Here is a 57,671-nt window from a genome sequence, read left to right as displayed (position 1 = left end):
CTCGTGCGCAGCGGCAGCCGCGTCCTGATGATCAGCACGGTGCCGGACCGCTCCCGGATCATCGAGGCGGTCCGGGCCGGCGCCGACGGCTACCTGACCAAGGACCACGACCTGCCGACGCTGGTCACAGCCATCCAGGACCTCGCGGCGGGCCGGAGCGCCCACTCCGCGGAACTCGCCTTCGCCTGCGCGCACGACGACAGCCCCGCCCGCCCCCGGCTCTCCCCCCGGGAACGGCAGATCCTCCTCGACTACGCATCCGGAATGACCCTCAAGTCCGCCGCCCGGCGCGCGGGCATCACCGTCCACACGGCCAAGGACTACCTGGACCGGGTCAAGGCCAAGTACCAGCAGGCGGGCCGCCCCACATACACCAAGCTCGACCTTGCCCGACGGGTACAGGAGGACAGCCTCGACGGGGGCTGACCACCCGGGGCGGGTCCCTCGGACCGTCCCGGGCGGCGCGCCCCGGCAAGATCCGAAAGTCAGCTCCCGGACGCAAGCCCCCCAAACGGACGGCTACAGGCGCCACCCGCGCCCTCCCTATCGTCATCTCGGCGGCGCCGTCGAAGGCCCGCCGGGAAGGGGACGAGCCGGTGTCCGTATTCTGGCCGGAGTTACCGGACGACGACTGCAGCGCCACGGGCCCGCACAGCGGCCCTCACCTCAGGCGAGGGGAACTCATCGGCCACGGAGCCGAGATGGAGCAGATCGCCACCGCCCTGACCGCAGCCCGGTCCGGGCGGGGCGGAGCGCTCTTCCTCACCGGCGAGCCCGGCGTCGGCAAGACCCGGCTCGCCGACGAGGCCCTCGCCACGGCCGCCGCCGCGGACATGGTCACCGTCCGGGGGCGCGCCGGCGCGGTGGGACCCCCCGGCCCCTACCGGCCCCTGGTCGAAGCACTGCTCCTGCCGGCCCGCGCCGACCTGCTGCCGGACCCCGACCGCCTGGGCCGCTGCGGGCCGGTCCTGACCCAGCTGCTCAGCGACACCTCGGATCCGGGCGCCCGCGCCGCGTCGCACCTCATGGTCGCCGAGACGGTGCTGCGCCTGCTCACCGCCGTCGCGGGGGAGCACGGCTGCCTGCTCGTCCTCGACGATCTGCACGACGCCGACGCCGGGACGCTGGCGGTCGTCGAATACCTCCTGGACGGCATCGGGCACCAGCCGGTCGTCCTCCTGCTCATCGCGCGACGCGCCCCCTGCGAGGCGACGGAACTCGCCGCGCGTGGGCGCCGGCGCGGGGCCGCGACCGTGGTCGACCTGCGTCCCCTCAGCCGCCCCGACGTGCACCTCCTCGTCGCGGCCGAACCGGGCATCGCACCCGCAGAGGTCTGCCCGGAGCTCGTCCCCCGCGCTGTGGACGCCAGCTACGGAAGCCCGTTCGTCGTCGGGGAGCACGTCCACGACCACACAACCGGCCGCACCGCCCCCCACGACACCCGGGCGCCGTCCGTCCCGCTGTGCCCGGATCGGTACGAGACGTGCGGCAGCTGCGGTTGCCGCTGGTCGGGCTGACAGCGGCGGCGGCAGTCTGCGGGGTGGGGGCCTCCATGTAGTGCAGCTTCAGGAGGCTCGTCCTTCACCTCCTCACGGGTCACCTGCGGTCAGCATCCGATGCTTCCGTCGCCGTCGTCTATCGGGCCAGTGCGAAGGTAACGGCGGCCACCACCCCGCCCACAGCGGTCCCTGCCAGGACTTGGGCGAGAGTGTGGTCCTCCAGCGCTACGCGGGACCAGCCGACGGCGGCGACCAGGGGGCAGGCGAGGAGTACCCAGGGCCCGTAGGTCATGGCGAGCATGGCGACGCTGCCGGAGGACACGGCCGCGTGCACGCTGATCTTCCAGACGGGGGTCACGGCGAGCAGGGCGGCGAGGGTGACCAGCATGGCCGCGATCAGCGCGATCATCGTCTGGGGAGCGCTGAAGACCCGCAGCGACACAATGCCGGTGGCGACCGAGGCGATGATGAAGGTCATCACGATGATGCGCTGCTGCCTCTGGCCGACGTGCCGGTCGGCCCAGCGGCCCCGGCGGACGCCGTACGTGATGAAGGCCAGCGGAATGACCGCGGCGAACAGGCAGCCGAGAAGCCCCCACCCGATCCCGGCCAGGCGGCTGGTGTGCCACCCGATGAGGATGGTGTCGGCGACGATCCAGGTTTTGGGATCGAGCCCGTCGGTGATCAGGCGGGCGGCCCGGGACCGGGACGCGTGGGGCCGGGTGAGCGCGGTCGTCACGCCGTGGCCTCCGGGCGGGTCGTGTCGGGGAGGTCGTCAGCCACGGGGAGTGGTGGACCGTGAGAGCCGGACAAGTGTCTCAACACCGGTTGCCGCAAGTCGACCAGGGCCCGGCACGCTCCCGGAGAACCCGTCCGGATGGAGACCGGGAGCAGGCTGCTCCATGGGTGAGCGGACCGGGCCACCACCCGTGCCTGCGGCAGGTGGACGCAGGTGGATGTGCACATCCGCAGGCACAGGACTCCGTCGTCCCGCGGCGGAGAGACCGGCGCGAGGTGAATGGGCGGGCGGTGGCGCTAGTAATAGTGGCGTCGTCCACCGACCGCGTGTCCGACGGCACCGAGGATCCACAGCACGACGCCGATGACGACCAGGACGATGCCTATCGTCCACAGGATCGAGATGCCGAGCAGCCAGCCGAGGAGCAGCAGGATGATTCCGAGAATGATCATGAGGGTCTCCCATCTCCACAGTCGCTTCGGCCCGGTGGCGGTCGTGCGAGGGCACGAGGGCTGTGGGGCCTGGCCGCGATGGGACCTCGCGGGGCTGTGGCCGTTGGTGCGCCGCGGCGGTCGTACCGGCGCGCGGCGCACAGGGAGTCTCACCGCTTTCCGCAGGCGCAAACCTGCCGACGGCACACCCGCCCCCCTCACCGGTACCGACCGGTCGCGCGCCCGCCCGGACCGGTGTCCGGCGGTGAGGAAATCCGTTGTGAGGCGAGGCCGCGCCCCCTACGGTCCGGATCATGTTGCCTTGGGTGGAGACGGATGAGGAATGGGACGCGGTCGTCCCCGACGAAACGATCATGCGGCCGGGTGCGGAGGACCTGTGCGGCCGTCTTGGTCTGGGTGAAGCGCCCCTCGTCCGGTTCCAGGAGGGATCCCAACCGGTCTACGCGGTCGGTGACGACCACGTCCTGAAGCTGTTCCCGGCCGCCGCCGCCCGGGACGGCGTCGCCGAGGGACGGGTCCTCGCCCATGTGCAGGGACGGCTGCCGGTGGCGACACCGCAGGTCCGGGAGTCCGGGGCGTACGAGAACGGCTGGCGCTACGTCCTGATGTCCCGGCTCCGCGGCGAGAGTCTGGCGCACGCCTGGCCGCGGATACCGCAGGCCGGCCGGGAACGGCTCGCCGCCGAGGTCGGCGACACGCTGGCGGTGCTGCACTCACTCGACCCCGAACCCCTCACCGACGTCCTCGGCCCCGGAGACTGGGGTGGCTTCGTCGACCGTCAGCGGGCGGGGGCGGTGGAACGGCAGCGGGGGCACGGACTGCCCGGACCATGGCTGGAGCAGATTCCCGACTTCCTCGCCTCCGTCCCGCTTCCGCGCGAGCCCCAGCGTGTCCTGCTGCACACCGAGGTGATGCACCAGCACCTCCTGGTGGATCCCGACAGCCGGCGCCTGACCGGATTCTTCGACTTCGAGCCGGCCATGATCGGCCACCGGGCCTACGACTTCGTCGGTGCCGGACTGTTCGTCACCCGCGCCGACCCCCGGCTGCTGCGCCGGCTCCTCACGTCGTACGGCCGCGGCTTCCAGCCGGCCGAACTGCTCGCCTACGCACTGCTGCACGTGTACAGCAACCTGCCCTGGTACATGCGGGAACTGGGCGTGCCGTCGGAGGCGACACTCGGCTCCCTCGCCGACGCCTGGTTCGGCACGGACTGACGTCCCGCTGCCGGCCGGTCCTGCTGCCGGCGGGGCCACGCGGCGTGGGCGCCGGGACTCACTCGCCGTTGGCGGAGAAGTGCTGGTAGTCCCGGTTGGCCCAGCGGCCGCCCCAGTACCAGCCCACTTCACGGAAGGCCGCGGTGAGGGCGTCGCCGGCGTGGATCTGGCCCCGGCGCGCGAGGGACCGTACGAGGTGGGGGCGCCCGTTCGGCGGGTGGACGACGCCGTGGACGTCGACGTAGGGGTTCTCGACGGGGTTGACGTCCACCGCGTCCCCCCAGGCGTGCTGCGACACGCGCCGGGGATCACCGGTGACCGGTCGGCAGTTGAAGGCGGAGGTGTTGTCGTCGGCCATGGCGTCGGCATCGTCCCGGTACTCGGCCATCACCCGCATCCGGCGGATCGGGAAGCGCGCCTCGAACGCCCGCCCGAAGACGTGCAGGAGAGGACGGACCGCGTTCTCGTGGACGACCAGCTCGCCCCTGTGGAGCCGGGCGTCGAACCCCCAGTGGTTCATCCGGATCAGTCTGAGCCGCTCGGGCGGGACCGGGCAGCCCGGCCGGTAGGAGGGGCCCAGCTTCTCCGGCGGCACGGGCGTGACCCGCGCGGACAGGCGGGGCGGCGGGTCGGGCCGCGCGGCCTGGTAGCGCGGCGGGCCCGCCTGGGTGGAGCAGGCCAGTGCGGCCGCGCACAAGGCCGCCGTCACGGCCGCGGCCGCGGTGGTGTGGCGCACGGGACTCACGCTACGGCGATCGCCGCGGCCGGGCACGCCGGCTTCCACCGGCCGGACGGCCCGCGGGCCCGTCGGGATCCGCAGCGCACGCCTCAGATCAGCAGAAGGATGGCCGCCGCCCCGAGGACGTCCACGATGCCGCACCACTCCGACCAGGCCCGGGGTACGACCCTGCCGGTGCGGTGGTGGACGAAGTCCCAGACGCCGTGGGCGAACCAGCCGGCCGCCACGAGGTAGCGGGCCCCCGGCGGATCCACCATGAGTGCCGACAACGCCAGGGCGGTGAAACCAAGGAGGCCGGCCACCTGCACCGCCAGGGCGCGCGCCGTGCCGAGCTCTCGGCGCGCAGCCCCCAAGGCCAGGTAGCACAGGGGCATGACGCCGAGGAGGGCCGCGAGCAGGCCGAGCGGCGCGGCACCGTCGGCGAAGGTGACGACGACGAGGGCCACGGCGAGCCAGGTGGGCCGGCGCCGGGCACATGCGGTCAGGAGGACGCGGGCCGTCGTGCCCTTGCCGTCGTGGAGGACGTCGGTCGCGGTCGCGGTCGCGGTCGTGGTCGTGGTCGTGTGCGCAGGCGCAGGCGCAGGCGCAGGCGCAGGCGCAGGCGCAGGCGCGGGCGCGGGCGCAGGCGGGGGCGTGGTCATGGCCGCGGTCGCGGTGTCGGCACGGGGGCCGCGGGGTCCGTCGGGAAGGGTCATGCCGCCACGGTCGTGGCCGGCCGGCCCTCCGGGGAGCCCCGGGCCCGCTTCCTGTCACGAACCTTGGGGTACACGTCCGTCCGGCATAGGGTCGCCCCATGGGGGAACGGCTCATGCTCGTGGTGGGGTACGCGTCGGCCGAGCTGCTGGACATCGCGTGTGTGACGACGGCCCTGCAGATGGCGAACCGGATCGGGGACCTCGCCCGGCCCTACCGCATCCGGCTGGCCGGACCGGGCGGCGCACCGATCGACTGCGGCGGGGGGATCCTCCTGGTCAGCCAGGAACCCCTGGAACGGGTGAAGGGTCCCCTGGACACGCTCGTGGTCTCCGGTGGCGTCGGCTTCGAGCGCGCCGCGCAGGACGCGCGGCTGGTGGGACACGTGCGGCGGCTCGCACGGGAGAGCCGGAGGGTGACCTCCCTGTGCACCGGGGCCGCCGTCCTCGCCGCGGCGGGCCTCCTCGACGGCCGCCGCGCCACCACGCACTGGCGGTTCGCGTCCCGGATCGCGGCCCGCCATCCCGCCGTCACCGTGGATCCGGACCCCCTCTACATCCGGGACGGGAACGTCTACACGGCGGCGGGCATCACCAGCGCGATCGACCTGACGCTCGCCCTCATCGAGGAGGACCACGGCCCGGAGCTGGCCCGCCAGGTCGCCCGCGACTTGGTCGTCTATGTCCAAAGGCCGGGAAATCAGGCACAGATGAGCCTGTTCACCGCCGCGCCGCCGCCTCGCGACGACGTGGTCCGCCGGCTGGTGGAGTACATCGCCGAGCACCCGGACCACGACCTGTCGGCAGGGGCGCTGGCGGCCCGCGCGGGGGTCACCCCACGCCATCTGAACCGCCTGTTCCTGGAGCACCTGGGGCTGCCTCCCGGGCGGTACGTCCGGCGGGCCCGGACCGAGGCCGCCGCCCACCTGCTGGCCTCGACGACGCTCCCCCTGCCCGGCGTGGCCGCCCGCTGCGGCTTCGGTTCGGCCGAGACGCTCCGGCAGGTCTTCACCGCCCGGTACGGGATCCCGCCCGCCCGCTACCGCTCCGCGCACCGGTCGGCCCCCGGCGACGGACGCCCGAAGGCGCTTTAGAGGTGTCCCGGCGGGAACAGGACGTCGTCCGGCCCGGCCTGGTGCGGGCCTCGCCGTGCCGCTCGAGTCCGTGCCCCCTTGAACGGGCACGCGTGTGGATCACTGGATAGACTTCCAGGTAGGGACAGAGCGGCCGGTCGCGTGAGACTTCGCGTCCGGGCCGACACCGCCGCGTCGAGTGGCGCGACCGTTGAGCATTGTCGTCCGAGGGGCGCCTCATGGGCTCGGCATCGAACCTGAGCGTGTACGCGGGCCGGCCCTCGGGCCTGATCGGGAAGCAGATCGCGGGCTACCGGGTCGAGCGCATGATCGGACGCGGTGGCATGGCAGTCGTCTACTGCGCGAAGGACCTGCGCCTGGACCGTACGGTCGCACTGAAGCTGATCGCCCCGGAACGCGCCCGCGACGACACCTTCCGGCGCCGCTTCACGCACGAATCGCGAGTGGCCGCCTCGATCGACCACCCGCACATCGTGCCGATCTTCGAAGCAGGCGAGACGGACGGGGTCCTCTACATCGCCATGCGCTACGTCTCCGGTCTGGACCTGCGGGCCCTGCTGGACCGGGAGGGCCAGCTCCCCGTCGCGACCGCCCTGCGCATCGCCGCCCAGGTGGCGTCCGCACTCGACGCGGCCCATGCGCACGACTTGGTGCACCGCGACGTCAAACCCGGCAACATCCTCGTCGCCGCCGGCACCGACAGCGACCACCCCGAGCACATCTACCTCACGGACTTCGGACTGACGAAGAAGGCCCTGGCGCTCACCGGGTTCACCACGGACGGCGAGTTCGTCGGCACGCTGGACTACATGGCGCCGGAACAGATCTCCGGCCGGCCGGTCGACGGCAGGTGTGATCTCTACAGCCTCGCGTGCGTCGTGTACGAAACCCTGGCCGGCGGTCCGCCCTTCGTGCGTGAAGAGGACGCGGCGCTCTTGTGGGCGCACCAATACGACCAGCCGCCTCCCCTGAGCGAGAGGCGGCCGGGGATCGTTCCCGCCGTCGACGACGTTCTGGGGAAGGCTCTGGCGAAGGTGCCCGAGGACCGTTACGACTCCTGCCTGCAGTTCGTGGCGGCCCTGCGCGCCGCCACGGGCAGCGGCGGCGGCAAGCGCATGGCTCCGCCGCCGGAGCCTCCGGCCTGGGCCCAGGCGGTCTTCCGCGGCCTGCCCGGGGCCCCGTAGAGCAACCCGTTGCGGCTCACAGTCCCAGGGTGACGGCCAGCCGGGTCAGTTCCGCCGTGGTGTTGATGCCCAGCTTGGCCCGGATACGGCGGAGATAGGCGTCGACCGTGTGCTTGGAGAGCCCCATCTGGCGGGCCGTCTGCAGGTAGGTGCAGCCTGCGGCGATGTGCCGCAGTGCCTCCCGCTCGCGCGGGGCCAGGGTGGGGGCGGGGGCTTCGACGTGCGGCGTGGCGAGTGCGAGGCTCATGATTTCCTCCGACGGATCGGCTGGATCATCACTGCTCACGCCCTCGGAAGCAGGGGACTTTTGCCTGAATGTCGGTGTTTGTCCCTACTGAAAAGCGTGCTCCCGCCACTTCATGGCCGTGTCCCCCGACTGTCACAGGCGTGTCACACGGCACCCGTACGGTCGTCGGAACCCGACGGTCGTCAGAACCCGACGAGGGACTGCTCGGCCCAGATGGTCTTGCCGATGGGGGCGTGCCGGGTGCCCCAGCGCTGGGCGAGCTGGGCCACCAGCAGCAGGCCGCGCCCTCCCTCGTCGAAGGTCCGGGCCCGCCGCATGTGCGGGGCTGTACTGCTCGCGTCGGAGACTTCGCAGATCAGGGTGCTGTTCTCGTGGATCAGCCGCAGCTGGATGGGTGGCTCGCCGTAGCGGATGGCATTGGTGACCAGTTCGCTGACCAGGAGCTCGGTGACGAAGGCGGCCTCGTCGAGTCCCCAGGCCGTCAGCTGGTCGGTGGTGTACCGGCGGGCGTGGCTCACGACGGAGGGGTCGGAATTCAAGTCCCAGACGACGACCTGGTCGGAATGCAGGGCCCGGGTCCGGGCGACGAGCAGGGCGACGTCGTCCTCGGGAGGGTGGGTCAGCAGTGCGGTGAGCACCCGGTCGCAGACCGTGTCCAGGGTGGAGGCGGGACGGACGAGGGCCGCGAACATGCTGTCCAGGGCCTCGTCGATGTCGTGTTCGCGTGGCTGGAGCAGGCCATCGGTGTACAGGGCGAGGACGCTGCCCTCGGGAAGCTCGACCTCGACGGTCTCGAAGGGCAGGCCCCCCAGGCCCAGCGGCGGGCCCGCCGGGACGTCGAGCAGGTACACCGAGCCTTCCGGGGAGACGACGGCGGGCGGCGGGTGGCCGGCCCGGGCGACGGTGCAGCAGCGGGTGACCGGGTCGTAGACCACGTACAGGCACGTGGTGCCGATGCCGCCCGCGGCTTCCCCGGCGGCTCCCTGATCGGCCTCGTCGGCGGACAGGTGGATGATGAGGTCGTCGAGGTGCGTGAGCAGCTCGTCGGGCGGGAGGTCGACATCGGCCAGGGTGCGGACCGCCGTGCGCAGCCGGCCCATGGTGGCGGTCGCACGGATGCCGTGCCCGACGACGTCGCCCACGACCAGGGCCACCCGTGCGCCGGACAACGGGATCACGTCGAACCAGTCGCCGCCCACGCCGGCCGCACCACCGGCGGGCAGGTAGCGGGAGGCGATGTCGAGTGCCGACTGGACGGGCAGCGTGTGCGGGAGCAGGCTGCGCTGCAGCGTCATGGTGCTGGTGTGCTCCCGGCTGGACCGGCGCGCGGTGTGGATGCTGACGGCGGCCTTGGTCGTGAGCTCCTCGGCCAGCCACAGGTCCTCCGGATGGAAGGGCTCCCGGCGCTGGTGACGGCTGAAGACGACCACGCCGTGCGTGGTATTCCCGGCACGCATCGGCACCACCATGATCGAGTGAGTGCCGTACTCGCTGATCCAGGAGGCCCCGGGATCCTGGCCGACCCATCGGGCGAGGGCCGGGTCGTTGGTCCCGTACACGCCGCCCCGGCCCGCGGCCAGACACTCGACGGGTGGTGACCCGGGCGGATAGGACGTCGTCTGCCCGACCGCGACCCGGGACTCGGGGCTTCCTTCGAGGATCGAGCGCACGGCGGCACGGCGCATGGCGACCGGTCCCGTCAACGGGCCGGGGGACGGCTCGTCGGCGCGCGGCGGAGGCTCCAGCAGGTCGACGACGGCGAAGTCGGCGAGCTGGGGGACGGCTGCGGCGAGAAGCTCCTGCGCGGTGAGCGTGCTGTCCTGAGTCGTGCCGATGCGGGCGTTGGTGACGTCCGGCAGGAGCATCCGCTGAAGACCCTCTTCGGGCCCGGGCCCGGTCCCGGTCTCGGTCCTGTCGTGCGTGCTCAGGTACACGGCGCGCACCCGGCCGTCCGGATCACGCAACGGTGCCAGCGAGGTCGCCCCGCCGTGCTCCGTGCCCCCGCCCGGGGGGTGGACGAAGGAATCGACGGACTGCGGCTCACCGGTCTCCAGCACCAGCCGCATCTTCCGCTCGGTCTCGTCGCTCACGGGATCCGGCGCGATCTCCGTGAGACGCAGCCCGCGCATCTCGGTCTCCGAGAGGGAGAGCGTTCCCTCCATGCCCGCATTCGCCCGCACGAGCCGCAGATCCGCATCGAAGATCGCCAGCGAGCAGGGGGACTGGGTGAACGCCCAGTCCTTCACGGGTTCGTCCCACGGAGAGCGGAGCCCGACCCCCACGGCGGACACCACGAACCACTTGGCGGTCCCGCCGGTGGACGTCCAGCGGTGCGCGAGCAGGGCCAGCTCCACCCGCCGCCCGTCCCGGTGCCGCAGCGCCACCGTGCCGCTCCACCGGTGCTGGCCGGGCGGGATCCGCCGGGCCGCATCGGTGGCGCCGTCGGCGAGCAGGTGGGCGGCGGGCAGCCCCACGACCTCGGCGGGCACGTAGCCGAGCAGCCGGCCGGCTTCCTCACTCCACTCGGTCACGATGCCCTGCTCGCTGATGGTGGCCGTGGCCGTGTAGGCCGGCCCAGGGGAGGCGTTCGTCTCCTCCTCCGGCCGCTCACCAGGAGAGGTGGGAAGTTGCTCCATCGCCGCTCATCTCGCCCTCGCTAGTTCCTTTGCCGCATCCCGCGGCAACCCGCACGGCCAGGGGCTCCACTGACAAGCATGATCCGGCCGGGCAAGGAGCACCAACGCAGTGCCGCCGCAGGGGCTCAGCCGGCCGGACCCGGGGAGAGGGCCGCCGGGCCCACCGGGCCGTCCGGCGGCGTGGCCGGATGCGCGAGGACGAGGGCGAGGACCACACCGTCCGCCCGCCACACCATCGCGCGGCGCCGTCCACCGAGTACGGGCGGCCGCAGGCCCAGGATCGCGATCCGGCGCGGAGCGTCCCCGAAGACGCTGCTCCGGTCGGCCTTGACCGCGGCTTCCTTGAGCGCCCAGGCACCCACCAGGGCATCGGGCCGGTCCGCGCCGACGAGGGCGAGTTCCTCGGGGGAGAGGGCGTGGCCCCCGACACGGAGTACCGCGGCGGCCGAGACGGTCTCGCACAGGTCCACCCCGACCGGTTCCGGTGCGAGGGCTGCGGCGATGTGGTGGGCCGTGTGGCTGATGGAGACGTGCACGGCGGGCCTGGGGCTGCCCGCGACGACGACGCAGGGGCTGCCGTCGTCGCGCGGGAGGATCTCCACGTCGTGCGCCGGCGCGGCGACCGCGTCGCAGACCAGGCGCTTGGCGAGCAGCCGGCCGGCCGCCCACTCGGCCTGCCGCCAGGCCGGCAGCGCGTGGACCACCCGCCGTTCGGCCGGTGAGAGGGACGGCGCCCGGCGGAGGTCGGTGCGCCGGGCCACGATGAGGGCGGCTCCGCCCCATCGGTGGACCGGGCCCGGCGCGAGCGGACGGAAGACGGTGTCCATGGCGGCGGGCTCAGGCGGCGCGCGCCATGTCCCGATGCCGCAGCCGATGCTCCAGCGCGATCACGGTGCGACGGATCTGGTCGGGCGTGTGGCTGCAGGTGATGAAGAAGCGCAGCCGCGCCAGCTCCTCGGGTACGGCCGGGTAGAGGATGGGATTGACGCTGATGCCCTCGTCGAACAGGGCCTCCGCGAGCCGCAGGGTCTTCAGCGAGTCCCCGACGATGCACGGGACGATCGGCGTGTCGTGGCTCTCCCCGATGTCGATGCCGGCATCACGCGCGAGGCGGACGAACAGTGCGGCGTTCTCCGACAGCAGGTCCACACGCTCCGGCTCGGCACGCAGCAGGCGCAGGGCCGTCAGGGACGCGGCGGTGTCGGCAGGGGTCATGCCGGCGCTGTAGACGAAGCCCGGCACGGTGTAGCGCAGGTACTCCACGACCGCCCGGCCGCCGGCGACGTAGCCGCCGCAGCTCGCCAGCGCCTTGGACAGCGTGCCCGACCACAGGTCGACCTCCCCGCGGTCGATGCCGTGGTACTCGCCGATGCCACGCCCCGTCGCGCCGATCGTTCCGATGCTGTGCGCCTCGTCGATCATCAGCAGCGCACCGTGCCGCCGCTTGACCTGGACGAGGGCGGGCAGGTCGGCGATGTCGCCGTCCATGCTGTACACGCCCTCGATGACGACCAGCACACGCCGGTATTGGTGGCGGACCTGCCCGAGGACGGCGTCGAGGGCGGCTGCGTCGTTGTGCGGGAACGGCCGCCGGGTCGCCCCGGAGAGCTTGCATCCCTGCAGGATGCTGTCGTGGGCGAGGGAGTCGTGGACGACCAGGTCCCCCGGTCCTACGAGGTGCCCGATCACGGTGACGTTGGTGGCGTGCCCGTTGGCCAGGGTGATCGCGGCCTCGCAGCCGAGCAGGTCGGCGAGTTCCGTCTCCAGGTCCAGGTGCAGCGGTCGGCTGCCGGACAGCAGCCGGCTGGCGGACACCGAGGTGCCGCAGCGATCGATGGCCGCCTTGGCCGCCTCGTTCACCCGGGGGTGCGTCGCCATGCCCAGATAGTTGTAGCTGGAGAAGGAGAGGAGCTCGCGGCCGTCGACGACGGTGGTGTCCGTCATACCGCCCTCGTGGACGAGGAAGTACGGATTGGGCAGCCCCGTCCCGGTGAGCGCGGCGAGGCGCTCGCCGTGGGCGGCGACTTCCGGGAAGCACTCGATCCGCGTGTGCTCTTCGGGCAGCGGGGCGGCGGCGGAGTCGTCCGGGGCATCCGACAGGTCCGACAGGTTCAACAGGTCCGGCGCGTCCGGCTGGGACCGGTCCGCGGGCGGCTCGGCGGCAGCGGGGACCGTGGGCGGGACCGTGGGCGGGTCGGCGGGCGGCGGCGGTGGGGCGGCGTCGCCCCGGGCGGCGCGCTGTCCGGGGACGGCCGCCGGTGTGCCGTCCCCGGGGCCGTCGGCGGCGCAGCCCGCGATCATCGCGGCGATGCCTCCAACGGTCGGCCGGTCGGCGGCGCCCTCGTCGAACGTCCACTGCGGCCACTGCCGCGTGAGGGCTGTGAACAGGTCGGTCAGCATGAGCGAGTCGAACCCGAGGTCGTCGATCAGCAGATGGTCGCTGCGCAGATGACTCACCGGGAACGCACTGATCCGGGCCACATGCGCGAGCACGGCGTCGGCGATCCCGTCGGTGCCGCCGGCCGGCGAGGACTCCTCGTCGGCCGGTACCCGGGATGCGGGCGCGTCGGAGGGTGCGGCGGGCGGAGCCGGCGCACTGGTGGCGGCGGTGACCGTCGGGGCGGCCGGGGCGGCCGGGGCAGCCGGGGCGGGCTCCGGCGCGGGTCCGGCCGTCGACGGCGCAAGGTCCTGTGCGGCCGGATCGTGCGCGGGGTGCGCCTCGGTGAGGCGGATGAGCAGCGCCACCTGCTCCTGAACCAGGCGCACCAGCTGGAGCACTCTGTCCATCGGGTCGTTGGCCGGGGCATCCGCCGGGGCATCCGCCGGCGCATCCGCCGGGCCGTTCATCGACGGCTCCTCGCTCGCTGCCGCCCGGTCCCTCTCGGGGGAACGCCCGCTCGGTACCCAGTACGACTGGGTCGCGAGCTTCGCCACCGGCAGGTCCAGCATGCGGCGGTCCTCCCGGGGAACGAGGGCGCGCGGGTCGACCGGGGTGCCCAGGACCGCGAGGCGGGCCAGGGCCCGTACGAAGCCGCGTCCGCCGTCCGGTGCCTCCCCGCCCGCGGGGACGACGTGGACGTCGCCGTGGCCCGTGAGGTTGCGGCGGACCGAGGCGAGGAGCGAGCTGCCGCCGGTCACCTGGAGGAAGACGCGGGCCCCCTGGTCGTAGGCGGTGCGGACGGCGTCGTCGAAGTGGACCGGCGTCGACGCGTGCCGCGCCCACAGCTCGCGCAGGATCCCGGGGTCGGAGCAGACGGCCGCGTTCACGGACGACACGAACGGCAGGCCGGGAGCGCTGATGCGGCGGGCGGCGAGGTCCGCGCGCATGCTCTTCACGGTGGAGGCCAGCCGCGGCGTGTGGAAGGCGCCGGACACGTCGAGCGCCACCGTGACGATCCCGGCCTCGGCGCAGGCCTTCCGTGCGGCGGCGAGCCCGTGCGGCGTGCCGCTGACCACCACCTGACGCGGCTGGTTGAAGCAGGCGAGCCACACGCCCTCCATGCCGGCGATCAGACCGCGGCAGGTGTCCTGGTCGGTCTGCACGACGAGCATCCCGCCCCCGAGGGCGCTCTCGGCCCGACGGAGGGCCGCGCCCCGGTGGACCAGCAGCCGGACGGTGTCCTCGGCGGTGAGCGCTCCGGCCGCCGCGGCGGCGGCGAACTCTCCGACGCTGTGGCCGAGAGCCAGGTCGGGGGCGACGCCGCAGCGGTCGAGGAGGCGGGTGGCGGCGATCTGGACGGTTCCGAGCAGGGGCTGGCACACCTCGGTGGGGGTGAGGCCGCGACCGGGCTCCCCCTCGACGCCCAAGGCGTGCGCGGCCTCGCCGTACAACAGGTCTGCGAGGTCGAATCCGGTGTCACGCCGGGCCACGGCGCTGAGGGCGTCGACGTCCGTCCGGAAGCCGCTGAACCGCTCGTAGAGGTCATGCAGCATGCCCGGTCGCTGACTGCCCTGACCGGGGAAGAGGAAGGCGATGCGGCGCTGAGCCTCCCGCAGGGGGGCGTCGGCCGCGTAGGCACCGTCGCCGAGGTCGCCCCGGGCGCCGTCGGCGAGCTGCCGACGGGCGTGGCGCAGCCGCTGGGTGAACTCCTCCGTGTCGGCGGCCACGACCGCGAGCCGGGTGGTCAGCGGTTCCCGTGCGCCCAGGGTGTGGGCCAGGGCTGCGATCGGAGTGCCCGGGGCGCGGTCCAGCGTGTCCAGGAGGTCCTCGATGTGCTGGTCCAGCAGCTCGGCGTTGCCGGCCGAGAGCAGGACGAGCTGCGGCTCGGCGGATCCGGTGCCTTCGGTGTCTTCGGCGCGTGCCGGGATGCGGCCGGGGGCCGGTACGGGCTGCTCGGGCTGCTCCTCCAGCACCACATGGACGTTCGTGCCGCCGAACCCGAACGAGCTGACCGCGGCCCGCCGCGGGGCGCCCTCGCTCCGCCAGGGCCGCGCCGTGTCGGCGAAGCGCAGGCCGGCGGCGGAGATGGGCAGGTCCGGGTGGGGGGTGGTGCGCGGCTGCGGCACGATCGTGCGGTGGTGGACGACCAGGGCCGTCTTGATCAGTCCCGCGATGCCCGCCGCGGACAGGGAGTGCCCGATGAGGGCCTTGCCCGAGCCGAGGTAGCACAGAGAGGGGTCGTCGTCGGGGTACTCGGTGCGCAGTCGGCGCAGTGCCTCCACCTCGGCGCGGTCGCCCGCGGCGGTGCCGGTGCCGTGGGCCTCGAGGAAGCCCACGGAGGACGGGGCGACCCCCGCGTCGTCGTAGGCCCGGAGCATGGCGCGCAGCTGGCCCTCGGCGGTGGGGAGCAGAGGTCCGGGAGACGCTCCGTCGTTGGCCGAGCCGATGCCCCTGATCACTGCGTAGACGCGGTCGCCGTCGGCCAGGGCGTCGGAGAGCGGCCGTACGACGACGGCGCCGGCGCCCTCGCCGAGGACGAAGCCGTCGGCCGCCTCGTCGAAGGGGCGGCACACCCCGCCGGCGGACAGCGCGCGGAGCCTGGAGAAGCCGACCAGGCTGTCGGGCGTCAGGTTGAGGTAGACGCCGCCGACGACGGCGAGCCGGCAGGTCCCCTGGCGCAGATGCGCGATCGCCTGGTCGAGGGCGACCAGGGAGCCGGAGCAGGCGGCGTCAACGGCGAAGCTGGGGCCGCCGAGGCCGAACTGCCGGCTGACCGTTCCGGACGCCATGTTGAGGAGGCTCCCGGGCAGGGTGAAGGAATGGATGGTGCCCAGTCGCCCCGCCTGCTCCTTGACGGCGTCGAGGCCGCCGGGCAGGTCCGCCGCCGGTGACTTCTCCGCCAGGGCGATGGCACGGAGGGGGGCCGCCATGAGGTCCTTGTAGTCGGACACCGAGATTCCGAAGAAGACCCCGGTGTTCTCCCGGTCGAAGTCGCCGCGCCCCAGCCCCGCGTCGTCGAGGGCCTCGCGGGCGACGTCGAGCATCAGCCGGTGCTGCGGGTCCATGGACCGGGCCCGCGCGGGCGGCACCCCGTAGTGCAGGGCGTCGAAGCGGTCCACCCCGTCCAGGAAGGAGACCTGGTCGGTGTACGCGGCGTTGGCGGCCGAGCGGTCGCCGGGATCGTGGAAGAGCTCGTGGTTCCAGCGCTCGGCCGGGACGGCGGAGAACTGCCGTTCCCCGCTCATCAGGAGCTTCCAGTAGGCGCGGCTGTCGGGGGCGCCGGGGAAGCGGCAGCCGAGTCCGGTGATGGCGATGTCGGTCATGAGAGCTGTTCCTTCTCGGAGTGCCCCGGGCGGATACGACCGGGGCGGCGGGACGTGGGCGGAGGGGGCCGGGGCGGGCCTGGTGGTCAGCGGCGCGCGTGGGCGTGGGGGCGGACGGGCGTGCGGACGACGGTGCGGTTCGGGGGGCACCGGCCCGGCGGGCACCGCCGGGCCGGGACCGGGGGCGGACGGGACGCCCGGAGCGGCACCCTGCGCCTGAGCAGCCGCGGGGCCCACCAGTTCAGGCCGCCCGCCAGGCGCATGAGCGCCGGTACGAGGACGCCCCGTACGAGCGTGGCGTCGAGGAGGACGCCGAGGCCCGCGCCGATCCCGAAGAACTGCAGGAGGGAGACCTGGGAGGTGCCGAAGCTCAGGAGGGTGAACGCGAGCAGGGCCCCGGCGGTCGTGACGATGCCACCCGTGCGGGCGATGCCCGAGACGATCGAGTCGGCGTTGCCCTGCCCGGCCTCGTGGGCCTCCTTGATGCGCGCGAGGACGAACACCTCGTAGTCCACCGAGAGCCCGAAGACGATGCAGAACAGCAGCACCGGCATGGTCGTACTGAGCGGTCCGGGAGTGAAGTCGAGCAGCTCGTGCAGATGACCCGTCTGGAAGACCCACACCATGGCGCCGAGGACGGCCGCGAGGCTCAGGGCGTTCAAGGCGATCGCCTTCAGCGGCAGGAGCAGGCTGCGCGTGAAGCCGAGCAGCAGTACGAACGTGGTGAGGGTGATCAGCGCGAGCGCCGCCGGAATCCGGTCTCCCACCGTGTCCTTGGCGTCGACCAGTACCGCGCTGGGCCCCCCGACGAGCGCCTCGGCGCCCTCCGGAGCGGGAACGGCGCGGATGTCGTGCACGAGCTGCTGGGCGGCTTGCGACTGGGGGTCGACCAGCGGCACCACGGAGATCCGGGCCGGGCCGTCGCCGACGGGTCCCGTGACCTGGGCCACCTGCGGGAGCGCGGACAGCCGGCGGGCGTAGTCCTGCTGCGCGGACGGGGGCGCCGACCCCGTGACGACGACCGTGAGCGCGCTGGAGCCCTTCATGTCGAACGCACCGCGCACCAGGTCCCCTGTCTGACGGCTGGACGCGCTCACCGGCAGCGCCCGGTCGTCGGGGGTGGCGAAACCGGCGTGTGCGAACGGCGCGGCGAGGAGCACCAGCAGCCCGATCACCGGCAGCGCCGCCAGCAGCGGGCGGCGTACGACGACTCGCGCCAGCCCCTCCCAGAAGCGGGACGGGGAGCCGGCGTGGACCCGGCGGCGCCACGGCACGGCCCAGGCGTTCACCCGCCTCCCGAGCAGCGTGAGCAGGGCCGGCAGCACGGTCAGGGCGCTCACCGCCGCGATCGCCACCACGGCGATGCCCGCGTAGGCGAAGGAGCGCAGGAAGTACGGGGGGAACACCAGCAGCGTCGCGAGCGCGGCGCAGACCGTCGCGGCGCTGAAGACGATGGTGTGGCCCGCGGTGCGCACGGTCCGGATGGCGGCGTTGCGCGGCCTGTATCCGAGGGCGAGCTCCTCACGGAACCGCGAGACGATCAGCAGCCCGTAGTCGATGCCCAGCCCCAGGCCGAGCGCCGTGGTGAGGTTCAACGCGAACACGGACACATCGGTGACGGAGCCGAGAGCGCTCAGGACCAGCATCGTCCCCGCGACGGCCAGCACTCCGATGAGCAGGGGCAGAGCAGCGGCGACCACACTGCCGAACACGAAGACCAGCAGGATCAGGGTGCCCGGCAGGACGACGGACTCGGCCCGCAACAGGTCGGACTCGGAGACGTCCTGGAGCTCGGCGTCGACGAGCGCCGCCCCTCCCACGTGCACCGTCAGGGGCGAGGTGCCGGAACCCGTCGGCGCCGAGGTCTCGGAACCGGCTGGTGCCGAGGTCTCGGAACCGGTCGGGGCGGTCAGCTCCCGGCTCAGCTGCTTGACGCGAGCCCCGAGCTGTTCGCCCTCGCCGTCCACGTGCGCGACGAGCATGGCCGCGTGGCCGCCCCGGCTGCGCAGCTCCGCCGCGCCGCCGGTCCAGTACGAGGTCACGGCGCTGACATGCGGCTGCGCGGCGAGCCGTCCGGTCAGACCCTCGCCCGCGCTCCGGGCCGCCGGGTCGTCGACGGAGCCGCTGCGGGCCTGCGCGACGACGACCAGGTTGGGGGACGCCCCGGGGCCCCCGGCCGCCATGACGGCGGCCCGGCTGGACTCGGATCGCGGATCGTCGTATCCCTGCGTCTTCAGCCGGCCCGTCGCCTCCGCGCCGAACACGACGGACAGCAGGAGGAACACGAGCGCGCCGAGCAGGACGAGCCGGGGGCGACGGGTCACGAAGACCCCTGCGCGACGGGACACGGTTGCCTCCGATCCGGATGGCGTATGCGTCCTGCGGGGCGCAGGACGGTGGATTTCCACCGTGCCGGGAGGAGGGAGGAGGCCGTAGCCCCGGTTGTTCGTCACTTGACAGGGCGGGCGGCGCGGGATCCGGGGCGGCACAGCGGCGCTCCGGCCTCCTCCGGCCGAGGACGGCCCCGCTGGGCGAAGACGGCTCCCGCCGGGCGAAGACGGCCCCCGATGCCGCCCCGGGGCCGGTCCGGCGCCGTCCACAGGTCCTGGCGGACCGAGCCGGGGTGTCGGCGGGTGCCGTTACGCTTCGTGAATGGCCCTTTCGGACGCGTCCCCCGAGATCTCGGATGCCGTGCAGATGCTGCACCGCGTCTTCGGTTACAGCTCCTTCCGCGGCGAGCAGCAGGAGATCATCGAGCAGGTCGTCGACGGCGGTGACGCGCTCGTGCTGATGCCGACCGGCGGCGGCAAGTCGCTCTGCTACCAGATCCCGGCGCTCGTCAGAGACGGTACGGGCGTCGTGATCTCGCCGCTCATCGCGCTGATGCAGGACCAGGTGAACGCGCTCACCGCCCTCGGGGTACGGGCCGGATTCCTCAACTCGACGCAAGACCCGTACGAGCGGCAGGCCGTCGAGCAGGCCTTCCTCGCCGACGAGCTGGACCTCCTCTACCTGGCCCCCGAGCGGCTGCGCACCGAGTCCACCCAGCGGCTTCTCGACCGGGGCAAGGTGTCGCTCTTCGCGATCGACGAGGCGCACTGCGTCGCCCAGTGGGGTCACGACTTCCGGCCCGACTACCTGGCGCTGTCCATGCTGCACGAGCGCTGGCCGAAGGTGCCGCGGATCGCGCTGACCGCGACGGCCACCGAGGCCACCCACGCCGAGATCGTGACGCGGCTCGGTCTGGAGGACGCCCGGCACTTCGTCGCCAGCTTCGACCGGCCGAACATCCAGTACCGCATCGTCGCGAAGAACAACCCGACCAAGCAGCTGCTGGAACTGATCCGCACCGAGCACGAGGGGGACGCCGGAGTCGTCTACTGCCTCTCGCGCGCCTCGGTGGAGAAGACCGCGGCCTTCCTGGTGGAGCACGGCATCGACGCCGTGGCCTATCACGCCGGCATGGACTCCCGCGCGCGTGCGGCGAACCAGGCGCGCTTCCTGAGGGAGGACGGAGTCGTGGTGGTGGCCACGATCGCCTTCGGCATGGGCATCGACAAGCCGGACGTGCGCTTCGTGGCCCACCTCGACCTGCCGAAGTCGGTCGAGGGCTACTACCAGGAGACCGGCCGGGCCGGCCGCGACGGCGAGCCGGCCACGGCGTGGCTGGCGTACGGCCTGCAGGACGTGGTCCAGCAGCGCAAGCTCATCGACGGCTCCGAGGGCGACGAGGTGCACCGCCGCTCGCTCGGCATGCACCTGGACGCCATGCTCGCGCTGTGCGAGACGGTCGACTGCCGCCGCGTGCGGCTCCTGGAGTACTTCGGGCAGTCGGGCGGGCCGTGCGGCAACTGCGATACGTGTCTGACGCCGGCCGAGTCCTGGGACGGGACGGTCGCGGCGCAGAAACTGCTGTCCACGGTGTGGAGGCTGGCGAAGGAACGCCGCCAGAAGTTCGGCGCCGGCCAGATCATCGACATCCTTCAAGGCAAGAAGACGGCCAAGGTCATCCAGTTCGACCACGACGCGCTCTCGGTGTTCGGCGTCGGGTCGGACCTGAGCACCGCGGAGTGGCGCGGCGTCGTGCGCCAGCTGCTGGCGCAGCGACTGCTCGCGGTGGAGGGGGACTACGGGACGCTCGTACTGACCGAGGACAGCGGCGAGGTGCTGGGCGGGCGCCGCAGCGTCTCCCTGCGGAAGGAGAAGGCGGCCGCCGCGCTGGCCCGCAAGGAGTCCGGGGCCCGCTCCGGCAAGGGTGCCCGTGTTCCGGTCGACCTGCCGGCCGCGGCCGAACCGGTCTTCCTGGCCCTGCGCGCCTGGCGGGCGGCGACGGCACGCGAGCAGGGCGTACCGGCGTACGTCGTCTTCCACGACGCGACGCTGCGGGAGATCGCGACACGACTCCCCGCCACGGTCGAGGAGTTGGGCACGGTCGGCGGTGTGGGCGAGGCCAAGCTCACCAAGTACGGCCAGGGCGTCCTCGACACCCTGGCGGAGTGCAACGCCACCGGAGCCCCCGCAGCCGCACCTGCGCCCGCTTCCGCCTCCGCGGCCGAGTCCGGCCCGCCGGCCCGGACCCTCGCGCCGCCCGTGCCGGCAGCCCGGCCTGCGCCGACGGACGCCGACGAGCCGCCCTACGACCTGGACGAGATGGATCCGCCCTGGGACGACTGGGAGTAGCGGTCCCCGCGACGGCCGTCCGGAGGGGGCGTGGCCGCGCCGCCCTCCGGTGCGTTCTCATAGGGGACGGGCAGCCCCCACGAGGCCAACCCGGCACACCTGCATAGGGTGTTGGCCGGGGCCGTCGTCAGGACCGGCGAAGCAGGCCCCTGCGGAAACGTAGCCGAGGGGGAGACAGCCGTCCGATGAACCAGATCCTGTTCGCCGGGGCCATAGGCCTCCTTCTGACCCTGATCGGCACCCCGCTGCTGATCAGGCTGCTGGCTCGCAAGGGGTACGGGCAGTTCATCCGGGACGACGGCCCCCGCGGCCACGCCGGGAAGAAGGGCACGCCGACGATGGGCGGCATCTCCTTCATCCTGGCCACGCTCGCCGCCTACGCCCTGACCAAGGTCATCACCGGCGAGCGCGTGACCTATCCGGGTCTGCTGGTGCTGTTCTTGATGGCGGGCATGGGCGTCGTGGGATTCCTGGACGACTACATCAAGATCGTGAAGCGGCGTTCGCTGGGCCTGCGGGCCGGGGCGAAGATGTCCGGCCAGCTGATCGTCGGCACCCTGTTCGCCGTGCTGGCCGTCCAGTTCGCGGACGAGCGCGGCCAGACCCCGGCCTCCCTGAGGCTGTCGTTCGTCACCGACTTCGGCTGGACCATCGGGCCGGTGCTGTTCGTCGTGTGGGCGCTGTTCATGATCCTGGCCATGTCGAACGGGGTGAACCTGACGGACGGTCTGGACGGTCTGGCGACCGGCGCCTCGGTCATGGTCTTCGGCGGGTACACCTTCATCGGCCTGTGGCAGTTCCAGAAATCGTGTGCCAACGCGACGACGATGGCCGACCCCGGCTCCTGCATGGAGGTCCGCGACCCGCTGGACCTGGCCGTCGTCGCCGCCGCGCTCATGGGCGCGTGTTTCGGGTTCCTGTGGTGGAACACCTCACCTGCCAAGATCTTCATGGGCGACACCGGGTCACTCGCCCTCGGCGGCGCCCTGGCCGGCCTGGCCATCTGCTCGCGTACGCAGCTGCTGCTGGCCGTGTTGGGCGGCCTGTTCGTCCTGATCACCCTGTCGGTGGTCATCCAGGTCGGCTCGTTCAAGATGACCGGCAAGCGGGTGTTCAAGATGGCGCCGCTGCAGCATCACTTCGAACTCAAAGGCTGGTCCGAAGTCCTGGTCGTGGTCCGCTTCTGGACCATCCAGGGGATCTGCGTCCTCGTCGGCCTCGGGCTCTTCTACACGGGCTGGGCGGCGAGCTGAGCGACGCCGCCTCACGAAAAGGGCTGACCCGGGACGCGCGCGTCGGCCATGCTGAACGCGAACGGATCAGTGGCCGATGACGGCTGGTGTGGACGGGGGACGGATCATGCGCATAGGGGTGTATCTCGCACACCCGAGGCCGGGGAGCTTCAACCACGCCGTATCCGATGCGGTCGTGGAGGAGCTGCGCGGGCGGGGGTGCGACGTGCTGGCGCACGACCTGTACGCGGAAGGATTTCCACCGCTGCTGTCCGCCGTGGAGACGGAGACAGTCCGGTCGGCGCCACGGCCCCCCGACCCGCAAGTGGCGCTTCACCGGACCGAGGTGGCGACCCTCGACGCCATGGTGTTCGTCCACCCGAACTGGTGGGGGATGCCGCCCGCCGTCCTGGCCGGCTGGGTGCAGCGCGTGCTCGTGCCGGGCGTCGCCTACAAACTGGGCACCGCGGACGGCGAGCCCGCAGGGCTTCTCAAGGCCGGCAAGGCCCTCGTCCTGAACACCTCCGACACGCCCGCCGACCGTGAGGAGACCGAGTTCGGCGACCCGCTGCAGAGGATCTGGTCGGCATGCGTCCTGCCGTACACAGGCGTCGCCGACGTACGCCGGGTCGTCTTCCGCACGGTCACCGACTCCACCGGCGAAGAACGCGCGGCCTGGCTCGCCGAGGCCCGCCGACAGGCCACGGCGCTCCTGCCCTGAACCGGCGACGCCGGCCGGACCGCTACCGGATCCACCCCCGGCGCTCGGCTGGGCCTCGGCGTGCATGCGTCACAGGTCGGTCACAGGCCCTACCCGGCATCACGAACCCGGCAAGCATGGCGCGATGCGCACCCACCACGTCGCCTCCCTGCTCGCCGCCGCCGGACTTCTCGCCCTCACCGCGTGCGGCCCGGTGGCCGGCACACCCGCGACCGACACCAAGCCCGCCACCACGGCGCCCGCAGCACCGTCCGCCCCCGCCGCGGGGAGCAGCAGCGCCGGTGCGCCTCCGAAGGCGCCCCCGCCCCCGTCGCCGGTCAGGTCGGCCGGGGCCACCGTGGCGGTCCCCGACTTCGTCGGCCAGGTGCTCCAGACCGCCCAGGACGGTGCCCAGGCCCAGGGCTTCTACCTGCTCACCTCGCACGACTCCCTCGGCAAGAAGCGGAACCAGGTCCTCGACCGGAACTGGAAGGTCTGCAGCCAGACGCCGGCCGCCGGAACGAAGGCCGGCACGGACACCCGGCTCGACTTCGGCACGGTGAAGCTCGAAGAGGCCTGCCCCTGACCCTTCGGATGTGGTGACGGAGGCAGCCCTTAGCCTGAGGTCGTGCAGGATGACACGGGGTTCCGCGTGGGCGATGTGCTGTCGATCGCCTGCCCGTTCGAGGAGACGCGGGTGGAGCGTCTGAAATGGGACTGTCTGGCGCTGGAATGGCCGTGGTGGCAGGTGGACCCGGCAAGCGAGTTCATCCACTGGAACGGGATCGTCGCACTGGGGGTCGACGCACGCACCTGTGTCTGGGACGAGATGGAGGTCTTCCGCACCGACCCGGCGCCCGAGTATCTGGAGGCAGGCGACGTGTGCAGGGTGGGTGTTCCGCCGACCGTCGTGCACGTGACCGCCGTCGAGCACTTCGATCCCCCGCAGGAGACGGGTTGGCTGCCCCGTCCACGTTCGTCCGTAGTGGTGCTGCCCCGCGGCCTGTCCTGCCGTGAGGTTCCGGACGACAGCCATCTCAACGGCCTCGGCTACGAGCTGCACCCGGACAACGGAGTCCCCTTCACTTTCGACCTGCTGTTCCGGCCCTACTCGTTCCTCCAGCCGGGCGACGAAGTCGCCGACGCCGCAGGGCGGGCCTGGCGGTTCGACGGTCCTTGGGACTGGTACGCCTTCGACGGGGAGGCAGACGCCGACGGCGCGCCCGCGTGGCCTCTGGTCCTCCTGACCCGCTCTGGAACGCCGTGCACCCCGGAGGCCGCCACGGCGGTGGCCGGTTCCACGGCGACCGGTTCCCATCGGGAGACCCTCGCGCGCTGGACCCGTTGCGCCGACGCCACCCCCGTCCGCCTCGGTACGTCCGTCTAGGTACGTCGGCCTCGGTGCGTCGGCCTCGGTACTTCCGCCGATGACGGCCCCGGTCGGCCGGGGAGCGGCCGACCGGGGTGGCGGATCAGGTGAGGTCGAACCTGTCGAGGGTCATCACCCTGTCCCAAGCCGCCACGAAGTCACGCACGAACTTCTCTCCCGCGTCCTTGGACGCGTAGACCTCCGCGACGGCCCGCAGCTGGGAGTGTGCGCCGAAGACGAGGTCGACGGCGGTGGCGGTCCACTTGACCTCGCCCGTGGAGGGGTCCCGGCCTTCGAACACGTTCTCGTCCGACGTCGACACCTTCCACTCCGTGCCCATGTCGAGCAGGTTGACGAAGAAGTCGTTGGTCAGTGCCTCCGGCCGCTGCGTGAAGAGCCCGTGCCGGGACTGCTTGAAGCCGGTGTTCAGGGCGCGCATGCCGCCGGTCAGCACCGTCATCTCGGGTGCGGTCAGCGTCAGCAGGTTGGCGCGGTCCAGCAGGAGGGTCTCCGGCGACAACTTCTCGCCCGCCTGCAGGTAGTTGCGGAACCCGTCCGCCCTGGGTTCGAGTACCGCGAACGTCTCCACGTCGGTCTGCTCCTGCGAGGCGTCCGTGCGCCCCGGTGCGAACGGGACCGTGACGTCGTGCCCGGCGTTCTTCGCGGCCTGCTCGACGGCCGCGCACCCGCCCAGGACGATCAGGTCGGCGAGCGAAACCTTCCTCCCGCCGGCCTGTGAGGAGTTGAAGTCCTGCTGGATCCCCTCGAGGGTCCGCACGACCTCGGCCACCTCGGGCACGGCATTGACCTCCCAGTCCTTCTGCGGCGCGAGCCTGATCCGCGCCCCGTTGGCCCCGCCCCGCTTGTCGGTGCCGCGGAAGCTCGCGGCCGACGCCCAGGCGGTCGTGACAAGAGAGGAGACGGACAGTCCCGAGGCCAGGATCCTGCCCTTGAGGTCGGCGATCTCCGCGTCCCCGACCAGTTCGTGATCGACCGGGGGGACGGGGTCCTGCCACAGCTGCGGCTCGGGGACCCACGGGCCGAGGTAGCGCGAGAGCGGTCCCATGTCGCGGTGCAGCAGCTTGTACCAGGCCCTGGCGAAGGCGTCCGCGAGCTTGTCCGGGTTCTCGTGGAAGCTCTTCGAGATCGGCGCGTAGACCGGATCCAGCTTCAGCGCGAGGTCCGTCGTCAGCATCATGGGGGCATGCCGCTTCGAAGGGTCGTGGGCGTCGGGCACCGTGCCCTGGGCCGACGGGTCCTTGGGGGTCCACTGCTGCGCACCGGCCGGGCTCCTCGTGAGCTCCCAGTCGTAGCGGAACAGGTTGTCCAGGTACCCGTTGTCCCACTTCGTCGGCTCGGAGGTCCACGCGCCCTCAAGCCCGCTGGTGATCGTGTCGGCGCCCTTGCCGCTGCCGTGCGAGTTCCGCCAGCCGAGGCCCTGCTGCTCGACGGGGCAGGCCTCCGGTTCCGGACCGACGTACTCGGGGTCGACCGCACCGTGGCACTTGCCGAACGTGTGGCCGCCGATGATGAGCGCGGCCGTCTCCTCGTCGTTCATCGCCATGCGCGCGAACGTCTCTCGAATGTCCCGGGCGGCGGCAAGCGGATCCGGGTTGCCGTTAGGTCCTTCCGGATTGACGTAGATCAGTCCCATCTGCACGGCGCCGAAAGGACCGGTGAGTTCCCTGTCGCCGCTGTAACGCTCATCTCCGAGCCAGGTGTCCTCGGGCCCCCAGAAGATTTCCTCGGGTTCCCAGATGTCCTCTCGACCGAAGCCGAATCCGAACGTCTTGAACCCCATCGATTCCATGGCGCAGTTACCGGCGAATACCAGGAGGTCGGCCCATGAGATCTTCCGGCCGTACTTCTGCTTGACCGGCCAGAGCAAACGGCGCGCCTTGTCCAGGCTCGCATTGTCCGGCCAGCTGTTGAGGGGGGCGAAGCGCTGGGCGCCGGATCCGCCACCGCCCCGGCCGTCGGCGATGCGGTACGTTCCCGCCGCGTGCCAGCTCATCCGGATGAAGAGGGGCCCGTAGTGGCCGTAGTCGGCGGGCCACCAGTCCTGTGACGCCGTCATCACCTCGAAGACGTCCCGCTTCAGCGCGTCGACGTCCAGGGTCGCGAACTCTTCCGCGTAATCGAAGTCCTCGCCCATCGGATTGGACTGGGGCGAGTGCTGGTGGAGAACCTGGAGATCCAGCTGATTCGGCCACCAGTCCCGGTTCGTCCTGGGGCGGGTCGGCGCAGGGGCCGGGGCGGGGATTGCTGGGTTCTCGCTTTCGCTGCCGGACACGTCTGTCCTTCTTCCTGTCTCGGTGTGACCCATCCTCACGAACGATGCCGATCTCGATCGCGCATCGGCGTCCGTATGGTCGCGCACCGCAGAGCGCACCGCTACGAGAACACGCAGGGCGCCGCCGCATAACCGGCAGGAGAAGTCCGGAGACATTTGCTACGGGGCCCGATCGTGGCGAATTCAGCGGTCGGTGAGGGGTGCGGGAAAAGGCGGCATCGGTGAAATCGTCCGATGATCATCCTTGCCGGAGCGGGGTGACGGGGTGACAGGCGGGAGCGGATCGGTTCACGAAGACGCGGAGGCGGGCGGACCGCCGAGCTCAGAGCCCGGCGACCTTCGCGCTCGCCGACAGTTCGTAGACCAGGGTGACCGTGCGCTGGCCGCCGGGCGGGACGGCGATGTCCCAGCGGACGATGCCTTCGGCGTCGACCTCCTCGGGCATCGGGGAGCAGACGTCCTTCCGCAGGCGTACCTCCACCGCCGACACCTCGGAGACCGGGATCCGTTCGCGGAGGACGATCACCCGGTCGCCCTGCTCCCCGGGGGCGGAGAACCGGGACAGGTGCAGCCGGACCGTGCGGGTGACCACGGTCCGCTGCGTGATTCCGGCGGAGTCGCGGGACTCCTCGGTCTCCCGGACCACCGCGTGGTCGTCGCAGCTGCCGAAGGCGAGCTCGACGAGGGCACCCGGAGCGGTGAAGTCCAGCGTGCCGCGGCCGCTGAATCCGCTGCCCCGGACCAGGTCCACCGGCCCGGCGAGCAGCGCGTGACCGGACCGGTTGCCGAACCGCACCACCTGCGTGACCAGCGTCGACACCTCGGGCGAGCAGGCGTACTCGCTGCTCGCGGCCGTGGTGAAGGCGGAGATCGGCACGCGGTGGGCGCGGCCGTCCCCGGGCACGGAGACCGGCGCGGGTGAGTGCAGTACGCGCGCCTCGCCGCCGTCGTCCACTCCCGGCAGGCCGAGCACCGGGGCCGGACCGAGGGCGCCGATCTCCTCCTCGCGCAGCTCGACGTCGACGGTGCGGCGCTCTGCCGCCGAGCGGTCCTGGAGCGTCAGCCGGTCCTCACCCAGCCGTGGCGGCTCGGTGGCCAGCGCCGAGCGGGCGGTGGACAAGGTCAGCCGTACGTCCGACCAGTCCTCACCGGTGCGCTGCCAGACCACCGCCTCGGTCTCCAGCGTCAGGGCGTCGCCGTCGAGCACCGCCCGGTAGGCGGGCCGCCACAGCGCGCAGGGGGTGAGGTGGCTCAGGCGCAGCTCGGCCGGCCCCGCGGCAGCGGCCTCCACGGTCAGCTCGATGTGGCCGACCAGCTCGGCGGGCTCCTCCTCGGAGAGGTGCACGGCCTGCTGGACTTCGCGGAGTTCCGCGGCGAGGGTGGTCAGCCGGGCCTCCACGGTGCGCAGTTGCTCGCCGTGCGTGTCGCGTTCGTCGTCCACCCGGTCCAGTTCGCGGGCCCAGCGGGTCCGTTCGGTCTCCCCGGAGCCGGCGCCCTCGCCGATCTCGCGCAGCAGGTCGGCTGCGAGGCGTCCGAGCAGCGCGAGGCGTGCGTGCAGTCGGTCGCGTCGTCGCCCGAGGGCCAGCCGCTCCTCTTCGAGGGCGTGCACGCGGTGGCGCAGGGCGGAGTCCTCGTCGGCGGACGGCAGTGGTCCGCGCGGCGTCCAGCTGCGGACGATCCGCACGTCGAGCACGGTCGTGGGGGAAGCGGCGGTGAGCTCGGCATGGAGGGTCCGGTCGACGGCCAGCGCACTGACCGGCCCGAGACGCAGTCGCTGGACACCCGCCTCCAGGTCGAGCACGACGGCGCGCTCGACGTGGGCGCGGTCCTCGAGGCACGTGACGGCGGTGACGGGGAGGGCGATCGGCTGAGGGGCCGTGGACATGGGTGCTTCAGCTCCTGCGGTTGCCGCCGGCCAGGGCCTTGCCGGTCGGGATGCGGATCTCGTAGCCGCCGTCGAGGGCGGCGGTGGCGCCCGCGGGCAGCTCCAGCCGCCAGACGCGGGTACCGGGGGCATGGTGCTCGGGGCCCGTGCCCTCCTCGGGCGCCGTCCAGTCCGTCCGTTCCTCGATCCGGACGTCCGGATCGGAGGTGACCGGCACCCGCTCGCGGACCTCGACGGTGACGGACCGTGCGAGCCGGTTCGCCAGCTCCACGTGGACGCGGTGGTCGAGCACGGTGACGTTGTTGCGCAGGCCGGAGGTCGACTCGCGCACGTTCGTACGGCGGGTGACCCGGATGCCCTCGGCCGGCCCGAGCCCCACCCGGCGGACCCCGCCGGGGGCGAGCGTGGGCAGTGCGGCGGTCAGCAGGAAGTCGTCGTCGACGACGACCTCCACCGGGCCGGCCAGCAGGGCCTGGTCGGTGGCGTTGGAGAGCACCAGCGTCGCGTACACGGTCTGCTCGGCGGACGGCACGCAGAGGTATTCGGTGCGCAGGCCGACGGGGATCTCGGCGACGGTCACGGTGTGCCACGTACCGTCCGAGGGCACGTCGGCGCGGGCGGCGGCGTCGAAGCGGTGGTCGAAGGAACCCGCCGACTCGCGCGGCCGCACGGCCCGCCCGGGCAGCGGCAGCGCGGCCACCGCCTCGGCGCGGCGGCGGTGCTCGGCCGCCACCGGGTCGGAGGGGGAGCCGGGGAACAGCCGGCCCCTGCGGCCGCCCCGCTCGTCGGGGCCGCACAGGACGAGGCCGGCGTAGTCGAGTTCGGCGCCGCTCGGCCGCGGGGGACCGGTCACCGGTGCCGGAGGGGGTGGCGACACGGCCCGGCCGGAAGCCGCAGGAGCCCCGGGTGCCATGGGGGCGGGGGCACCCGCGAAGGACCCGGCGCCGCTGCGCGGCCTGGCGGCCGGTGCCGAGGTGGCCTGCGGTGCGAGGGCGGGCATCGCTCCGCCGTACGGGTCCGGGGAGCGGCCGTCGACACCTCCGGGCATCGGGAACGCGGTCGGAGGACCACCGTAGCCCTGCGGTGCCGGCGGCGGGGGAGGCGGCGGTGGCGGAACGGGACCGGGCGGGGGGCCGCCCGCGGCTGCCAGGCGTGGGGAGGCGGCGCCGACGGCTGTGGGTGCCGAAGTCGGGGCAGGGCGCGGGCCGGCCGCCTCGTAACCGGAGAACAGGTCGGCGAGCCCGGGCGGAGCCTCGCGCCAGCCGGAGGGCGCGGGGGCGGGCTGGCGGCGTCCGATGCGGATCGAGCGGAGCTTCGGCAGGTCGGTGCGGCGCCGGAGATCGGCGGTGGCCAGGGCGATGCGGACACCGGTCCAGTCCTCGCCGGTCCGCTGGGCGACCGAGGCGCGCAACACCAGGCGGCCGCCGCCGTCCCCCTGACGATGAGTGAGCCGGTACGCCGGCACCCAGACGGCGCCCGGCACCCCATACTCCAGTTCCAGCTCCACCTCGGTGTCACCGGCGCCGTCGAGGGTCAAGGCCGCGCTGACCGTGGTCTCCACGTGCGCTGACGGTACGTCGGTGGACGCGCGGGCGAGCCGGTCGGAGGCGACGGCGAGCTCGTGCCCGACGTCGCGCAGCGCCTCCTCCAGCTCGACGAGGCGGGCGTGCAGCCCGCTCAGGCGCTCGTCGACGAACTCGGCGAGGTCCAGCCACGCATCGACCGGGGTGCGGCGGTGCGGGTCCTCGGGGCTGCGCTCGGGGGGGACCGGGTGGAGCGCCCTGACCTCCTCGATCCGGCTCAGCTGCCGGTCCCGGCGGCCCAGCGCCGCCGCGTACGCGTCGCTCAGCCGTTCGACCTCGCGCCGCACCGCGTCGGGCGTGTCCGTGCCGGGCGGTCCGGCCTCGACTTCCACACGGGCCTCGGTGACGCGCACCCCGGGGGCGCCCACCACTCGGGCCCGCAGCGAGCCCGGATCCAGTGAGCGGGGCAGCCCCGTCACCCGTACCCGGCCGTCAGAGGGCACGATGCCCCGTGCCAGGCGGCGGCAGACCGCGCCCTGCGCGTACACCACGACCGAATCGAGGGTCGCCCCCCACCTCTGTTCCGTCTGCGCCGTCATATGCCCCGTCCCCCTGCCCCGTCCATGCTGAGCGAAGCCTACGCCCGCACGGTCGGCGCATCGAGTGGCGGCGCTGCGGCCGGCGCCCTGTGCGCGTGCCGCCGGGCCGTCAGTGGGCGCCCCAGTGGAACCTGCCGCCGCCGACCCACCGGACCTCGCCCGGGTCGTCCAGGTCGTGAATCGTGATGCCGGCGGACGCGGCGGTCAGGATCACGTCCGTCATGGACGTGGCGGTGCTGACCATCTCGCCGTCGATCTCCACGATGCGGAACGGCGGGTCACCGGGCTGTACACCCAGGACGGTGACCCGTGCCCCGGACATGTAGGGAATCGAGCCTTCGGTCATGCGGAGATCGCCTCCACGTACGTCGCCGTGCCGCGCGGCCGCAGTGTTGGGCGGCGCATTCAGACAGGATGGCCCAGCTGCGGTGTTCGCGCGCGCGGAGGGCGCGGTCGCAGGTCGGCGGCTCGCTCAGCGACGGTGGATCCGGTCGACGCCGTACCACTTCGACACGCACGCGGCGACCCAGTCCCGCTCGTAGCTCCGCGTGAAGAAGGGCTCGGCGAGACCGCCGATGTACAGGGGCCGGTACCCCACGTCCCTGGCGCCCCGCGCCGCCTCGGCCCGGATGCGGGCGTTCTGGGCGTCCCAGGCCACGGAACGGGCCACCGTGGTGGTCGTGAGCCGCTGGACGTCCGGGACGAGAACGGCCACCGAGGCCAGCGCGAGGCAGCCCGCCGCCACGCTTCCGGTCACGAGGAGCGCGTCGCCGGTACGACGGGCCGAGAGCCACCGGCCGCCCCACGCGCCGAGGAGTGCGCCGTAGCCGCACAGCGCCAGCTCCATCGGTACGAGATAGCTCGTCCACGTACGGGCGTACGTCCATCCGCTCGGTCCGTAGCCGCTGCGCAGGCCCACCACCACCGCGAACGACCCCAGGAGCACCACGGGCACCGGGAGCAGCAGCACGGCGGTCAGCACGCTGCGCGGGACGGTCCGCCGCGGCTCCCGCTTCCCGGCCCCGGGCCCGCGGAACCCGCAGGCCAGGCCCAGGAGGACGCCGACGGCTGCGGCTCCGAGGTAGGCCCACTGGCCGGTGACGGAGTCCCACATGTGAAGCCAGTCCTCCCAGGTGGCCCCGAGTTCGTCCGCCGAGAGCACGGATGCCCGGTCCGGCTGCTGGGCCCGGCGCCACCGGGCCCCCGGGGAGGTGTAGAGGACCACCAGACCGCTCACGAGGCCGGAGCACCAGAGCATGCACCAGGTGAACGGACGCCAGTTCCGCGCCAGGCGCAGGCGGGGCAGGGAGAGCAGCCCGACCCCGGCGGCGAGCAGCCCGCTGACGAGCGCGAACGGCTCGCTCAGGGTGCCGAGTCCGAAGGCGATGAGGAACGCCGAGGCGAACCCGGCCACGCGGACGGCGGTGCGGGGCCGGCGGACGGTCCGGACGGCCAGCAGGAGCGCCCAGAGGCCGATGACGCTCGGAAGGGTGTGGGAGATCGTGGCGGGGGCCCACAGCAGCACCTGATAGCCGTGGGTGCCCGCGAAGTAGAGCAGCGCCTGCACGACCAGGGCGCAGGCGGTCAGCACCAGCACCCGGGGTCTGCCGCCGAGGAACCGTATGAAGTCGCGCCCCAGCAGGACCAGTCCGGCGGTGAACGAGACGGCGATGACCGTCGGCAGGATCTTGGTCCCGGCCAGTCCGTCGCCGTAGACGATTCCGCTCAGGAGGGCGTTGGCGATCCTGCCGTTCTGGGTCGTGTAGAAGTCGGACGTGATGCCGAGGACGCCGAGGTCCCGGGACTTCCACGCGGCGCACCAGTCGTCGGACGCGGGCCGCACGTACAGGCCGAGGAAGCATCCGACGGCGATCAGGGCTCCGGCCGCCGCGACGAGCGTCGCTCCGACCACGGGGAGGAGCCTGCGCAGGAGCGGGCGGCCGCCGGGTTCCCGGTCCACCGGGGGGGAAGGGGTCAGGACGTCCTCGCCCCCGATCGCAGCAGTGCTCATTCACCACCCCTTCACAACGGGGCCCGCCTGACGGGCGGCCGGCGAGCCCGCCGCCCGCGAGGACCGCAGGGCCCGCGAACACCCATGATGTGCACGGTCCGCCGCCACCGGCATCCCGGGTGCGCCAGGACGGGTGCCGCCACCCGTCCTCGGGAACCCCCTGCTCACCCGGGCGGCGGGTGTGCCGTGGCAGGCTCCGCACGGCTCTTCCAGGATGGGGAATCCAGGTCCGCGCGTCCGCAGGCCCTGCGGAGGGAGTGGCGATGCCCCGTACCCTGCTCGGCCGTTGGGCGGTCGTCACGGCGGTCCTGGCGAGCGTCGCCGTTCCGGTGTGCACCGCGGGCGGCCATGCCGGGCGGCACACCGGCGCGGCGCGGCCGGCGCCCGTCCGGCCCGCGGGCCACCAGAGCCGTGCCGAGGCCGCGCGTCATCACGCGCCGCAGTCGATGGTCGCCGCCCCCACCGTCGGTCTCCTGGCCAACACGACCACCGCCGAGGGAGTTCCGCCGTCCGTCGCCAAGGGCGCCCGGTACGTCGAGCGGAGCAACGTCCTGCGGCTGGCGTCCGGCCGGTGGATGTACCTTCCCGCCGCCGGGAAGGCGGCGGCCGTGGTCGCCCCAAACCATCCGCCGGCGCGGCGGCAGATCGCGCAGAGCCGCGCCTGGCTGGCCTCCGGGCGGGTCCCGGGCAGATCGCCGGCCCAGCGCGCGGCGGCCGAGCGGGCCCTCCTGGCCATGCGCGCCCTGCTCCGGCCCAACGGCGCCATGGCGGCGGGGTGGAGTCCCGGCTGGAAGTACTCCTGGCCCCGCGACTCCAGCTTCGCCTCCGCCGCGTTCGCGCACACCGGCCATGACGCCGAGGCCTACCGGATCCTGCGCTACAGCGCTGCGACCCAGCGCAAGGACGGCACCTGGGAGGCGCGGACGGAGCTCGACGGATCCAGCCCGCCCGACGGCAGGCGGTGGCAGCTCGACGCCAACGGCTGGGTCCCCTGGGCCACCTGGCAGTGGTACCGGACGGCCCCCCAGGCCACCCGCCGGGCCCGGCTGGCCGGCCTCTACCCGATGGTCCGCAAGGCCGCCGACCACGCGGCGCGCACCCTGCGGGCGGACGGGCTGCCCCCGGCCTCCCCGGACTACTGGGAGCTGATGACGTCCACCTCGAACATCGGTACGGCCGCGCCGCTGCTCGCCGGGCTGAACGCCTCCGCGGACCTCGCCCGGGAGACGGACCGGCCGGACGACGCGGCGCGCTGGGCCCGGGCCGCGCGCCGGCTCTCCTCCGGGATCTCCGCGCGGTTCGACCCCCTGGGATACCAGCGCACCGTCGACGGACGGCACGGGCGCGACAGCGCGGTGGCGTTCATGGCGCCCCCGTTCAACGCGGCCCCCGCCGGCCTGACCGAGGCCCTGGACTCCACGTACCGGGCGCTGCTCCTGCCCAATGGAGGGCTGACCCCCGGAAACGACTCCTCGGCGCCCTGGGGCGCGACCGCCTGGACGCCCAGTACGACGTTCTTCGCGCTCGCGTGGGCCTCCACGGGTAAGCCGGCGAAGGCCGGACAGGTCCTGGACTGGGTCCTCTCCAAGCGGAACTCGCTCGGCGAGCTGCCGGAGAAGGTGGACAAGGCGGGGCGGCCCTCCTCGGTCGCCCCCCTGGCGTGGACGGGCTCGATCGCCGTCCTGTCCCTCGTGGCCCTCGACGGCACGGAACTCCCCACCCCGCCCCTGACGCCGTAGCGGCTCCCCCTGCGAGGGCGCCGTGGTGTGCACCGGGAGGCGGTGCAGGTCTCAGACGGGCCGTGTCCCGTCACCCGGCGGGGGAGCGGTGCGGACCCTCTTCAATGCGGTCAGGAGGTGCCGATAGGCGAGCCGTTCGGCCGCCACCGCCCGCGCGAGGGGCAGGTGGTGCGGATCACGGAGTGACCGCGCCCGTGCCGCGGCCGCGAGGCGGCGTGTCCTCGCCCGGTCCACCTCGATCCTGGCACCGACGTACGCGTCGTCCAGCAGCCGGTGGTCGAGGATCTCGGCGAAGGCCCGCCCCGCCAGGGCGTCGAGCCGGTCGAGGTGGCCGGCGCAGCGCTCGGGGTCGGTCCCGGCGCACCCTTCCTCGAGGGCCCGGGACAGCGATCCCAGGGTCGCCCCGAGCTCCGGGTACCCCCAGGCCGGTGCGGTGTCGTTCCTGCACCCGGTGGCCATGGTCATCAGCACGGCGAGGCAGGCCACGGCGCGGACCGTTCCCGGGCGCCCGCGCCCGGATATGCAAGCGCGCCCGGTGGTGCAAGCGGTCATGGGAGCCCCGATCGCCGGTCAGGTGGTCGGGAGCCGGCCTCGGCCGGGCACCGACGTGGTCCGGCCGCCATCGTCGCCCGCGCCGGTCAGCCCTGCCACCCGGAGCCCGCGCGTCCGGCCTGCGCGGTCGTGGAGGGCGGAATCGCCCGGTGCCACGGGGCGGACGGCGGGAGGCTGCCGAGCGGCTCGGATCCGGTCGGGGGAGCCGTCGTGATGTGCAGGCCGGCGTCCAGGCCGAGGGCTGCGGCGAGGGCCGTGCCGTCCGGTGCGGCCACGGCCGCCGGTGCGCCCGTGAAGAGCATCTGGGACTCGTACCAGGACGGCCCGTCGCCGGGGCCGGACACGCCGACCGTGCCCGCGCCCGCGCGCCCGGCGAGCAGCCGGCCCGCGACGCCGACGGCGCCGTAGCCGCCCTCGCCGCCCGCCTCGGCGACCGGGGAGAACGCCGGCGCGGTCCCGCCCGCGGTGGCCAGGCTCGTACAGACGGTGCCCGTGCCGGGGCGGCGGAAGTACAGGCGGACGCCGTCGTCCTGCGGGCTCGCCGACAGCGGACCGGTGGTCGCGGGCAGCCCGGTCGGGAAGGGGCCGCTGAGCGGGGCGTCCGGTGACGGCTGGACCCACGCCAGCACGGTCCGGGCCGTGGCCGCGTACACGTGGCGCCGCCCCGCCCCGTCGGTCGCGGTGACCGGCTCGCCCTGGAGTCCGGCGCCGCCCAGGGCCTGCCACGCGCCGAAGGCGCCGTCGGGGGCCGCCTGGGTACGGGCGCGCAGGCTACGCCCGGAATCGCGTACGTACACGGTCATGCGGCCCGTGCGGTCCACGGCGACGGACGGGGCACTGATCGCCGAGGTGCCGGATATGTCGTCCGTGTCCGGGGTGCCCAGCGACTGCCACGGGCCGAAGGCGCCGTCGGGCGCCGCCTGGACGGCGTACACGAGGCCGCGCCCGTACTCCTCGGGTACGGCGCCCAGGGTGGTGCGGGTGCCGAAGACGGCGATCCTGCCGTCGGGGAGCCGGACCGCCGTCGCGCCCGTGTCGAACCCGGAGCCGGGGAGGAACCGGGGCCCCTGCCACGGCGCCTTGGGCCCGCTGCGCGACCAGTAGGCCATCCGGCCGTCCAGGACCGCGAAGGCCGACAGCCTGCCGGAGGAGCCCTCGGCCAGCCAAGAGGTGCCGTCGCCCCGGCTGTAGCGGATGGTCTGGCTCCATCCCGCCCCCGCGGGCCGGGTCGCGGTCTTGCGGTCGCCGCACCCGGCGGGGCTGCCGCACCAGTCCTGGTGGTCCGTCCAGGCGTAGGTCTTGAGGTACCCGAGCTTCTCCTCGGCCGCCTGCGGGTCGAGTGTCGGGGGCAGGGAGCTGTTGGGGTAGCTCACGTAGTTCTGGACCGCGAAGTGCGGCCGGTCCGCGGACTTCGCATAGCGTTCGGCCGCGGCCTGCACGAAGCGGGCGCCGTACATGTGGTCCTGGTGGTCGAGGAAGCCGCTGCCGCCCTGCGACCGGCCGGGCGTCGGGTCCTGCGTCCGTATCGTGGTCGGCCGGTACATCGCGAAGACCTCCGCGATGGCGTCCACGGCCTGCTCCCTGGTGTACGAGAACCACGGCTTCACCGGCGTCCCGGAGGCCAGCTGGGCGCCCAGGGCGGAGACCCTGCCGTCCCACAGGCCGCGGAGGCTGTCCGGATTGTCGCCGGAAATGCTGCGGGCTTCGCGCAGCTGCATCCACACCAGGTTGACCTCGGGCCTGGCGACGAGGACGTCCACCTCGGCGCTGCCCCCGCCGACGGTGGGCACGGACTTGCGCTGCCAGGCGCTGGTCCGGTCGCCGGTGGCCATCTGCGCGTAGGCGGCCCGTATGCCGTTCTGCCGGGCTTCCGCGTAGGCGGCGTGGTCGGCGGGCTGCTCGGGGTCCGTCAGGTGCGGGCTGTGGGCCTCGTTCCTGCCGTCGGACTCGCCGGCGGTCAGGTAGACGGTGGCGACCTTGACGCCCTTGGATATGGAGCGGCTCACGTCGGGGTTCATGAAGAACAGGTCGTCGTCGGGATGTGCGACGACCTGGAGGACCGTGCCCTCGGTCACACTCGGGCGCAGGACCGCCTCGGGGGCCGCCGGCTCCTGCGCGCTCCCGTATCCGTAGGCCCAGGTCGTGACTCCGGCGGCGCCGACGGTGAGTGCGGCGAGCAGGGCCGCGAGGCGGGTGCGGCTGGCCAGGGACATCGAGAACGCCTTGAGGATCGGTCCGGTGCGGAAGTCCGCCGAGGGGGAGTCGGTGCCCCGATGGCTCCACCACATTCCGGAGACGACCGGGCCCGATTATGCCTCGCACGTTTGTGCCTGACACACCATCAAGGGGCATATAAAGGTAAACCAGTTGAATGCGACGTATGGGCGACTTGTACCATTTCGCGGCACTTGCGCGGCGGGCCCGAAAGCCCGGAAACGGCGCGCTTGCCGAGGTCGGCGGACGTGGCCGCCCAACGGCCGGGGCATGGCGGTGTGACGGACCTCTCCCCCCGAGTCGCGGCCCTGACGAAGACGCGGCGGGCGCAGGAAGTGCGCAGGCACACAGAAGCGGCCCGCCGGAAGGAAACCGACGGGCCGCCCCGACGCCTTCGACCGGAAGGCGCCGATATGCACCAGGCCGACGAGACCGAGACCTCTTACAGGGCCGAGGGAACCGGGACCTTTACCAGGTCGACGAGACGAGGATCTTCACAAGGCCGAGGAGTCCGGGACCTTCACCACATCCACGGGCTCATGGGAAACCTGCCCGGACGGGGGGCCCGGGCAGGAGAACGGCGAACCGGTCATTCGGGCCGGTCGATGCCGGGTTCACCGGCGCAGGCGATGCACTCGGCATCGATTTGATCGGCGAGCTGGTTGATGGCGCCCGCCGCCTCGTCGACTGCCGCGGGCACGTCCGGCCCCTCCCCGGATGCGGGTGACCCCAGCCAGTCGGCCGCCAGACAGCGCAGCAGAGAGGTGACCTCGGCGGCGGGGATCAGCAATTGGCCTTCGGCGGTCGGGATGAGGGAAATGGATACCGAGATCATGGAAGCCTCCCTGTCTGCGTTGGCGGAGGCGCCGTCACGGCCGGGTGTCCGCCGCGGTTCGACGGAGCCTCCGTCAACCACCGGCTACCCGGGCTCGTCCCCGGCAACCGCCTCAGGAGCGGGAGGTCCACGCCGATCCTCGCCGGCGGGGGAGCGGCCCACGGAGAGGCCGTCGACGGTGCCGGCCACGTGGACCGTGCTCCCGGCGGGGCCGGGAGCGGTGCGGGCGGGGGGTCAGGTGTGGAGCCTGCTGTTGGGACCGTCCTGGTCGCCCGCCGTGTCGTCGTTGAACCAGTAGTCCCCGGCGGCCAGGTAGCGGAAGGAGTACGTGCGCTCGCCGGCCAGCTCGACGGTGACGGAGCGCTCGCCGCCCTTGCGCGGCTTCAGGGGGTGGGCTCCGGGCTGCCAGTCGTTGAAGTCGCCCACCACGCTGACCGGGCCGGGCGGGATGTCGGCGGGGAGGACGAAGGTGACCTCGGTGCGGTCCTTGCGCAGCGTGCGCTTCAGCATGGTGGTGCTCCTGATGGCAGCGGGTCGGATGGGTACGTCGTCCATGGTTGGCGGGCGACGGCCGCTCCGCACCCCGGCGGTCCGCCCGCATGCCCGGCGACCGCGGCACGCAGGGCCCCGCGGGGCCGCGCACGCAGGCCCGGCCGGCCCGTGGTCACCGCCACTCCGGCCGGTCCTGTCCGGTCCCGGCCCGGACGCACCGCCGGTGTGCCCGTCCCCGGACACGCCCGGTGCGGCCGACGGTCATCGAGGGCCCGCACTGCTCCGTCCGGGGGACGGGGGTGGTGTCGCGCCGCGCTGTGCGGGACCCGAGCCGGCTCGCCGCGGAGACGACTCACGGAAGGTGAGCAGCCGCCCGGCTTCGGTGATCTCCAGGAGGCGGGCGACGCGGTGGCTGACCGCGGTCAGGACGAGGGTCTTGCCGGTCTCGGTGGCCAGGGCGTCCAGTGCCAGGAAAAGGTGCCCACCTGAGCTGTCGCAGAAGGTGACGGCGGACAGGTCGAGGTCGAGACCCGTCCCGCCGGCCTCCAGCGCCGCGAGGAGGTCTTGCCTCAGGGCGCTCACGTGGTCAAGGTCGATCTCGCCGCGTACCCGGGCCAGCATCCGCTCGGGGCCGGGCTCGACCTCCACGGTGAGGGTGGGGCGGTGCACGGAGGCGCCGTCGAGGCCCGCGGCTGCCACGGGCGCGCGCTCGAAGGGGGCGATCATGGCCTTTCTCCCTTCAGGGCCGTGTCTGGATCCTGGTCACGGTTCACCGCCCCCTCGGTCGGAGCGGGTGGCCGTCTCCTCCGTCCCCGGGCCGAGACCGGCCAGCAGCCCCAGGAGGTCGGCGATCTCTCGCCGACCCTCGGCCGGGTGGCGGAAGAGGGTGCCGGGTGTGACCCGGTAGTGGTTGCGCCGGCCGTGGCGGGTCCGGGTCAGGTAGCCGGCGCTCTCCAGGTCGGTCACGATGGCCTGCGCCGCGCGCTCGGTCAGCCCGCACGCCGTGGCCATGTCCCGCAGCCGGATCTCCGGGTCGCGCACGATCAGGGCGAGGATCCGGGCGTGGTTCGTGACGAACGTCCAGCTGGAACGGGACTCGGTCGACTGCATGTCCTCATCATACGATTTGCGATTCCGGTTTCACCAGAGCGGAAAACGACTTCCTCCATCCCCTCGGGTCCGGTCCGGTGACCGCCGACGCGGTCGCCCGTTCGGCCGACACCAGCGTGGGACGGAGGCCTGAAGCCGGGTAGGCGACGTGCATGAACGCAAACTCGCTCGACACGCCCACGCAGGTCACCCCCGTCCTGGATGCCGCGTCAACGCGGTGGCTGACGGCCCTGGACCGGCTCGAACGGACCACGGTGGCCGACCCGGCGATCCGGGTTCTGCAGAAGGGAATCCGGTCGCTCCCGCTGGGCGACGTACGCGATCTGCTCCGGGGCAGGCCGCTGGGCCATCCCCTGCACCCCGTGCTGGTGCAGGTACCGATCGGTTGCTGGCTCTCGGCCGCGGTACTGGAGGTCGTACCGGGGGCGCAGCACGCGGCCACCACTCTGACGGCCGTCGGCCTGGCGGGTGTGGCTCCGGCCGCGATCGCGGGCTGGGCCGACTGGGCCGACCTGCCACCCGAGCAGGCCCGCGTCGGCCTGGCGCACGCCCTCTCGAACGTGGTCGCGGTCGGCTGTTACGCGGTCTCCCTCACGGCGCGCCTGCGCGGTCGCTCCGTGAAGGGACGTCTCTGGTCGTGGGGAGGACTGACGGCGGTCGCCCTCACCGGGGCCCTGGGCGGCCACGTGGCGTACCGGCAGGCCGTCGGAGCGCACGCGGCGACCCAGGGGTAGGAGAAGACGGTCCCCCTGCCGTCACGGCGCCTGCCCTGGAGGCGCCCTCCCGGGCCTCCAGCGGCAGGCGCGTGACGGCAGGGGAAGGCGCCGGGCGCCATGACGACTGCACACCACAACCGCAAGCTGGTCCTCGAACAACCGGCCGGAGGAGCCGATGACAGTGAAGCAACAGTCGACGAAACAGCACTCGACGAAACAGCACTCGACGAAGCGGCACTCGACGAAAGAGCATCCGACGAAGCAGCGGCCGGCACGGCCCGAGCACATACGGGCCGGCCGGCACACCGTCGACATCAGCCGCCCGGAGAAGATCCTCTTCCCCGGGGACGGCATCACCAAGGCCGACCTCGCCCGGTACTACCGCACGGTGGCCTCCCGGATGCTGCCCCACCTGCGGGGCCGACCCCTGATGCTGGAACGCCATCCGGACGGCATCGACGGCCCGGCCTTCATGCAGAAGGATCTGCCGGACCACTTCCCGGACTGGATCCACCGCGCCGACCTGCCCAAGCAGGACGGCTCCGTCACCTACGCCCTCTGCGACGACGCCGCCAGCCTGCTCTACCTCGCCGGCCAGGCGTGCATCACCCCTCACCGCTTCCTGTCCAGGGCCGACCGGCCCGATCATCCCGACCGGCTGGTCTTCGACCTCGACCCTCCCGGCGAAGACTTCGGCCCGGTGCGCGAAGCGGCGCACGCGCTCCACGCACTGCTGGAGGAGCTGGAGCTGCCGTCCACGGTCATGACCACAGGATCGCGGGGCCTGCACGTCGTGGTGGCCCTCGACCGCCGGGCGCCCTTCGACGACGTACGGTCCTTCGCCCGCGACGCCGCCGAACTCCTCGCCGCCCGCCTTCCCGACCGGCTCACCACCGAGCCCAGGAAGAAGGCCCGACGCGGCCGCCTCTACCTGGACATCCAGCGCAACGCCTACGCCCAGACCGCCGTCGCGCCCTACGCCGTCCGCGCCCTCCCCGGCGCCCCCGTGGCCGCCCCGCTGTCCTGGGCCGATCTCGACGATCCCGAACTGACCGCACGCCGCTGGACCCTCACCACCGCCGACCAGCTCCTCGAGAAGAACCCCTGGCGAGACCCGCCTCGACCGCGCTCCCTCGGAAAGGCCCGTCGACTCCTCGCCGCACTGACCCCGTGACAGCGTCGGCCCCGCGCTTTGCTGCTCCCGGCGCCTACAGGTGGCTCCGGCTGCCGTGCGGCTGCGCCCAGCGGCGGTGCAGGGTCGCGCGTGCGCCCATGGGCAGGAGGCGGGTCACCGAATGCTGGGCCCGGGTCCGGAGGGATCCCGCGACCTTCCGGGTCCGGCAGCTCATGAGCGCTCGGTACCCCTGGCGCGCCACCAGCGCGGGATCGTCCTTGACCCCGCGGCCGAGACGGGTGTCGAGCAGGCCCGCACGCACGAAGAACCGGGTGTCGGTGGCACCGGGCATCAGCGCCGTGACGGACACGCCGGAATCCTTGAGCTCACTGTGCAGGGCCTCGGCGAAGGACTCCAGGAACGCCTTGGAGGCGTTGTACACCGCGTGATACGGCCCGGGGATCTCGGCGGCGACCGACGCGACGATGAGCATCCGCCCCTCCCCCCGCCGGACCATGCCGCTCAGCAGCCGGTGAGCCAGATACACGGTCGAGGAGACGTTGAGGTCGATGACGCGGGACAGATACGCGAGGTCCGTCTCCAGGAAGGCACCGCCACGCCCGATCCCCGCGTTCAGGACGGCGGCGCTCACCGGCCGGCCCAGCGTGCGCAGCTCGGTCAGCAAGGTCTCCACGCCCTCCGAGGTCGCCAGGTCGGTTTTGACCGAGTGGACCCGGGCGCCGTGCGCCCGCAGCCGGGCCACCGCGTCGTCGAGGAGTTCGTCCTCGGCGGTGACGGCCAGGTCGTATCCGTGGCGGGCGAACTCGAGAGCCAGTTCGAGACCGATGCCGCTGGAGGCGCCGGTGACGAGGGCCAGCGGGTGTGAGACCGGGGGGTGTGAGGTGTTCATGGCGCTCCTAGACGTCTCGGGCCGGGCCGCCGCGGGTCTTCGCAGGGGGCGCCTGCCCGACGGCGGGGGATGTAAGCCAGGCCGGGGGTGCGCGGATGCGGTCCGGACGAGGAGAGGAGCCCAAGCCGTCGGGGAGCTGGGGATCTCCGGATCCCCGCGGCGGGAGGGCGGGCGCCGGCGGCCGCACCGCGGCGCTGGAGTTGTCCACGGCCGACGGCGGTGGCCGGTTCGACGCGCAGACCCCGGACGACGTCGAGGTGCGCCGCTCGGAGATGACCGCGGCGCTGGACGCACGCCAGGCCGGCTCCCCGGCGGCGGCGCCCGCCGCACCGCAGGGTGACGGGGGAGCCGCAGGCCCTGGTCACTCCTCGCCGGCCTCCGGGGCAGGCGCTGATCCTGCGCAGGAGTGCGCCACGACTTCGCGAGGGGAAGGGCGTCCGCCACTGCGGACCATGAGGGAAAGGGGAGTTACCCGCTCCTTTCCACTCTCAACGTATAGCGCCTCGGGGGGCTTGCGGCAAGACCCGGGTCGTGACGCAGAATCACCGACCTGAGCCGAATCTGCGGAAGTGGGCGTACGGAATGCGTGTGTTGTTGTCGACGTACGGGTCGCGCGGGAGCGTCGAACCGATGGCCGGACTCGCGGAGCAGCTGCGGGAGTCGGGCGCGCAGGTGCGGGTGTGCGCGCCGCCGGACGAGGAGTTCGCGAAGCGGCTGGCCGAGTTCGGTGTGGAGACGGTGCCGATGGGTCGGCCGGTGCGCGCGCTGGTGGGCTCGGTGACCCCGGGGTCGGCGGTGGGACTGGCGCAGCGTGCGGCCGAGTTGATGACCGCCCAGTTCGACACGGTCGCCGCGGCGGCCGAGGGGTGTGATGCGCTGGTGGTGACCGGCCCGCTGCCGGTCGCGGCCGGCGCGCGGTCGGTGGCCGAGATGCTGGGCATCCGCTACGTGCACGCGAGCCACCAGCCGGTCAGCCTGCCGTCGCCCTACCGCCGGCCGCCCGTACGGCGTGGCCGGCCGGTGCCGCCGGAGACGGTGGACCACCGGGTGCTGTGGGACGAAGACGCCCGGATCGCGCACACGATGTTCGGCGAGGTGCTCAACACGCACCGGGCGTCGGCCGGCCTGCCGCCGGTGGACAACATCCGCGACTACGCCTTCACCCGCCGGCCGTGGCTGGCCACGGACCCCGTCCTGTCCCCGTGGCGGCCGACGGACCTCGACGTGGTGCAGACCGGCGCGTGGACCGTGACCGACGAACGTCCGCTGCCCGACGCGTTGGCGGCTTTCCTGGACGCCGGACCCGCACCGGTCTACGTGGGCTTCGGCAGCACGCCCCTGGGCGCCCCGCAGGACGTCGCCCGCGTGTCCGTCGAGGCGATCCGTGCGCAGGGCCGCCGGGCGGTCGTCTTCCGCGGCTGGGCCGGCCTGGACCTGATCGACGACCGGGACGACTGCTTCGTCGTCGGAGAGGTCAACCACCAGGCGCTGTTCCGCCGGGCGGCCGCCGTCGTGCACCACGGCAGCGCGGGTACGACGACGACCGCCGCCGGGGCCGGCACACCTCAGGTGGTGGTGCCCCAGGGAGCCGGGGATCAGCCGTACTGGGCGGGCCGGGTGGCCGACCTGGGCATCGGCGCGGCCCACGACGGTCCGACCCCGACCGTCGAGTCCCTGTCGGCCGCGCTCCGGACGGCCTTGACCCCCGAGGCCCGCGCACGAGCGGCCGCCGTGGCCGGCACGATCCGCACCGACGGGGCGAGGATGGCCGCCGGGCTCCTGCTCGACGCGGTCGGCTGACCAGGACCGTCGGGCGATTCCGCCTGGACCACGCGGGGTCGTCCGGGCCGGTCGGCCGCCCCCTGCGGTTCCTTGGGGCCTGGCGTCAGAGTCCCTCCCGGTCGGTGGGGCCTGGCACGCACAACCGGGTCAGAGCGTCTCGCTGAGCGAGTCCGCCAGGCGCCGCCGCGCCGCACGGGTCGCCGGCAGCGCCGCCGCCGCCACCGCACCCAGTACGGCTCCGACGACCACCGTCACCAGCACCGGCAGGGAGGGCAGTCGGGCGATGCCCGCACCGATCCCGCTCGACGCGCCCTGCGTGTCCACCAGCCAGCTGCCGGCAAGCGCACCCACCACCGTCCCCACCACCGCGGAGACGAGCGCGGTCAGACCGGCGGCCGTCACGATCATCGCCCCGATCTGCCGGGGCGTCAGCCCGATGGCCTTCAGCGCGAGCAGGTCCCGGCCCCGGTCGCGTACGCCGGTGCTGATCAGCGTGAGCAGTTCGGTCAGCCCGATCAGTGCCAGTACCGCGATCAGGGCGGCGATCACTCCGCGGGCCGGCTCGAGCCGGTCGGCGGGATTGGGCGTCTCCCTGATCTCCAGCGTGCCGCCCGCCGCCAAGGCGAGCTCGCCGCTCACCGCCCGCGGGTCCGCCTCCTCGCGCAGCACCAGGGCGTGGTAGGCGGGGCGCAGTTGCGGATCGCGTTCCCGCAGGGCGTCGAGGGTCGTGGTGATCACCCGGCCGCCGGACTCGGGTTCGATGGTGCGGCCGACGAGGTGCAGGATCTGCGGCCGTCCGCCGACGGTCATCCGTACCCAGTCGCCGACTCGCACCCCGAGGAGGTCCAGCAGCCCCTGCCCGGCCACCGCCTCGTCCGGGCCGCCGACCGCGCGCCCTTCCACCACGGTGGAGGGATAGGGGTGGCGAGCCGTTCCCAGGCCGCGCAGCGTGATGGTGCCGGTCTGCCCCGGTACGAGCGCCGCCATCTCCGCGCCCGGATGGACCGCGGCGATGTCCGGGACCGTCGCGAGGGTCTTCTCCAGCTCCGAGTCCGACGGCCCCGCGGGCTGCTCGGCCCGTACGGTCAGTGCGGCGGGGCGTCCCACCTGCGCGGGCCGGCTGCGGAACTGGTCCAGCGTCGACCAGGCGACGAGTGCGACCGTGATGAGCAGCAGCGGCAGGGCGAGCCGGGCCACCGGTACGAGCGTCCGGCCGCGTCGCGCGAACGCCGCCCGCCACCCCAGGACCAGAGCCGGAGGCACCCGCATCCCGAGAGCCCGCCTGCCGAGTGCGGTCATCGGCGCGGCGGACGGCAGCGCGGCCCGCGCCACCGGAACCGGCGGCACCCGTCCTGCCCGCCAGGCCGAGAGGCCGGTGGCGGCGGCGATCAGCAGGACCGCGCCGCAGGGGATGCCGATCATCAGCGCGGTGTGCCCGGGGAGGTCCTGCCAGACCGCCGCCGCCTCACCGATCCGCCCCGGTATCCGCGCGCCGAGGAGGGCGATCGCCGCCGTGCCGACGGCCACGCCGAGGAGCGCGAAGGCCAGGTGCTGCACGAGGAAGCCGCGGGTCACCTGGCCGGGGGTGAACCCGATGGCTTTGAGGATGGCGATGTCCCTGAGCTGGCCCCGGACGCGGGCGCCGATCGCTCCCGACGCGGCGAGCGCCGCCGCGAGCAGCGCACCGAGCCCGAAGACGGCGAACATCTTTCCCAGGAGCCGGTCGTCGCCGCCCGCCTCGGCCCGTGCCTGCTGCCACTTGGTGACCTGTGCCACCCGGTCGGCGCCGAGTACAGTCACCGCGCGCTGGACGATGAAGTCGGTGTCGCCCGGATCCTCCAGGCGCAGCCCCACGCTCTGCCCGGTGTCTTCCCGCGCGATCTCGTCGAGCGTGCCGGGCAGCACCCAGCCGATGCCGGGTCCGTCGCCCGGCTGGTAGCGGGGCTCGGCCACCTCGGCGATCCCGCCCACCCGCAGCAGGTGCGGGGCACCGTCCGGTCCGGTGACGCGCACCGTGTCGCCCGGCTCCGCCCACAACGCCCGCGCGACCGAATCCTCCAGTACGACGCTGCCGTCCCGGTCGCCGTCGTCCGGCCGGGCGAGCCAGCCGCCCGCGGTGACGAGTGGCCGCCCCGTCTCCGGGGGCGCCGCCTCGGCCGCGCGCAGCGTCACCCCGACCCGGGCGCCACGGGACTCGACCGTCGTGGCCGCCGTGCGGTACGGACCGGAGAGGGCCGCGACGCCGTCCACGCCGGACAGGGCGTCCATGTCCGCCCCGCCCCGGGTGTGCAGCCAGATGTGCGCGCCCTGGGACTGGTTGAAAACGCGCTGCCAGGGGTTCGCGGCGTAGCTGAACAGCGCACCGGCCAGCAGGAGCGAGGCGATGACCCCGGCGCTGGCCAGGACGACGAAGAGGGCTTCCCCGCGATGTGCGCGGAAGTCGGCCTGCGCCCAGCGCAGAGTGGCCCGCACGGTCACTCCTTGAGTTCGAGTACGCCGGAGACGCCGCCGCCCGGCCCGCGCCGCCCGCCGCCGAGCTGCGCGTCGTCGGCTATGCGTCCGTCGAAGAAGCTGATGACGCGGTCGGCGGCGCTGGCCATCCGGGCGTCGTGGGTGACCATCATGATCGTCTGGCCGCGCTGGTGGAACCGGGAGAGCAGCCGCAGCACCTCGCGGGTGCCCTTGCTGTCGAGGCTGCCGGCCGGTTCGTCGGCGAGCAGCAGCGTGGGGTGGTTGACCAGCGCTCGGGCGAGCGCGACCCGCTGCTGTTCGCCGCCCGACAGCTCGCCGGGCATCGACCGTTCGCGGCCTTCCAGCCCCAGTTCGGCGAGCAGCTCGGCGCGGGAGTCGCGGGCGGCCTTCGGAGAGGCGCCGGCGAGCAGGGCGGGCAGTTCGACGTTGTCGGCGACGGTGAGGTTGGAGACCAGGTTGAAGAACTGGAAGACGACGCCGATGCTGCGGCGCCTGAGGACCGCCCAGCGGGCCTCTCGGTAGGCGTCGACCCGTTCCCCGCCGAGCCACAGCTTCCCGCTGTCGGGCCGCTGGAGGCCGCCGATCAGATGCAGCAGCGTGGACTTGCCGGCCCCCGACGGCCCGGTGACCGCGACGAACTCGCCCGGCTGGACGGACAGGTCCACCCCGCGCACGGCGGGCACCGGAGCGCCCTCGCCGTAGTGCGTCTTGGTCAGGCCCTCGGCACGCACGATGGGCACCGCAGGAGCGGTGGTGGCGTCGTCGCTCATTCCAGCTCCTCCTGACAGCGTTCCAGCCAGTCGAGGTCGGCCTGCAGATGCAGCATCGCGCCCTCGATCAGCAGTTGGGAGATCTTGTTGTCGCGGTCCTCGGCCGCCGCCAGCTTCGACAGGTCCCGCATGGTGTTGAGGTACTGGCGCCGCTGCTTGTTGATCAGCGCGACGGGGTCGGCCAGACCCGACCGTGGGGCGAGCGCGAGCTTCATGAAGAACTCGTCCCGTACCCGGGGCTCCTCCGCGGTGTCCTCGAACCAGGCCAGCACGGCCTCGCGCCCGGCGTCCGTCAGCTTGTACGTGCGCTTGTTGGGCCGGCCCGACTGCTCTACGTCCTCGCCCTCGATCAGGCCGCTCTTCTCCAGCCGGCCGAGGGTGACGTAGATCTGGCCGACGTTCGGCTGAGGGTACGCGGCGCCCAGGAGCTTCTCAAGGTCCTGCTTCAGCTCGTAACCGTGCGCAGGGCTACGGGTGAGGAGCGCAAGGAGCGCCAGCCGCAACGCGCTCCCCTCCTTCCCGCTCCGTAGTCAACTGTTCACCCGGCACCGGACCGATCGGCGCCCGAGTCCGTCTCGTCTGCCTGGGCGTCTAGTATCGCCCATGCCTAACGGGTATATATGGGCCACGATGGTCGGCGGCGCAGCCGGATCGCGCACTGGGAGGAATCTATGCGGTGGATGCATGCCGCGGGTAGAGCTCTCCTGGTCGCGGCGGTGGTGCTCGCGGGCTACGCCGGTTTCGGCGTCCGCGACGACGCGGGCGGGGGTGCGGCCTCCGAGGGGCGCGGCCCCCTGACGCTCGTGACGGCGGGCGATCTGACCGACTACCTCTCGCCGCTGCTCGACGACTGGAACCGCGACCACCCCGACGAGCGCGTCACCCTCGTGGAACTGCCCGACTCGGCCGACGAGACCCGGGCCCAGATGATCAGCGAGCTGCGATCGGGGCGCGACCGGTTCGACGTGCTGAACATCGACGTCGCCTGGACGTCCGAGTTCGCGGCGGCCGGATGGATCTCCCCCCTGGAGCGGGACCGCTTCCCCCTGGACGCGTTCCTGCGGCCGGTCGTCGACACCGCGACCTTCGACGGGCGGCTGTACGCGGTTCCGTACGTCACGAACGCCGGACTGCTCTACTACCGCAAGGACATCCTGGACCGGGAGGGCGAGCAACCGCCGCGCACCTGGGCCGAGCTGGTGCGCCAGGCGCGCACCCTCGCGCCGAAGCACGGACTGGACGGCTATGCGGGCCAGTTCCTGCCGTACGAGGGACTCACCGTCAACGTCACCGAGGCCGTGCACTCGGCGGGCGGTTCGATCCTGCGCGACGACGGCGCCCGGGTGACCGTGGACTCCGACGCGGCGCGCGCCGGACTGCGCTTCCTCGCGGACGGGGTGCGGGACGGCTGGATCCCCCGCGAGGCCCTCGGGTACAAGGAGGAGGAGTCCCGGCAGGCGTTCCAGGACGGCCGGCTGCTCTTCCTGCGGAACTGGCCGTACGTGTACGCCGACGCGAGCGCCGAGGGGTCGAAAATCGCGGGCCGGTTCGGCGCAGTGCCGCTGCCCGGACCCGACGGGCCCGGCACCAGCGTGCTGGGCGGCTCCAACCTCGCCGTGAGCAGCCGTGCGCGGCATCCGGCGTCGGCAGCCGATCTGATCTCCTACCTCACCAGTGAACGGGTCCAGCGGCGCGTGCTCACCGAGGGCTCGCTGCCGCCGGTGCGCGCCGCGCTGTACGAGGACCCCGAGCTGATCCGCGCGTATCCGTACCTGCCGACGCTCCGGCAGAGTGTGCTGTCGGCGGTGCCGCGCCCGAAGAGTCCGCGCTACGACCAGGTGAGCCTGGCCGTACAGGCCGTGGCGCAGGACGTGATGGCTCTGCGCCAGACGCCCGAGGAGGCGGCGGCGCGGCTCGCGCGCGAGCTCGGGACGATCTCCCGCAGGGGCTGATCCGCCGCAGGGCCCGATCTCCCGCAAGGCTTGATCCCACCTCTCCGTCTTCTTCTCCGTCCTCCAAGGGTCTCTACTTACATGTTAAGTAGAGACCCTTCGTTTGTGCATAGGACATTCCTGAGCAAACCACCCCAGCTTTTCACTGTTTCTGGACACATCGTTGACACCTTCCAGTCAGCGCTACTTAACATGCATGCATAACAGCGCACCGATCTGGGGCGCTCTCGCATTCAGCAGAAACAGGTCGACGCGAGATGCTCAGCACCCTTCCGGCCGGCATCGGCCACCCCTCCCGCAGTGCCGCCCCCTCCGATCCCTGGTGGCGCGACGCGGTGATCTACCAGGTCTACGTCCGCAGCTTCCTCGACAGCACCGGGGACGGTGTCGGTGACCTGGCCGGCGTACGGGCCGGGCTTCCCTACCTGCGGAAGCTCGGTGTCGACGGCATCTGGCTCAGCCCCTTCTACCCCTCGCCGCAGCACGACCACGGCTACGACGTCGCCGACTACTGCGGCGTCGACCCCGTGTACGGCGATCTCGCCGAGTTCGACCGGCTGGTGTCCGACGCCCGCCGGCTCGGGCTCAAGCTGCTGCTCGACATCGTCCCGAACCACTGCTCCAGCGAGCACCCGTGGTTCCGCGACGCGCTCGCCGCGGGGCCGGGCAGTGCGGCGCGCTCCCGCTTCCACTTCGCCCCCGGCCGCGGCCCGGACGGAGCCGAGCCGCCCAACAACTGGCGCGCCATGTTCGGTGGCCCCGCCTGGAGCCGGACCACCGAACCCGACGGCGCCCCCGGAGAGTGGTACCTGCACCTCTTCACGCCCGAGCAGCCCGACCTGAACTGGCGCAACCCCGTCGTGGGCGACGACTTCGAGCGGGTGCTGCGCTTCTGGCTGGACCGCGGTGTCGACGGGTTCCGCATCGACGTCGCCGCCGGACTCTTCAAGCACGCCGAGCTGCCCGACTCGGACGACCCCGGAGCCGACGAACGGGCCCGCGACGCCGTCAACCAGCTGGCCTGGAACCAGCCCGAGGTCCACGACGTATGGCGCCGCTGGCGCGCGGTCTGCCAGGAGTACACCGCCCGGGACGGCCACGAGCGGCTGCTGGTCGGCGAGGTGTCCGTGCCCACCGCACGCGAGCACGCCGAGTACGTCCGACCCGACGAACTCCACCAGGCGTTCTTCTTCGACCTGCTCAGCGCCCCCTGGGACGCCGGCGCCTTCCGCGCCACCATCACCGAGGCGATGCGCGACATCGCCGGCACCGGCTCCACCGTCACCTGGGTCCTCAACAACCACGACCAGGTCCGCACGGTCACCCGCTACGCCGGAGAGCCCGGGGTGGAAGGCAGCGGACTCGGAGCCGCCCGCGCCCGCGCCGCGGCCCTCCTGATGCTCGCCCTGCCCGGCGCCGCCTACGTCTACCAGGGCGAGGAGCTCGGCCTCCCGGAGGTCCTGGACCTGCCCGACGAGGTCCTCACCGATCCGATCTTCCGGCGCACCGGCAGCCGCAAGCACGTGCGGGACGGCTGCCGCGTGCCGCTGCCCTGGTCCGGGCACGCCTCCCCGTTCGGCTTCAGCCGGGAGGCGGTCGCCGCCAAGCCGTGGCTGCCGCAGCCCGAGTGGTTCGCCGAGCACGCCACCGACCGTGCCCTGGCCGACACCCGTTCCTTCTGGCACCTCTACCGCGACGGTCTCCAGCTGCGGCGCACCCTGCCGCAGCTCGGCGACGGCACCCTGCGCTGGCTGGACGCCCCCGAGCACGTGCTGGCGATCGTCCGCGGCGACGGCCTGGTCTGCGCGGTCAACTTCGGCACGGAGCCGGTGCCCGCCCCGGTCCCCGGGACTCCGCTGCTCGCCAGCGGCCCCTGCCCCGACGGTGTGCTCCCCGCAGCGACCGCCGCCTGGTGGACGGCCGAGTGCCCCGGCCCCGTGGGCCCCGGCGAACCCGATGCCGGCCCGTCCTCCTCCGGCCACCGCCCCCTGACCTTCCCGACCCCGCGCGAAAACCCCTCCCAGTGAAGCCAGGACCCACCCCGTAGCCCCGGACTTCCTCGAAAGGACCCACGATGCGACGACTCAGCAAGACGACCCGACGGACCACGGCCACCGCGACGGCGGCCCTCGCCCTCGCCCTCGGCGCCACCGCATGCGGCGGCGCCACCGGACCCGCGAGCGGAGGCGAACTCGGCGGCCAGACCGTGACCGTGGCGGGCGTCTGGACCGGCAGCGAGCAGGAGAACTTCAAGAAGGTCCTGGACGCCTTCACCGAGAAGACCGGAGCCAAGACGGTCTTCGTCCCCTCCGGCGACAACGTCTCCACCTTCGTGGGAAGCAAGATCGAAGGCGGTAACGCCCCCGACGTGGTGATGGTCCCCCAGGTGGGCGTGCTCCAGCAGTTCGTGAAGGAGGGCTGGCTCCTCCCCCTCTCCGACCAGACCGCCAAGACGGCGGACTCCACCCTCGCCCCGGTGTGGAAGAACTACGGCACGGTCGACGGCACGTATTACGGCCTCTACTTCAAGGCCGCCCACAAGTCCACCGTCTGGTACGCCCCCGAGGCCTTCACCCAGGCCGGCGTCAGCGAGCCGAAGAGCTACTCCGACATGCTGAAGGCGGGCCGCACCCTCGCCGACTCCGGCCGCCCGGCCTTCGCGATAGCCGGCGAGGACGGCTGGACCCTCACCGACTGGTTCGAGAACATCTACCTCTCCCAGGCCGGGCCGGAGAAGTACGACCAGCTCGCCCAGCACAAGCTCAAGTGGACCGACGAAAGCGTCGTCCGGGCGCTGACCACCCTCGGGGACCTGTTCAAGGACAAGCAGCTCGTCGCCGGCGGGGCCCAGACGGCGCTGAGCACCGACTTCCCCACGTCGGTCGCGCAGGTCTTCGGCCCCGAGCCCAAGGCGGGCATGGTCTACGAGGGCGACTTCGTCGGCGGCGTCGCCAAGGGCCAGTTCGGCAAGAAGCTCGGGCAGGACGCCAAGTTCTTCCCGTTCCCCTCGGTCGACGGCGGCAGGGCGCCGGTCGTCAGCGGCGGTGACGCGGCCGTCGTCCTCAAGGACGCGAAGAACAGCAAGGCCGGCATGAAGCTGGTCGAGTTCCTGTCCGGAGCCGAGGCGGCCGAGGTCTGGGCCGGCGCGGGTGGCTTCCTGTCCCCGAACAACGAGGTCGACTTCGCCTCGTACGGCGACGACACCACCCGCAGCACCGCCAACTCGCTCATCGCGGCGGGCAACTCGATCCGCTTCGACATGTCGGACCAGGCCCCGGCCGCGTTCGGCGGTACCAAGGGGGCGGGCGAGTGGAAGCTCCTCCAGGACTTCCTGCGCGACCCGTCGGACCCGCAGGGCACGGCCGCGAAGCTCGAGGCCGAAGCCGCCAAGGCCTACGGGAACTGAGGCGCTCCCCATGGCTGACGCCCTGACCGCCCGCGCCGCGACGAACCCGCGGCGCCTGGCGCAGAGAAAGAAACGCCGCCTCGCCGTCGTGTTCGTCCTGCCGTCCCTGCTGCTGCTCGGCGCCCTGGTCGTCTACCCGGTCGTCTTCTCCGTGGGCCGCAGCTTCTTCGACGCCGGCGGCGAACGCTTTGTCGGAGCCGGGAACTACGCGGCGATCCTCCACGACCCGGCCACCCTCAAGGCCATCCGCAACAGCACCATCTGGGTCGTCGTCGCCCCGCTCCTGCTGACCGGGCTCGGGCTGATGCTCGCCGTGCTCACCGAGAAGGTGCGCTGGGCCACCGCGTTCAAGCTGGTGCTCTTCCTGCCGATGGCCGTGTCGTTCCTCGCCGCGGGCATCATCTTCCGGCTCGCCTACGAACAGGACCCGGACCGGGGCGTGCTCAACGCCGCCGTCGTCGGCGTCCACGACACCTTCGCCGACCGTGCCGCCTATCCGACGGCCCGTGCCCGCGAGGGCCACGGTCTGACCGGCAGGGCGGGCGGCCCGTACAGCACCGAGGGCAACCTGCGTCCCGGCCGCTCGGTCAGCCTCGGATTCGTCGGGGTGGCACCCGACGCGATGCCCGCCGGAGCGAAGGCGGCAGCCGACGCCGTGGCCGGTGCCGACTCCATCGCGGGCGCCGTCTACCTCGACTTCGCCCCGGGCGGCGCCGGTACGCCGGGCACGGTCGACCCGGGAGAGAAGGGGCTGCCCGGCATGACGGTCGAGGCCGTACGGGACGGCCGGGTGGCCGCGACCGCCACCACGGCCGACGACGGGTCGTTCCGCCTCACCGGCCTGGCCGACGGCGAGTACACCGTCAGACTGCCCACGGCCAACTTCGCGGCCCCCTACCAGGGCGTGAACTGGCTCAGTCCCGCACTGGTGACGCCGGCCATCATCGCCGCCTATCTGTGGGTGTGGACCGGCTTCGCGATGGTCCTGATCGGCGCCGGCCTCTCCGCCATCCCGCGCGACGCGCTGGAGGCCGCGCGGATGGACGGGGCCACGGAGGGCCAGATCTTCCGCAAGATCACCGTTCCGCTGCTCGCACCGGTGCTCACCGTCGTCTTCGTGACCCTGGTGATCAACGTGATGAAGGTCTTCGACCTCGTCTACATCATCGCGCCCGGACCGGTCCAGGAAGAGGCGAACGTACTGGCCACCCGCATGTGGCTGGTCTCCTTCGGCGGAGGCAACGACCAAGGGCTCGGCAGCGCGCTCAGCGTGGTCCTGCTCCTGCTGGTCGTCCCGGCGATGATCTTCAACATCCGGCGTTTCCGAAGGAGCGGAGCATGAGCCGCCACAGCACCATCGAGCGCCCGCCGGCCCGCCGGACGCCGGCCGCCCGGCCCGTCCCCGCCCCGTCCCCGCCCGGACCCCGCCGCAGGAGCCGGCTCTCACGCCTGCTGGGCAGCTCCGTCGTCCAGGGCGTGCTGATCCTGGTCGCCCTCGTCTGGATCACCCCACTGGCGGGCCTGTTCCTGTCCTCGATGCGCTCCGAACAGGACAACGCCTCCGAGGGCTGGTGGACCGCGCTCACCGACCCGTCCCAGCTGTCCCTGGACAACTACAGCGCCCTGCTCAAGGACTCCGGCATCGCGGCGGCCTTCGGGAACACCATCCTGATCTCCGTGCCGACCACCGTCCTGGTGGTCGCCATCGCGGCACTCGCCGGATACGCCTTCGCATGGCTGGAGTTCCCCGGCCGGGACGGGCTCTTCCTGGTGGTCGTCGGACTGCTGGTCGTCCCCGTGCAGATCGGGCTGCTGCCCGTGGCCAAACTCTTCGGCGCGGTCGGACTGTTCGGCACGATCGCGGGCGTCGTCCTCTTCCACGTCGCCTACGGCCTGCCGTTCGCGATCTTCCTGCTGCGCAACTACTTCGCCGAGATACCGCGCGAAATGCTGGAGGCCGCCCGGATGGACGGCGGCAGCGAGTGGCGGATCTTCTCCCGGCTCATCCTGCCGCTCGGCCGGCCGGCCCTCGCGAGCCTGGCCATCTTCCAGTTCCTCTGGGTGTGGAACGACATGCTCGTGGCGCTGCTCTTCGCAGACAGCGGGTCCCAGCCTCTCACGGTGGCCCTGCAGTCCCAGATGAGGCAGTTCGGAAGCAACATCGGCGTTCTCGCACCGGGGGCGTTCCTGTCCCTGGTGGTCCCGCTGATCGTCTTCTTCGCCTTCCAACGGCACTTCGTCCAGGGCGTGATGGCGGGATCGGTGAAATAGCCGCACCGGGCCCCGCACCGGGCCCCGCCCCGGGCCCTGGACCGGGCGGGCCGCGCTCACACCGCGGGCCCTGCCGCCGGCGTCTCCTCGTGGGACACGGCAGCAGGGCCCGTGTCGGGGCCCGGCGCCGAGGGCCGGCCTGCGGACGCGCCGGCCTTCTCGCCGGTCCCACCATCACCGGTGAAGTTACCCAGGGGTAGCCAGGGGTGTGCCGGGACGGTAGCGTCGGCCGCCGAGAAGGGGAGAGCCATGCCTCGTACGTTCACCGTGTCCGACAGCATCGTCGTCCAGGCCCGTCCCGCCGACGTCTACCGGCACGTCTCCGATCCCGCGCGGATGGGGGACTGGAGCCCGGAGAACCTCGGCGCCACCGTCCACGGCGGTGCCGGCGAGCCCCGCGTCGGGATGGTCTTCGACGGGCGGAACAAGCGCGGGTCCTTCCGCTGGACCACTCGCTGCACGGTGACGGCGGTCGAGAAGGACCGGCTGTTCCGATTCCGGGTGCACGCCATCGGAGTCCGGGTCCCGCGGATACCAGGCCCCATCGCCACCTGGGAGTACCGCTTCGAGCCGGTCCCGGAGGGCACCCGGGTGACCGAGACGTGGACCGACGACCGCCGCTCGTGGCCGGACTTCGCGGCCCACGCCTTCGACCGGGTCGCGACGCGTGGACACACCTTCGCCGAGTTCCAGCGCAGGAACATCAGCACCACCCTGCGCAACCTCAAGAAGGTCCTGGAGTCGGCGCCCGACAGCGCATGACGCGACCGTGGTCGGCGCCGGCCACGTGCGGACCCCCCCCAGCACCCGTTCGGACCGTGCCGGTTGCCCGGCGCACCCGCCGCCGGTGTCATGGCAGGCGAGGCCGGCCCACACGGCGCGCGGCCCGTCTTCTCCGTAAGGGAAGGGGCCGGCGATGCGCAACACCGGCATATCGGCACCCCTGCGACGCGCTGCGGGGGCGGCGGCCGGAGCCCTTGTGGCGCTGCTCTCGGCGGCCGCTGTGGCGTCGGCAGGCGTTCCGGCAAGCGTTCCGGGCGGCGGTCCGGGTGACGGCGACGACGGAGTCGTACTGCGCTGGCGTCCGTGCGCGCAGCCGGTCCGGGCGGGCTTCGAGTGCGCGGTGGCGAAAGCGCCGCTGAACCACGCCGCCCCGTCGGGCCGGACGATCGACCTGGCGGTGATCCGTCACCGGGCGGCCGTCCCGGGGCGGCGCGCCGGGACGCTGTTCTTCAACCCCGGGGGTCCCGGTGGCCCCGGGACGGTCGGACTGCCCGAGCTGTACCGCAAGTTTCCGCAGGAGCTGAAGGACCGTTTCGACATCGTCAGCTGGGACCCGCGGGGCGTCGGGGAGAGCACGGCCGTGCGCTGCTTCGACACCGCAGGGGAGGCAGCGGCCTGGCACGAGAACGTCCCGCCGTTCCCCGTGGGCGGGGAGGAGCAGCGGGCGTACACCGCCGCGTACGCCGACCTCGCGAAGCGGTGCGAGCGGCGCGATCCGCAGCTGCTGCGCCACATGTCGACCGCCGACACCGCACGCGACCTGGACCTCCTGCGCCGGGCGGTGGGGGAGGAACGGCTGCGCTACTGGGGCATCTCGTACGGCACGCTGCTCGGCGCGACGTACGCGAACCTGTTCCCCGACCGGGTCGGGCGGCTCGTGGTCGACGGCAACGTCGACCCGCGGGCGTGGACGAACCGAGGTGCGCGCGGTGAGCCCGAGCTGAACACCTTCCTGCGCCTCGGCTCGCACCTCGGCTCGGCCGGCACGCTCGCGCAGTTCCTCGGCCTCTGCGGCCGTGCGCCCGTATCAGGCTGCCCCTTCTCCGCCGGAAGCCCCGCGCAGACCCGGGCCAAGTACGACGCCCTGCTGGCCCGCCTCGCCAGGCAGCCGGTCGGACGCTGGACGTACGCCCGCGCGGTGAGTGAGGTCCGCGGCGGCCTGTACACCGTGCACCCGGGCTGGACCGGTACGGCCGACACCCTGCAGTCCCTGTGGCAGGGACGGGCCCCCGACGAGCCGCCGGCGCCGTCCGGGCCCGCCCGCTATCCGGGGTTCGAGCAGTCGCTCGCGGTCATGTGCGCCGAGAGCCCCAACCCCGCTTCCCCCGGGCGCTACGCCGGGCTGGAGGACCGTGCCGTGAAGCAGGCCGGTGCGCTCGGACGGTGGTGGGTATGGGCGAACGAGCCCTGCACCGCGTGGCCGGCCCGGGCAGCCGACCCGTACACGGGCCCGTGGAACCGGACGACCGCGCACCCGGTGCTGGTGGTCAACCCGGTGCACGACCCGTCCACGCCCTACCGCGCCGGGCAGGCGATGGCCGCAGAACTCGCCGACGCCCGGCTGCTGACGCTCGACGGATACGGGCACACCGCGCTGGACAACCCGAGCACCTGTGTGCAGCGCCATGTGGTCCGGTACGTCCTGACCGGGGTGCTGCCGCCGAAGGGGGCGCGGTGCGGGCAGGACACGCCGCCGTTCACGACGGTCCTGGAGCCGCCGTCGCGAGCCGCGCCGACGGGCGGACGGGTCGCGGGACCGTCCACACCCTGGCCGCTGCGACCCCTGGGCCGTTTCCCGGACCGGCCGGGCTGGACCGCGCTGGGGGGTGTGGAGCTCGTCCCGCAGCGTGCGCAGGGGAGTGGCGGACGGGTGAGGTGACGGCGCCGGGCGGGATGCCGGGGGTCGGGCTGCGCGCCCCGGCTCTGCGCCGCAGCGGGCCAGCCGCCGTCCGCCTCGCCGCCCTGGGCGCGCGCCATGGCCATGGCCGCTCGGCGTCCGGACAACCGGTCCCTCCTGACCCGGTCCCCTCCGCTCAGCGGCTGCCGTCCGAACCGGAGG

General features: G+C 73.0%; 45 protein-coding genes (1 of these 45 running past the window's edge). 21 read left to right on the top strand and 24 right to left on the bottom strand.

Going from position 1 to position 57,671, the window contains the following annotated elements; translation table 11 throughout:
* Positions 1–426, top strand: partial view of a response regulator gene (locus ACWGIF_RS16465; protein ID WP_453497280.1) — the 3' portion only. Its footprint begins 249 nt before the window's first position; only the last 426 of its 675 coding nucleotides appear in the window; its start codon lies off the left edge, out of view; it ends in the stop codon at positions 424–426.
* A 170-nt stretch (positions 427–596) separates the two neighbouring features.
* A complete protein-coding gene (locus tag ACWGIF_RS16460) occupies positions 597–1,517 on the top strand; it encodes an AAA family ATPase (RefSeq protein WP_453497277.1) in 921 nt (306 codons plus the stop codon).
* Positions 1,518–1,635: 118 nt separating this feature from the next.
* Here ACWGIF_RS16460 and ACWGIF_RS16455 read toward each other — a convergent pair whose 3' ends face one another.
* Together ACWGIF_RS16455 and ACWGIF_RS16450 are read right to left on the bottom strand one after the other, a co-directional pair.
* On the bottom strand, positions 1,636–2,238 hold the full coding sequence (locus ACWGIF_RS16455; protein ID WP_453497274.1) for a hypothetical protein: 603 nt from the start codon (positions 2,236–2,238) through the stop codon (positions 1,636–1,638).
* Positions 2,239–2,534: 296 nt separating this feature from the next.
* A complete protein-coding gene (locus ACWGIF_RS16450; protein WP_453497271.1) occupies positions 2,535–2,690 on the bottom strand; it encodes a DUF6131 family protein in 156 nt (51 codons plus the stop codon).
* 293 nt (positions 2,691–2,983) lie between these two features.
* On the opposite strand from ACWGIF_RS16450, the gene ACWGIF_RS16445 reads away from it, so the two are divergent.
* A complete protein-coding gene (locus ACWGIF_RS16445) occupies positions 2,984–3,907 on the top strand; it encodes a phosphotransferase family protein (protein ID WP_453497268.1) in 924 nt (307 codons plus the stop codon).
* A gap of 58 nt (positions 3,908–3,965) precedes the next feature.
* Here ACWGIF_RS16445 and ACWGIF_RS16440 read toward each other — a convergent pair whose 3' ends face one another.
* Both ACWGIF_RS16440 and ACWGIF_RS16435 read right to left on the bottom strand, forming a co-directional pair.
* Entirely contained in the window at positions 3,966–4,643 is a 678-nt protein-coding gene (locus ACWGIF_RS16440; protein WP_453497265.1) for a M15 family metallopeptidase, read from the bottom strand.
* 92 nt (positions 4,644–4,735) lie between these two features.
* On the bottom strand, positions 4,736–5,341 hold the full coding sequence (locus tag ACWGIF_RS16435) for a hypothetical protein (protein ID WP_453497263.1): 606 nt from the start codon (positions 5,339–5,341) through the stop codon (positions 4,736–4,738).
* A 98-nt stretch (positions 5,342–5,439) separates the two neighbouring features.
* Between ACWGIF_RS16435 and ACWGIF_RS16430 the strand changes: the two genes are divergently transcribed.
* Both ACWGIF_RS16430 and ACWGIF_RS16425 read left to right on the top strand, forming a co-directional pair.
* On the top strand, positions 5,440–6,432 hold the full coding sequence (locus tag ACWGIF_RS16430; RefSeq protein WP_453497260.1) for a GlxA family transcriptional regulator: 993 nt from the start codon (positions 5,440–5,442) through the stop codon (positions 6,430–6,432).
* Positions 6,433–6,650: 218 nt separating this feature from the next.
* Entirely contained in the window at positions 6,651–7,616 is a 966-nt protein-coding gene (locus ACWGIF_RS16425; protein ID WP_453497257.1) for a serine/threonine-protein kinase, read from the top strand.
* Between the two features lie 16 nt (positions 7,617–7,632).
* Here the strand turns inward: ACWGIF_RS16425 and ACWGIF_RS16420 are convergent, their stop codons facing one another.
* The 5 genes from ACWGIF_RS16420 to ACWGIF_RS16400 all read right to left on the bottom strand — a co-directional run bounded on the left by ACWGIF_RS16420 (position 7,633) and on the right by ACWGIF_RS16400 (position 18,550).
* Positions 7,633–7,863: a response regulator transcription factor gene (locus ACWGIF_RS16420; protein WP_453497254.1), complete on the bottom strand. Its 231-nt coding sequence runs from the start codon at positions 7,861–7,863 to the stop codon at positions 7,633–7,635.
* A gap of 182 nt (positions 7,864–8,045) precedes the next feature.
* Complete coding sequence (locus ACWGIF_RS16415; RefSeq protein ID WP_453497252.1) at positions 8,046–10,499, bottom strand: SpoIIE family protein phosphatase; 2,454 nt, start codon at positions 10,497–10,499, stop codon at positions 8,046–8,048.
* A 125-nt stretch (positions 10,500–10,624) separates the two neighbouring features.
* Positions 10,625–11,326, bottom strand: coding sequence for a 4'-phosphopantetheinyl transferase family protein (locus ACWGIF_RS16410; RefSeq protein WP_453497249.1), 702 nt, complete (start codon positions 11,324–11,326; stop codon positions 10,625–10,627).
* A 10-nt stretch (positions 11,327–11,336) separates the two neighbouring features.
* Positions 11,337–16,202: an aminotransferase class I/II-fold pyridoxal phosphate-dependent enzyme gene (locus tag ACWGIF_RS16405; RefSeq protein WP_453497246.1), complete on the bottom strand. Its 4,866-nt coding sequence runs from the start codon at positions 16,200–16,202 to the stop codon at positions 11,337–11,339.
* Positions 16,203–16,288: 86 nt separating this feature from the next.
* A complete protein-coding gene (locus ACWGIF_RS16400; RefSeq protein WP_453497243.1) occupies positions 16,289–18,550 on the bottom strand; it encodes an MMPL family transporter in 2,262 nt (753 codons plus the stop codon).
* 304 nt (positions 18,551–18,854) lie between these two features.
* Between ACWGIF_RS16400 and recQ the strand changes: the two genes are divergently transcribed.
* From recQ to ACWGIF_RS16375, 5 genes are all read left to right on the top strand, one after another.
* Positions 18,855–20,882 (top strand): DNA helicase RecQ, encoded by a 2,028-nt coding sequence (gene recQ / locus ACWGIF_RS16395; RefSeq protein WP_453497240.1) that lies wholly within the window; start codon positions 18,855–18,857, stop codon positions 20,880–20,882.
* A 185-nt stretch (positions 20,883–21,067) separates the two neighbouring features.
* Entirely contained in the window at positions 21,068–22,135 is a 1,068-nt protein-coding gene (mraY, locus tag ACWGIF_RS16390; RefSeq protein WP_453497237.1) for a phospho-N-acetylmuramoyl-pentapeptide-transferase, read from the top strand.
* 76 nt (positions 22,136–22,211) lie between these two features.
* Positions 22,212–22,835 carry an NAD(P)H-dependent oxidoreductase gene (locus tag ACWGIF_RS16385; protein ID WP_453497234.1) on the top strand — a complete coding sequence of 208 codons (624 nt, stop codon included), beginning with the start codon at positions 22,212–22,214 and terminating at the stop codon, positions 22,833–22,835.
* Positions 22,836–22,959: 124 nt separating this feature from the next.
* Positions 22,960–23,400 carry a hypothetical protein gene (locus ACWGIF_RS16380; RefSeq protein WP_453497232.1) on the top strand — a complete coding sequence of 147 codons (441 nt, stop codon included), beginning with the start codon at positions 22,960–22,962 and terminating at the stop codon, positions 23,398–23,400.
* A 42-nt stretch (positions 23,401–23,442) separates the two neighbouring features.
* Positions 23,443–24,201: a hypothetical protein gene (locus ACWGIF_RS16375; RefSeq protein ID WP_453497229.1), complete on the top strand. Its 759-nt coding sequence runs from the start codon at positions 23,443–23,445 to the stop codon at positions 24,199–24,201.
* 85 nt (positions 24,202–24,286) lie between these two features.
* Here ACWGIF_RS16375 and katG read toward each other — a convergent pair whose 3' ends face one another.
* The 5 genes from katG to ACWGIF_RS16350 all read right to left on the bottom strand — a co-directional run bounded on the left by katG (position 24,287) and on the right by ACWGIF_RS16350 (position 32,494).
* Complete coding sequence (katG, locus tag ACWGIF_RS16370; protein WP_453497226.1) at positions 24,287–26,509, bottom strand: catalase/peroxidase HPI; 2,223 nt, start codon at positions 26,507–26,509, stop codon at positions 24,287–24,289.
* Positions 26,510–26,798: 289 nt separating this feature from the next.
* Positions 26,799–28,361, bottom strand: a complete 1,563-nt coding sequence (locus ACWGIF_RS16365; protein WP_453497223.1) for a mucoidy inhibitor MuiA family protein — start codon at positions 28,359–28,361, stop codon at positions 26,799–26,801.
* 7 nt (positions 28,362–28,368) lie between these two features.
* The gene (locus ACWGIF_RS16360; RefSeq protein WP_453497220.1) at positions 28,369–30,483 is read right to left on the bottom strand and encodes a DUF4139 domain-containing protein; all 2,115 of its coding nucleotides are present in this window, start codon (positions 30,481–30,483) and stop codon (positions 28,369–28,371) included.
* Between the two features lie 109 nt (positions 30,484–30,592).
* Positions 30,593–30,829: a hypothetical protein gene (locus ACWGIF_RS16355; protein ID WP_453497217.1), complete on the bottom strand. Its 237-nt coding sequence runs from the start codon at positions 30,827–30,829 to the stop codon at positions 30,593–30,595.
* A 126-nt stretch (positions 30,830–30,955) separates the two neighbouring features.
* Positions 30,956–32,494, bottom strand: a complete 1,539-nt coding sequence (locus ACWGIF_RS16350; RefSeq protein WP_453497214.1) for a hypothetical protein — start codon at positions 32,492–32,494, stop codon at positions 30,956–30,958.
* Positions 32,495–32,757: 263 nt separating this feature from the next.
* On the opposite strand from ACWGIF_RS16350, the gene ACWGIF_RS16345 reads away from it, so the two are divergent.
* Positions 32,758–34,233: a hypothetical protein gene (locus ACWGIF_RS16345; RefSeq protein WP_453497211.1), complete on the top strand. Its 1,476-nt coding sequence runs from the start codon at positions 32,758–32,760 to the stop codon at positions 34,231–34,233.
* Positions 34,234–34,284: 51 nt separating this feature from the next.
* On the opposite strand, the gene ACWGIF_RS16340 is transcribed toward ACWGIF_RS16345, so the two are convergent.
* The 6 genes from ACWGIF_RS16340 to ACWGIF_RS16315 all read right to left on the bottom strand — a co-directional run bounded on the left by ACWGIF_RS16340 (position 34,285) and on the right by ACWGIF_RS16315 (position 39,436).
* Positions 34,285–34,719: a hypothetical protein gene (locus tag ACWGIF_RS16340; RefSeq protein WP_453497208.1), complete on the bottom strand. Its 435-nt coding sequence runs from the start codon at positions 34,717–34,719 to the stop codon at positions 34,285–34,287.
* A gap of 152 nt (positions 34,720–34,871) precedes the next feature.
* A complete protein-coding gene (locus ACWGIF_RS16335) occupies positions 34,872–36,998 on the bottom strand; it encodes a PIG-L family deacetylase (protein ID WP_453497205.1) in 2,127 nt (708 codons plus the stop codon).
* A gap of 590 nt (positions 36,999–37,588) precedes the next feature.
* Entirely contained in the window at positions 37,589–37,834 is a 246-nt protein-coding gene (locus tag ACWGIF_RS16330; RefSeq protein ID WP_453497202.1) for a DUF6213 family protein, read from the bottom strand.
* A 234-nt stretch (positions 37,835–38,068) separates the two neighbouring features.
* On the bottom strand, positions 38,069–38,344 hold the full coding sequence (locus tag ACWGIF_RS16325; protein ID WP_326592701.1) for an isoamylase early set domain-containing protein: 276 nt from the start codon (positions 38,342–38,344) through the stop codon (positions 38,069–38,071).
* Between the two features lie 243 nt (positions 38,345–38,587).
* A complete protein-coding gene (locus tag ACWGIF_RS16320; protein ID WP_453497198.1) occupies positions 38,588–39,052 on the bottom strand; it encodes an STAS domain-containing protein in 465 nt (154 codons plus the stop codon).
* Positions 39,053–39,088: 36 nt separating this feature from the next.
* On the bottom strand, positions 39,089–39,436 hold the full coding sequence (locus ACWGIF_RS16315; RefSeq protein ID WP_453497195.1) for a helix-turn-helix transcriptional regulator: 348 nt from the start codon (positions 39,434–39,436) through the stop codon (positions 39,089–39,091).
* Positions 39,437–39,588: 152 nt separating this feature from the next.
* Between ACWGIF_RS16315 and ACWGIF_RS16310 the strand changes: the two genes are divergently transcribed.
* Both ACWGIF_RS16310 and ligD read left to right on the top strand, forming a co-directional pair.
* Positions 39,589–40,170 carry a DUF2231 domain-containing protein gene (locus tag ACWGIF_RS16310; protein WP_453497192.1) on the top strand — a complete coding sequence of 194 codons (582 nt, stop codon included), beginning with the start codon at positions 39,589–39,591 and terminating at the stop codon, positions 40,168–40,170.
* 157 nt (positions 40,171–40,327) lie between these two features.
* Positions 40,328–41,326: a non-homologous end-joining DNA ligase gene (gene ligD / locus ACWGIF_RS16305; RefSeq protein WP_453497189.1), complete on the top strand. Its 999-nt coding sequence runs from the start codon at positions 40,328–40,330 to the stop codon at positions 41,324–41,326.
* Positions 41,327–41,360: 34 nt separating this feature from the next.
* On the opposite strand, the gene ACWGIF_RS16300 is transcribed toward ligD, so the two are convergent.
* The gene (locus ACWGIF_RS16300; protein ID WP_453497187.1) at positions 41,361–42,176 is read right to left on the bottom strand and encodes an SDR family NAD(P)-dependent oxidoreductase; all 816 of its coding nucleotides are present in this window, start codon (positions 42,174–42,176) and stop codon (positions 41,361–41,363) included.
* Between the two features lie 582 nt (positions 42,177–42,758).
* Here ACWGIF_RS16300 and ACWGIF_RS16295 point away from each other — a divergent pair.
* Positions 42,759–43,976, top strand: coding sequence for a glycosyltransferase (locus tag ACWGIF_RS16295; RefSeq protein WP_453497184.1), 1,218 nt, complete (start codon positions 42,759–42,761; stop codon positions 43,974–43,976).
* Between the two features lie 129 nt (positions 43,977–44,105).
* Here the strand turns inward: ACWGIF_RS16295 and ACWGIF_RS16290 are convergent, their stop codons facing one another.
* From ACWGIF_RS16290 to ACWGIF_RS16280, 3 genes are read right to left on the bottom strand one after another with little or no spacing between them, the layout of a single operon-like run.
* Positions 44,106–46,430, bottom strand: a complete 2,325-nt coding sequence (locus ACWGIF_RS16290) for an FtsX-like permease family protein (protein ID WP_453497182.1) — start codon at positions 46,428–46,430, stop codon at positions 44,106–44,108.
* A 2-nt stretch (positions 46,431–46,432) separates the two neighbouring features.
* A complete protein-coding gene (locus ACWGIF_RS16285; RefSeq protein WP_030723086.1) occupies positions 46,433–47,200 on the bottom strand; it encodes an ABC transporter ATP-binding protein in 768 nt (255 codons plus the stop codon).
* Entirely contained in the window at positions 47,197–47,703 is a 507-nt protein-coding gene (locus ACWGIF_RS16280; protein WP_030723089.1) for a PadR family transcriptional regulator, read from the bottom strand. Before ACWGIF_RS16280 ends, ACWGIF_RS16285 begins: the two co-directional genes overlap by 4 nt.
* A gap of 168 nt (positions 47,704–47,871) precedes the next feature.
* Between ACWGIF_RS16280 and ACWGIF_RS16275 the strand changes: the two genes are divergently transcribed.
* The 7 genes from ACWGIF_RS16275 (at position 47,872) to ACWGIF_RS16245 (ending at position 57,491) form a co-directional block, all read left to right on the top strand.
* Positions 47,872–49,152, top strand: coding sequence for an ABC transporter substrate-binding protein (locus ACWGIF_RS16275; protein WP_453497178.1), 1,281 nt, complete (start codon positions 47,872–47,874; stop codon positions 49,150–49,152).
* A gap of 257 nt (positions 49,153–49,409) precedes the next feature.
* A complete protein-coding gene (locus ACWGIF_RS16270) occupies positions 49,410–51,179 on the top strand; it encodes a glycoside hydrolase family 13 protein (RefSeq protein ID WP_453497175.1) in 1,770 nt (589 codons plus the stop codon).
* Between the two features lie 47 nt (positions 51,180–51,226).
* Entirely contained in the window at positions 51,227–52,558 is a 1,332-nt protein-coding gene (locus ACWGIF_RS16265) for an ABC transporter substrate-binding protein (protein ID WP_453497172.1), read from the top strand.
* Between the two features lie 10 nt (positions 52,559–52,568).
* On the top strand, positions 52,569–53,900 hold the full coding sequence (locus ACWGIF_RS16260; protein WP_453497170.1) for an ABC transporter permease subunit: 1,332 nt from the start codon (positions 52,569–52,571) through the stop codon (positions 53,898–53,900).
* Positions 53,897–54,829 (top strand): carbohydrate ABC transporter permease, encoded by a 933-nt coding sequence (locus ACWGIF_RS16255; RefSeq protein WP_453497168.1) that lies wholly within the window; start codon positions 53,897–53,899, stop codon positions 54,827–54,829. The genes ACWGIF_RS16260 and ACWGIF_RS16255 overlap by 4 nt, the downstream gene beginning before the upstream one ends.
* A gap of 249 nt (positions 54,830–55,078) precedes the next feature.
* Positions 55,079–55,591 (top strand): SRPBCC family protein, encoded by a 513-nt coding sequence (locus ACWGIF_RS16250; RefSeq protein ID WP_453497165.1) that lies wholly within the window; start codon positions 55,079–55,081, stop codon positions 55,589–55,591.
* Between the two features lie 154 nt (positions 55,592–55,745).
* Positions 55,746–57,491 (top strand): alpha/beta hydrolase, encoded by a 1,746-nt coding sequence (locus ACWGIF_RS16245; protein ID WP_453497162.1) that lies wholly within the window; start codon positions 55,746–55,748, stop codon positions 57,489–57,491.
* The last annotated feature ends 180 nt before the right edge of the window (positions 57,492–57,671 follow it).

The sequence above is a fragment of the Streptomyces sp. NPDC054849 genome (assembly GCF_053610945.1).
Note: the sequence above shows the minus strand (reverse complement) of the source record. Positions and strands in the feature narration are given on the sequence as shown.

Bases quoted from the DNA above. Each gene is read 5' to 3' on its own strand.
- ACWGIF_RS16450 (WP_453497271.1), bottom strand. From the start codon at position 2,690: ATGATCATTCTCGGAATCATCCTGCTGCTCCTCGGCTGGCTGCTCGGC.
- ACWGIF_RS16445 (WP_453497268.1), top strand. From the start codon at position 2,984: ATGTTGCCTTGGGTGGAGACGGATGAGGAATGGGACGCGGTCGTCCCC.
- ACWGIF_RS16435 (WP_453497263.1), bottom strand. From the start codon at position 5,341: ATGACCCTTCCCGACGGACCCCGCGGCCCCCGTGCCGACACCGCGACC.
- ACWGIF_RS16430 (WP_453497260.1), top strand. From the start codon at position 5,440: ATGGGGGAACGGCTCATGCTCGTGGTGGGGTACGCGTCGGCCGAGCTG.
- ACWGIF_RS16425 (WP_453497257.1), top strand. From the start codon at position 6,651: ATGGGCTCGGCATCGAACCTGAGCGTGTACGCGGGCCGGCCCTCGGGC.
- ACWGIF_RS16420 (WP_453497254.1), bottom strand. From the start codon at position 7,863: ATGAGCCTCGCACTCGCCACGCCGCACGTCGAAGCCCCCGCCCCCACC.
- ACWGIF_RS16415 (WP_453497252.1), bottom strand. From the start codon at position 10,499: ATGGAGCAACTTCCCACCTCTCCTGGTGAGCGGCCGGAGGAGGAGACG.
- ACWGIF_RS16410 (WP_453497249.1), bottom strand. From the start codon at position 11,326: ATGGACACCGTCTTCCGTCCGCTCGCGCCGGGCCCGGTCCACCGATGG.
- ACWGIF_RS16405 (WP_453497246.1), bottom strand. From the start codon at position 16,202: ATGACCGACATCGCCATCACCGGACTCGGCTGCCGCTTCCCCGGCGCC.
- recQ (WP_453497240.1), top strand. From the start codon at position 18,855: ATGGCCCTTTCGGACGCGTCCCCCGAGATCTCGGATGCCGTGCAGATG.
- mraY (WP_453497237.1), top strand. From the start codon at position 21,068: ATGAACCAGATCCTGTTCGCCGGGGCCATAGGCCTCCTTCTGACCCTG.
- ACWGIF_RS16385 (WP_453497234.1), top strand. From the start codon at position 22,212: ATGACGGCTGGTGTGGACGGGGGACGGATCATGCGCATAGGGGTGTAT.
- ACWGIF_RS16380 (WP_453497232.1), top strand. From the start codon at position 22,960: ATGCGCACCCACCACGTCGCCTCCCTGCTCGCCGCCGCCGGACTTCTC.
- katG (WP_453497226.1), bottom strand. From the start codon at position 26,509: ATGGGTCACACCGAGACAGGAAGAAGGACAGACGTGTCCGGCAGCGAA.
- ACWGIF_RS16365 (WP_453497223.1), bottom strand. From the start codon at position 28,361: ATGTCCACGGCCCCTCAGCCGATCGCCCTCCCCGTCACCGCCGTCACG.
- ACWGIF_RS16360 (WP_453497220.1), bottom strand. From the start codon at position 30,483: ATGACGGCGCAGACGGAACAGAGGTGGGGGGCGACCCTCGATTCGGTC.
- ACWGIF_RS16355 (WP_453497217.1), bottom strand. From the start codon at position 30,829: ATGACCGAAGGCTCGATTCCCTACATGTCCGGGGCACGGGTCACCGTC.
- ACWGIF_RS16350 (WP_453497214.1), bottom strand. From the start codon at position 32,494: ATGAGCACTGCTGCGATCGGGGGCGAGGACGTCCTGACCCCTTCCCCC.
- ACWGIF_RS16345 (WP_453497211.1), top strand. From the start codon at position 32,758: ATGCCCCGTACCCTGCTCGGCCGTTGGGCGGTCGTCACGGCGGTCCTG.
- ACWGIF_RS16335 (WP_453497205.1), bottom strand. From the start codon at position 36,998: ATGTCCCTGGCCAGCCGCACCCGCCTCGCGGCCCTGCTCGCCGCACTC.
- ACWGIF_RS16330 (WP_453497202.1), bottom strand. From the start codon at position 37,834: ATGATCTCGGTATCCATTTCCCTCATCCCGACCGCCGAAGGCCAATTG.
- ACWGIF_RS16325 (WP_326592701.1), bottom strand. From the start codon at position 38,344: ATGCTGAAGCGCACGCTGCGCAAGGACCGCACCGAGGTCACCTTCGTC.
- ACWGIF_RS16320 (WP_453497198.1), bottom strand. From the start codon at position 39,052: ATGATCGCCCCCTTCGAGCGCGCGCCCGTGGCAGCCGCGGGCCTCGAC.
- ACWGIF_RS16315 (WP_453497195.1), bottom strand. From the start codon at position 39,436: ATGCAGTCGACCGAGTCCCGTTCCAGCTGGACGTTCGTCACGAACCAC.
- ACWGIF_RS16310 (WP_453497192.1), top strand. From the start codon at position 39,589: ATGAACGCAAACTCGCTCGACACGCCCACGCAGGTCACCCCCGTCCTG.
- ligD (WP_453497189.1), top strand. From the start codon at position 40,328: ATGACAGTGAAGCAACAGTCGACGAAACAGCACTCGACGAAACAGCAC.
- ACWGIF_RS16300 (WP_453497187.1), bottom strand. From the start codon at position 42,176: ATGAACACCTCACACCCCCCGGTCTCACACCCGCTGGCCCTCGTCACC.
- ACWGIF_RS16295 (WP_453497184.1), top strand. From the start codon at position 42,759: ATGCGTGTGTTGTTGTCGACGTACGGGTCGCGCGGGAGCGTCGAACCG.
- ACWGIF_RS16285 (WP_030723086.1), bottom strand. From the start codon at position 47,200: ATGAGCGACGACGCCACCACCGCTCCTGCGGTGCCCATCGTGCGTGCC.
- ACWGIF_RS16275 (WP_453497178.1), top strand. From the start codon at position 47,872: ATGCGGTGGATGCATGCCGCGGGTAGAGCTCTCCTGGTCGCGGCGGTG.
- ACWGIF_RS16270 (WP_453497175.1), top strand. From the start codon at position 49,410: ATGCTCAGCACCCTTCCGGCCGGCATCGGCCACCCCTCCCGCAGTGCC.
- ACWGIF_RS16265 (WP_453497172.1), top strand. From the start codon at position 51,227: ATGCGACGACTCAGCAAGACGACCCGACGGACCACGGCCACCGCGACG.
- ACWGIF_RS16260 (WP_453497170.1), top strand. From the start codon at position 52,569: ATGGCTGACGCCCTGACCGCCCGCGCCGCGACGAACCCGCGGCGCCTG.
- ACWGIF_RS16255 (WP_453497168.1), top strand. From the start codon at position 53,897: ATGAGCCGCCACAGCACCATCGAGCGCCCGCCGGCCCGCCGGACGCCG.
- ACWGIF_RS16250 (WP_453497165.1), top strand. From the start codon at position 55,079: ATGCCTCGTACGTTCACCGTGTCCGACAGCATCGTCGTCCAGGCCCGT.
- ACWGIF_RS16245 (WP_453497162.1), top strand. From the start codon at position 55,746: ATGCGCAACACCGGCATATCGGCACCCCTGCGACGCGCTGCGGGGGCG.